Origin of the sequence: Paenibacillus yanchengensis (assembly GCF_042684845.1) — a bacterium.
GTDB lineage: Bacteria > Bacillota > Bacilli > Paenibacillales > Paenibacillaceae > Pristimantibacillus > Pristimantibacillus yanchengensis.
Window position 1 is genome coordinate 173,014 of the sequence record NZ_JBHUMH010000064.1, and the last position, 57,671, is coordinate 230,684.

59 protein-coding genes and 1 riboswitch (2 of these 60 only partly in view) are annotated in these 57,671 nt (G+C 39.5%); of the genes, 11 read left to right on the top strand and 48 right to left on the bottom strand.

Going from position 1 to position 57,671, the window contains the following annotated elements; translation table 11 throughout:
• The 7 genes from fabG to ACFSTH_RS20720 form a co-directional block, all read right to left on the bottom strand.
• On the bottom strand, nucleotides 1-722 hold the 5' portion of the coding sequence (fabG, locus tag ACFSTH_RS20690) for a 3-oxoacyl-[acyl-carrier-protein] reductase (RefSeq protein WP_377773464.1). 28 nt of this gene lie to the left of the window's left edge; the window shows 722 of its 750 coding nt (coding positions 1-722); the start codon lies at nucleotides 720-722; the stop codon falls past the left edge of the window.
• 35 nt (nucleotides 723-757) lie between these two features.
• Nucleotides 758-1,684, bottom strand: a complete 927-nt coding sequence (fabD, locus tag ACFSTH_RS20695; RefSeq protein ID WP_377773466.1) for an ACP S-malonyltransferase — start codon at nucleotides 1,682-1,684, stop codon at nucleotides 758-760.
• A 47-nt stretch (nucleotides 1,685-1,731) separates the two neighbouring features.
• A complete protein-coding gene (locus tag ACFSTH_RS20700; RefSeq protein ID WP_377773603.1) occupies nucleotides 1,732-2,718 on the bottom strand; it encodes a beta-ketoacyl-ACP synthase III in 987 nt (328 codons plus the stop codon).
• Between the two features lie 5 nt (nucleotides 2,719-2,723).
• Nucleotides 2,724-3,713, bottom strand: coding sequence for a phosphate acyltransferase PlsX (plsX, locus tag ACFSTH_RS20705; protein WP_377773468.1), 990 nt, complete (start codon nucleotides 3,711-3,713; stop codon nucleotides 2,724-2,726).
• Entirely contained in the window at nucleotides 3,697-4,293 is a 597-nt protein-coding gene (fapR, locus tag ACFSTH_RS20710) for a transcription factor FapR (RefSeq protein WP_377773605.1), read from the bottom strand. Before fapR ends, plsX begins: the two co-directional genes overlap by 17 nt.
• A 183-nt stretch (nucleotides 4,294-4,476) precedes the next feature.
• The gene (gene rpmF / locus ACFSTH_RS20715) at nucleotides 4,477-4,650 is read right to left on the bottom strand and encodes a 50S ribosomal protein L32 (protein ID WP_377773470.1); all 174 of its coding nucleotides are present in this window, start codon (nucleotides 4,648-4,650) and stop codon (nucleotides 4,477-4,479) included.
• A gap of 36 nt (nucleotides 4,651-4,686) precedes the next feature.
• On the bottom strand, nucleotides 4,687-5,202 hold the full coding sequence (locus ACFSTH_RS20720; protein ID WP_377773472.1) for a YceD family protein: 516 nt from the start codon (nucleotides 5,200-5,202) through the stop codon (nucleotides 4,687-4,689).
• 154 nt (nucleotides 5,203-5,356) lie between these two features.
• On the opposite strand from ACFSTH_RS20720, the gene ACFSTH_RS20725 reads away from it, so the two are divergent.
• Nucleotides 5,357-6,655: a nucleotidyltransferase gene (locus ACFSTH_RS20725; RefSeq protein ID WP_377773474.1), complete on the top strand. Its 1,299-nt coding sequence runs from the start codon at nucleotides 5,357-5,359 to the stop codon at nucleotides 6,653-6,655.
• A 4-nt stretch (nucleotides 6,656-6,659) separates the two neighbouring features.
• Here ACFSTH_RS20725 and ACFSTH_RS20730 read toward each other — a convergent pair whose 3' ends face one another.
• Nucleotides 6,660-7,730, bottom strand: coding sequence for a S16 family serine protease (locus tag ACFSTH_RS20730; protein ID WP_377773476.1), 1,071 nt, complete (start codon nucleotides 7,728-7,730; stop codon nucleotides 6,660-6,662).
• Between the two features lie 115 nt (nucleotides 7,731-7,845).
• Between ACFSTH_RS20730 and ACFSTH_RS20735 the strand changes: the two genes are divergently transcribed.
• On the top strand, nucleotides 7,846-9,066 hold the full coding sequence (locus ACFSTH_RS20735) for a nucleoside recognition domain-containing protein (RefSeq protein ID WP_377773478.1): 1,221 nt from the start codon (nucleotides 7,846-7,848) through the stop codon (nucleotides 9,064-9,066).
• A gap of 39 nt (nucleotides 9,067-9,105) precedes the next feature.
• On the opposite strand, the gene coaD is transcribed toward ACFSTH_RS20735, so the two are convergent.
• From coaD to ACFSTH_RS20750, 3 genes are all read right to left on the bottom strand, one after another.
• Nucleotides 9,106-9,624, bottom strand: coding sequence for a pantetheine-phosphate adenylyltransferase (coaD, locus tag ACFSTH_RS20740; protein WP_377773480.1), 519 nt, complete (start codon nucleotides 9,622-9,624; stop codon nucleotides 9,106-9,108).
• Between the two features lie 16 nt (nucleotides 9,625-9,640).
• Complete coding sequence (gene rsmD, locus ACFSTH_RS20745) at nucleotides 9,641-10,198, bottom strand: 16S rRNA (guanine(966)-N(2))-methyltransferase RsmD (protein ID WP_377773481.1); 558 nt, start codon at nucleotides 10,196-10,198, stop codon at nucleotides 9,641-9,643.
• A gap of 141 nt (nucleotides 10,199-10,339) precedes the next feature.
• Nucleotides 10,340-10,477, bottom strand: a complete 138-nt coding sequence (locus ACFSTH_RS20750; protein ID WP_377773482.1) for a hypothetical protein — start codon at nucleotides 10,475-10,477, stop codon at nucleotides 10,340-10,342.
• Nucleotides 10,478-10,702: 225 nt separating this feature from the next.
• On the opposite strand from ACFSTH_RS20750, the gene ACFSTH_RS20755 reads away from it, so the two are divergent.
• The gene (locus ACFSTH_RS20755) at nucleotides 10,703-11,350 is read left to right on the top strand and encodes a hypothetical protein (protein WP_377773483.1); all 648 of its coding nucleotides are present in this window, start codon (nucleotides 10,703-10,705) and stop codon (nucleotides 11,348-11,350) included.
• A 404-nt stretch (nucleotides 11,351-11,754) separates the two neighbouring features.
• Here ACFSTH_RS20755 and ACFSTH_RS20760 read toward each other — a convergent pair whose 3' ends face one another.
• The 11 genes from ACFSTH_RS20760 to ACFSTH_RS20810 all read right to left on the bottom strand — a co-directional run bounded on the left by ACFSTH_RS20760 (nucleotide 11,755) and on the right by ACFSTH_RS20810 (nucleotide 20,865).
• Nucleotides 11,755-12,213 (bottom strand): GNAT family N-acetyltransferase, encoded by a 459-nt coding sequence (locus ACFSTH_RS20760; protein WP_377773607.1) that lies wholly within the window; start codon nucleotides 12,211-12,213, stop codon nucleotides 11,755-11,757.
• Between the two features lie 34 nt (nucleotides 12,214-12,247).
• Nucleotides 12,248-12,820: an NUDIX hydrolase gene (locus ACFSTH_RS20765; RefSeq protein WP_377773484.1), complete on the bottom strand. Its 573-nt coding sequence runs from the start codon at nucleotides 12,818-12,820 to the stop codon at nucleotides 12,248-12,250.
• Nucleotides 12,821-12,852: 32 nt separating this feature from the next.
• Nucleotides 12,853-13,446: an AAA family ATPase gene (locus ACFSTH_RS20770; protein WP_377773609.1), complete on the bottom strand. Its 594-nt coding sequence runs from the start codon at nucleotides 13,444-13,446 to the stop codon at nucleotides 12,853-12,855.
• Nucleotides 13,447-13,471: 25 nt separating this feature from the next.
• Nucleotides 13,472-14,068: an HD domain-containing protein gene (locus ACFSTH_RS20775; RefSeq protein ID WP_377773485.1), complete on the bottom strand. Its 597-nt coding sequence runs from the start codon at nucleotides 14,066-14,068 to the stop codon at nucleotides 13,472-13,474.
• 40 nt (nucleotides 14,069-14,108) lie between these two features.
• Nucleotides 14,109-15,017 carry a DNA-3-methyladenine glycosylase family protein gene (locus ACFSTH_RS20780; RefSeq protein ID WP_377773486.1) on the bottom strand — a complete coding sequence of 303 codons (909 nt, stop codon included), beginning with the start codon at nucleotides 15,015-15,017 and terminating at the stop codon, nucleotides 14,109-14,111.
• Entirely contained in the window at nucleotides 14,998-15,600 is a 603-nt protein-coding gene (locus ACFSTH_RS20785; RefSeq protein WP_377773487.1) for a methylated-DNA--[protein]-cysteine S-methyltransferase, read from the bottom strand. Before ACFSTH_RS20785 ends, ACFSTH_RS20780 begins: the two co-directional genes overlap by 20 nt.
• A gap of 2 nt (nucleotides 15,601-15,602) precedes the next feature.
• Nucleotides 15,603-16,181, bottom strand: coding sequence for a bifunctional transcriptional activator/DNA repair enzyme AdaA (locus ACFSTH_RS20790; protein WP_377773488.1), 579 nt, complete (start codon nucleotides 16,179-16,181; stop codon nucleotides 15,603-15,605).
• Nucleotides 16,182-16,446: 265 nt separating this feature from the next.
• Nucleotides 16,447-17,196, bottom strand: coding sequence for a type I methionyl aminopeptidase (gene map / locus ACFSTH_RS20795; RefSeq protein ID WP_377773611.1), 750 nt, complete (start codon nucleotides 17,194-17,196; stop codon nucleotides 16,447-16,449).
• A gap of 615 nt (nucleotides 17,197-17,811) precedes the next feature.
• The gene (locus ACFSTH_RS20800; protein WP_377773489.1) at nucleotides 17,812-18,576 is read right to left on the bottom strand and encodes a sugar phosphate isomerase/epimerase family protein; all 765 of its coding nucleotides are present in this window, start codon (nucleotides 18,574-18,576) and stop codon (nucleotides 17,812-17,814) included.
• Between the two features lie 133 nt (nucleotides 18,577-18,709).
• On the bottom strand, nucleotides 18,710-19,198 hold the full coding sequence (locus ACFSTH_RS20805) for a GNAT family N-acetyltransferase (RefSeq protein WP_377773490.1): 489 nt from the start codon (nucleotides 19,196-19,198) through the stop codon (nucleotides 18,710-18,712).
• 212 nt (nucleotides 19,199-19,410) lie between these two features.
• Nucleotides 19,411-20,865 carry a DHA2 family efflux MFS transporter permease subunit gene (locus ACFSTH_RS20810; RefSeq protein ID WP_377773491.1) on the bottom strand — a complete coding sequence of 485 codons (1,455 nt, stop codon included), beginning with the start codon at nucleotides 20,863-20,865 and terminating at the stop codon, nucleotides 19,411-19,413.
• Nucleotides 20,866-21,095: 230 nt separating this feature from the next.
• Here ACFSTH_RS20810 and ACFSTH_RS20815 point away from each other — a divergent pair, with 230 nt between their 5' ends.
• From ACFSTH_RS20815 to ACFSTH_RS20830, 4 genes are all read left to right on the top strand, one after another.
• Nucleotides 21,096-21,968, top strand: coding sequence for a TetR/AcrR family transcriptional regulator (locus ACFSTH_RS20815; protein WP_377773492.1), 873 nt, complete (start codon nucleotides 21,096-21,098; stop codon nucleotides 21,966-21,968).
• 227 nt (nucleotides 21,969-22,195) lie between these two features.
• A complete protein-coding gene (locus ACFSTH_RS20820; protein WP_377773493.1) occupies nucleotides 22,196-23,656 on the top strand; it encodes an alpha-L-fucosidase in 1,461 nt (486 codons plus the stop codon).
• Between the two features lie 80 nt (nucleotides 23,657-23,736).
• A complete protein-coding gene (locus tag ACFSTH_RS20825) occupies nucleotides 23,737-25,173 on the top strand; it encodes an MFS transporter (RefSeq protein ID WP_377773494.1) in 1,437 nt (478 codons plus the stop codon).
• 163 nt (nucleotides 25,174-25,336) lie between these two features.
• Nucleotides 25,337-27,499 carry a heavy metal translocating P-type ATPase gene (locus tag ACFSTH_RS20830; RefSeq protein ID WP_377773495.1) on the top strand — a complete coding sequence of 721 codons (2,163 nt, stop codon included), beginning with the start codon at nucleotides 25,337-25,339 and terminating at the stop codon, nucleotides 27,497-27,499.
• Between the two features lie 74 nt (nucleotides 27,500-27,573).
• Here ACFSTH_RS20830 and ACFSTH_RS20835 read toward each other — a convergent pair whose 3' ends face one another.
• The 4 genes from ACFSTH_RS20835 to ACFSTH_RS20850 all read right to left on the bottom strand — a co-directional run bounded on the left by ACFSTH_RS20835 (nucleotide 27,574) and on the right by ACFSTH_RS20850 (nucleotide 31,078).
• Nucleotides 27,574-28,380, bottom strand: a complete 807-nt coding sequence (locus tag ACFSTH_RS20835; RefSeq protein WP_377773496.1) for a TatD family hydrolase — start codon at nucleotides 28,378-28,380, stop codon at nucleotides 27,574-27,576.
• On the bottom strand, nucleotides 28,373-29,155 hold the full coding sequence (locus ACFSTH_RS20840) for an ABC transporter ATP-binding protein (RefSeq protein WP_377773497.1): 783 nt from the start codon (nucleotides 29,153-29,155) through the stop codon (nucleotides 28,373-28,375). The genes ACFSTH_RS20835 and ACFSTH_RS20840 overlap by 8 nt, the downstream gene beginning before the upstream one ends.
• Nucleotides 29,155-29,943 (bottom strand): ABC transporter permease, encoded by a 789-nt coding sequence (locus tag ACFSTH_RS20845; protein ID WP_377773499.1) that lies wholly within the window; start codon nucleotides 29,941-29,943, stop codon nucleotides 29,155-29,157. The genes ACFSTH_RS20840 and ACFSTH_RS20845 overlap by 1 nt, the downstream gene beginning before the upstream one ends.
• A gap of 94 nt (nucleotides 29,944-30,037) precedes the next feature.
• Nucleotides 30,038-31,078: an ABC transporter substrate-binding protein gene (locus tag ACFSTH_RS20850; RefSeq protein ID WP_377773501.1), complete on the bottom strand. Its 1,041-nt coding sequence runs from the start codon at nucleotides 31,076-31,078 to the stop codon at nucleotides 30,038-30,040.
• A 156-nt stretch (nucleotides 31,079-31,234) separates the two neighbouring features.
• A riboswitch (TPP riboswitch) is annotated at nucleotides 31,235-31,341 on the bottom strand.
• Nucleotides 31,342-31,470: 129 nt separating this feature from the next.
• On the opposite strand from ACFSTH_RS20850, the gene ACFSTH_RS20855 reads away from it, so the two are divergent.
• The 3 genes from ACFSTH_RS20855 (at nucleotide 31,471) to ACFSTH_RS20865 (ending at nucleotide 34,393) form a co-directional block, all read left to right on the top strand.
• The gene (locus ACFSTH_RS20855; RefSeq protein WP_377773503.1) at nucleotides 31,471-32,541 is read left to right on the top strand and encodes a glycosyltransferase; all 1,071 of its coding nucleotides are present in this window, start codon (nucleotides 31,471-31,473) and stop codon (nucleotides 32,539-32,541) included.
• Nucleotides 32,542-32,763: 222 nt separating this feature from the next.
• Complete coding sequence (locus tag ACFSTH_RS20860) at nucleotides 32,764-33,657, top strand: metallophosphoesterase (protein ID WP_377773505.1); 894 nt, start codon at nucleotides 32,764-32,766, stop codon at nucleotides 33,655-33,657.
• A 43-nt stretch (nucleotides 33,658-33,700) separates the two neighbouring features.
• Nucleotides 33,701-34,393, top strand: a complete 693-nt coding sequence (locus ACFSTH_RS20865; protein ID WP_377773507.1) for an SOS response-associated peptidase — start codon at nucleotides 33,701-33,703, stop codon at nucleotides 34,391-34,393.
• On the opposite strand, the gene ACFSTH_RS20870 is transcribed toward ACFSTH_RS20865, so the two are convergent.
• From ACFSTH_RS20870 to ACFSTH_RS20890, 5 genes are all read right to left on the bottom strand, one after another.
• Nucleotides 34,390-34,677, bottom strand: coding sequence for a stage VI sporulation protein F (locus ACFSTH_RS20870; RefSeq protein WP_377773509.1), 288 nt, complete (start codon nucleotides 34,675-34,677; stop codon nucleotides 34,390-34,392). The two genes, ACFSTH_RS20865 and ACFSTH_RS20870, sit on opposite strands and share 4 nt — an antisense overlap.
• 107 nt (nucleotides 34,678-34,784) lie before the next feature.
• Nucleotides 34,785-36,890, bottom strand: coding sequence for an ATP-dependent DNA helicase RecG (gene recG / locus ACFSTH_RS20875; protein WP_377773511.1), 2,106 nt, complete (start codon nucleotides 36,888-36,890; stop codon nucleotides 34,785-34,787).
• An 8-nt stretch (nucleotides 36,891-36,898) separates the two neighbouring features.
• Complete coding sequence (locus ACFSTH_RS20880; RefSeq protein WP_377773513.1) at nucleotides 36,899-37,756, bottom strand: DegV family protein; 858 nt, start codon at nucleotides 37,754-37,756, stop codon at nucleotides 36,899-36,901.
• Between the two features lie 47 nt (nucleotides 37,757-37,803).
• A complete protein-coding gene (locus tag ACFSTH_RS20885) occupies nucleotides 37,804-39,585 on the bottom strand; it encodes a DAK2 domain-containing protein (protein WP_377773515.1) in 1,782 nt (593 codons plus the stop codon).
• Nucleotides 39,586-39,602: 17 nt separating this feature from the next.
• Nucleotides 39,603-39,962 (bottom strand): Asp23/Gls24 family envelope stress response protein, encoded by a 360-nt coding sequence (locus ACFSTH_RS20890; RefSeq protein ID WP_377773517.1) that lies wholly within the window; start codon nucleotides 39,960-39,962, stop codon nucleotides 39,603-39,605.
• 216 nt (nucleotides 39,963-40,178) lie between these two features.
• Between ACFSTH_RS20890 and rpmB the strand changes: the two genes are divergently transcribed.
• Complete coding sequence (gene rpmB, locus ACFSTH_RS20895) at nucleotides 40,179-40,367, top strand: 50S ribosomal protein L28 (RefSeq protein ID WP_377773519.1); 189 nt, start codon at nucleotides 40,179-40,181, stop codon at nucleotides 40,365-40,367.
• A 208-nt stretch (nucleotides 40,368-40,575) separates the two neighbouring features.
• Here rpmB and spoVM read toward each other — a convergent pair whose 3' ends face one another.
• From spoVM to ACFSTH_RS20980, 17 genes are all read right to left on the bottom strand, one after another.
• On the bottom strand, nucleotides 40,576-40,656 hold the full coding sequence (spoVM, locus tag ACFSTH_RS20900; RefSeq protein WP_331702365.1) for a stage V sporulation protein SpoVM: 81 nt from the start codon (nucleotides 40,654-40,656) through the stop codon (nucleotides 40,576-40,578).
• Nucleotides 40,657-40,794: 138 nt separating this feature from the next.
• Nucleotides 40,795-41,082, bottom strand: a complete 288-nt coding sequence (locus ACFSTH_RS20905) for a hypothetical protein (protein WP_377773521.1) — start codon at nucleotides 41,080-41,082, stop codon at nucleotides 40,795-40,797.
• 10 nt (nucleotides 41,083-41,092) lie between these two features.
• The gene (gene rpe / locus ACFSTH_RS20910; protein WP_377773523.1) at nucleotides 41,093-41,740 is read right to left on the bottom strand and encodes a ribulose-phosphate 3-epimerase; all 648 of its coding nucleotides are present in this window, start codon (nucleotides 41,738-41,740) and stop codon (nucleotides 41,093-41,095) included.
• Between the two features lie 5 nt (nucleotides 41,741-41,745).
• On the bottom strand, nucleotides 41,746-42,705 hold the full coding sequence (rsgA, locus tag ACFSTH_RS20915) for a ribosome small subunit-dependent GTPase A (protein ID WP_377773525.1): 960 nt from the start codon (nucleotides 42,703-42,705) through the stop codon (nucleotides 41,746-41,748).
• The gene (pknB, locus tag ACFSTH_RS20920) at nucleotides 42,698-44,860 is read right to left on the bottom strand and encodes a Stk1 family PASTA domain-containing Ser/Thr kinase (RefSeq protein WP_377773527.1); all 2,163 of its coding nucleotides are present in this window, start codon (nucleotides 44,858-44,860) and stop codon (nucleotides 42,698-42,700) included. Before pknB ends, rsgA begins: the two co-directional genes overlap by 8 nt.
• Nucleotides 44,857-45,627, bottom strand: a complete 771-nt coding sequence (locus ACFSTH_RS20925) for a Stp1/IreP family PP2C-type Ser/Thr phosphatase (RefSeq protein ID WP_377773529.1) — start codon at nucleotides 45,625-45,627, stop codon at nucleotides 44,857-44,859. The genes pknB and ACFSTH_RS20925 overlap by 4 nt, the downstream gene beginning before the upstream one ends.
• Nucleotides 45,628-45,634: 7 nt before the next feature.
• Nucleotides 45,635-46,681, bottom strand: coding sequence for a 23S rRNA (adenine(2503)-C(2))-methyltransferase RlmN (rlmN, locus tag ACFSTH_RS20930; RefSeq protein WP_377773531.1), 1,047 nt, complete (start codon nucleotides 46,679-46,681; stop codon nucleotides 45,635-45,637).
• A gap of 137 nt (nucleotides 46,682-46,818) precedes the next feature.
• A complete protein-coding gene (rsmB, locus tag ACFSTH_RS20935) occupies nucleotides 46,819-48,255 on the bottom strand; it encodes a 16S rRNA (cytosine(967)-C(5))-methyltransferase RsmB (protein WP_377773533.1) in 1,437 nt (478 codons plus the stop codon).
• Entirely contained in the window at nucleotides 48,252-49,202 is a 951-nt protein-coding gene (fmt, locus tag ACFSTH_RS20940; protein WP_377773613.1) for a methionyl-tRNA formyltransferase, read from the bottom strand. Before fmt ends, rsmB begins: the two co-directional genes overlap by 4 nt.
• Nucleotides 49,203-49,204: 2 nt before the next feature.
• Nucleotides 49,205-49,690: a peptide deformylase gene (gene def, locus ACFSTH_RS20945; protein WP_377773535.1), complete on the bottom strand. Its 486-nt coding sequence runs from the start codon at nucleotides 49,688-49,690 to the stop codon at nucleotides 49,205-49,207.
• A gap of 31 nt (nucleotides 49,691-49,721) precedes the next feature.
• Entirely contained in the window at nucleotides 49,722-52,238 is a 2,517-nt protein-coding gene (gene priA, locus ACFSTH_RS20950) for a primosomal protein N' (protein WP_377773537.1), read from the bottom strand.
• 2 nt (nucleotides 52,239-52,240) lie between these two features.
• The gene (coaBC, locus tag ACFSTH_RS20955) at nucleotides 52,241-53,467 is read right to left on the bottom strand and encodes a bifunctional phosphopantothenoylcysteine decarboxylase/phosphopantothenate--cysteine ligase CoaBC (protein ID WP_377773539.1); all 1,227 of its coding nucleotides are present in this window, start codon (nucleotides 53,465-53,467) and stop codon (nucleotides 52,241-52,243) included.
• A gap of 69 nt (nucleotides 53,468-53,536) precedes the next feature.
• Nucleotides 53,537-54,061 (bottom strand): YfiT family bacillithiol transferase, encoded by a 525-nt coding sequence (locus tag ACFSTH_RS20960; RefSeq protein WP_377773541.1) that lies wholly within the window; start codon nucleotides 54,059-54,061, stop codon nucleotides 53,537-53,539.
• Nucleotides 54,062-54,144: 83 nt separating this feature from the next.
• Entirely contained in the window at nucleotides 54,145-54,354 is a 210-nt protein-coding gene (rpoZ, locus tag ACFSTH_RS20965; protein WP_377773543.1) for a DNA-directed RNA polymerase subunit omega, read from the bottom strand.
• A gap of 16 nt (nucleotides 54,355-54,370) precedes the next feature.
• Nucleotides 54,371-54,988, bottom strand: a complete 618-nt coding sequence (gene gmk, locus ACFSTH_RS20970) for a guanylate kinase (RefSeq protein ID WP_377773545.1) — start codon at nucleotides 54,986-54,988, stop codon at nucleotides 54,371-54,373.
• A gap of 13 nt (nucleotides 54,989-55,001) precedes the next feature.
• Nucleotides 55,002-55,262 carry an extracellular matrix/biofilm regulator RemA gene (remA, locus tag ACFSTH_RS20975; RefSeq protein ID WP_331702333.1) on the bottom strand — a complete coding sequence of 87 codons (261 nt, stop codon included), beginning with the start codon at nucleotides 55,260-55,262 and terminating at the stop codon, nucleotides 55,002-55,004.
• A 349-nt stretch (nucleotides 55,263-55,611) separates the two neighbouring features.
• On the bottom strand, nucleotides 55,612-57,671 hold the 3' portion of the coding sequence (locus ACFSTH_RS20980) for a calcium-translocating P-type ATPase, SERCA-type (protein ID WP_377773547.1). The gene runs 712 nt beyond the window's last position; only the last 2,060 of its 2,772 coding nucleotides appear in the window; the start codon falls outside the window, past its right edge; it ends in the stop codon at nucleotides 55,612-55,614.

A 57,671-nucleotide genomic window follows, 5' to 3' on the forward strand; every position in this document is an offset into this window, starting at 1 on the left:
ACTGTTTGTCCAGTCATATATGACGCAGCGTCAGAAGCAAGAAATCTAACCGCATTCGCTATATCTTCTGGATTACCCAGCTTAGCCAATGGAATTTGCATCTGAAGCGATGATTTCATCTCATCAGATAATTGGTCTGTCATATCCGTTTGGATAAATCCTGGCGCGATACAATTTACCGTAATTCCTCTCGATGCTAATTCCTTCGCTGTCGCTTTCGTTAATCCAATAACTCCAGCTTTGGCTGCAACATAATTAGCTTGACCAGCATTACCTACTACAGCAACAACGGATGAAATATTGATAATACGTCCCGAACGTTGTTTCATCATCGGTCGAGTGACTGCTTTAATGCCATTAAAGACACCTTTTAAATTAATAGCAATCACTTCATCAAATTCGTCTTCTTTCATGCGCATAATGAGGTTATCTTTCGTTATACCAGCATTATTCACTAAAATATCAATTCGACCAAATGATTCTACCACTTGTTTCACCATCTGATCAAACTGTTCTGCGGAACTTACATTCGCTTGTGTCATCAAAGCTTTGCGACCCAATTGTTCAATTTGTCGGACTGTTTCAGCTGCTGCTGCTTCACTGCCGGCATAATTAACGACTACGTCAGCACCAGCTTCTGCAAGTCCAATAGCAATTGCTTTTCCAATTCCACGCGAAGCACCTGTTACAAGTGCTACTTTTCCATCCAAATTAGCAAACATAAATCGTTACCTCCTATTCTTCGAATAAACGGCTTCTACAATTGAAAAGCTTCGATAGCGTCCATATTATTTAATGTAACAATAGTTACGGTACGATCAATTTTCTTTACCAAGCCACTAATTACCGAGCCAGATCCGATTTCAATGAATGTAGTAACTCCTTGCTCTATCAAATAACGAATAGTATCTTCCCAAAGTACAGGCGAATAAACTTGCTTTGCTAAAAGGGTTCTAATTTGTTCCGCTTCTGTAACAGTATGAGCCGTTACGTTAGCAACAACCGGAACGGCAGCTTCCGATATTGCTACCTCTGCTAAGTCGATCGCTAATTTTTCAGCAGCTGGTATCATTAATGAAGAATGAAATGGTCCACTAACTTCCAGTGGAATCACTCGTTTAGCCCCAATTTCTTTTCCACGCTCGATCACTGCTTGTACACCACTTGTCGAACCAGATATAACGATTTGTCCTGGACAGTTCAGATTGGCTAGCTCTACAACATGCCCCTCTAAACTAATTTGCTGACATAGTTGCTCCAGTGATTCTCTTTCGGCACCCAATACTGCCGCCATCGCCCCTTGACCTGCTGGTACTGCTTCTTCCATCAACAAGCCACGAGTTCTAACTAACTGTACAGCATCTGCAAAACGAAGCGATTTAGCAGCTACGAGCGCACTATACTCTCCCAAACTATGTCCAGCTACAAAATCAGGTTGTATACCTTTCTCTGCAAACACAGTAAGCAAAGCAGTACTAACCGTTAACAATGCTGGTTGTGTATGAGATGTCTGCTTTAGCAGTTGATCAGGTCCTGAAAAAATAACTTCTGACAAATTAAACCCTAGCGTACGATCTGCTTCATCGAATACAGCTCTAGCTGCTTCATGACGATCATACGCATCTTTTCCCATTCCAACAACTTGAGCGCCTTGCCCAGGAAATACGAATGCAATTTTACTCATATGATCACCCTCATCACTTTCTCATAATGAATAGCATCGTTCTAAACCTACCAAACTAGAACAGCCGCTCCCCATGTTAAGCCACCACCAAAGCCAACAAATACCAATTTGTCACCTGGCTTTACTCGATTCTCTTCCACCGCTTCAGCCAACGCTACTGGAATAGAGGCAGCAGACATATTTCCGTACTTCGAAATGTTTATCATCGCTTTTTCTTCTGACAAATGAAGTCTATTCACAGCAGATTGAATAATTCTTATATTAGCTTGATGAGGGATTAACAAATCCACTTCTTCTTTATTCATCGCTGCTTTATGTAGAGCTTCTTCCGCAGCACTACCCATAATCCGAACAGCAAACTTAAATACGTCGTTTCCTGCCATATGAATGTAGTGTTCTTTTCCTTCTACACTTTGCTGCGATGCTGGCAAGCGTGAACCTCCACCACTAATCTTCAACAATTCGGAGCCACTACCATCCGCACCAAGCTCAAACGATTTAAAACCTCTCGCTTGTTCTACTTCTCCAACTACGACCGCTCCCGCACCATCACCGAACAATATGCATGTATTTCGATCTGTGTAGTCCGTTATTCTGGACAATGTTTCTGCCCCAATAACTAATACATGATTATACATACCAGTAGCAATCATACTATTAGCTACTGACAAACCATATATAAATCCAGAACATGCAGCAGACAAATCAAATGCTGCAGCACGGTTTGCACCTAACTTTTCTTGCACCAAACATGCAGTAGAAGGAAAAAACATATCTGGCGTTACTGTAGCTACAATAATCAAATCAATATCATCCACCGTCAAATTTGCCGCAGCAATGGCACGTTTTGCTGCTTCGAACGCTAAATCTGAAGTAGCTTCATGTTCAGCAGCTATTCGGCGTTCCTTAATGCCCGTCCGACTAACGATCCACTCATCGTTAGTTTCCACCATTCGCTCAAGATCAGAGTTAGTTAATATCTGTTCTGGAACGTACTTTCCAGTTGCCAATATACCAACAGAACGCAACGTAATCACACTCACTTTTTATTAATTTCCGCAGCAATCGATGCAATCAAATTATTTTGTATCGCTAACCGAGCTTGTCTAACCGCATTTTTTACTGCGACTACATCAGAAGAGCCATGACACTTCACTACTAAACCATTCAAGCCAAGTAACGGAGCGCCTCCATGTTCTTTGTAGTCCATCTTTTGCTTTAATTGTCGTAATCTCGGTAGCATAATTGCTGCTGCTAATTTCGTCAACCATGAAGAGCCAAATGCTGTTTTTAATTCAGCGAAAATTGTACCAGCAGTGCCCTCCATCGCTTTCAGCAATATATTTCCAGAAAATCCATCACATATCAAAACATCACAATTACGCTGAAGCACATCTCGCGCTTCTACATTGCCGGTAAAATGAATAGGAGCTGCTTCCAATAAATGATATGTTTCTTTCACAAGTTCATTACCTTTATTCGTTTCCGTTCCAACATTCAATAAGGAAACTCTCGGCTTGCTAATACCATGAACTTTTTCTCTATATAAGCTACCCATAATAGCATATTGTAGTAAATGCTCAGGCTTAGCATCCATATTAGCACCAAGATCAAGTGCTAGAACGCCTGTGTTATCTATCGTTGGCAACATAGGTGCAAGAGCGGGACGTTCAATTCCTGCCATCCTACCGACAATAAGTAAACCAGTTGCCATTAACGCGCCTGTATTTCCAGCAGATAACATCGCATCTGCTTCTCCTTCACGTACAAGCCTGCCTGCTACTACCATCGATGCATCTTTTTTTCGCCTTACTGCCCGCACAGGTTCGTCTTCAGCACTTATCATATCAGCAGCATGGTGGATACTTACATTTGAATAAGTTTTCCCAGCTAACAATGGTTTAATAACAGCTTCATCACCAACTAATATTAAATGAGTATCCGTAAATTGATTAGCAGCTTCCAGCGCGCCCTCGACAATCAACTTCGGGGCATGATCGCCACCCATCGCATCAATCGCGATCCGCATCCACTTCTCCTCCTTCATGATTGGTGTTACCTGCGGATCGATATATAACAAAGTTGCCTTGAAATACCATCTCATCACCAACGTAGGTAAACACTTCGACCTTAGCTTTTCTTTTCTCACCGGATATTGATTTAACATAAGCTTTCGCTATACACTTTTCTCCTAAATTAACAGGTCGAATAAATCGAATATCTGCCGCGGCAGTTAGAGCAATCGCATCATTGATAACCGCAACTGCTAATGAGTTAGCTTGTGCAAACACATGATGTCCCCGAGCTATAGATGTCCTCGAAAAAACATGTTCTTCAATTATTTCGAAAACGGAGATTCCACTACGATCCAATTCCAAATCTATAATATCTCCGATTACTTCATGCAGCGGCAACGAACGAACAGAGTCGTAGGAGCGTTCAGCCATCAGCTTCATTCGTTCACGTAGCTCAGGAATGCCGAGTTCCATACGATCTAGCCGGATCGTCTGTATACTTACTTTTAGTATACGAGTTAGTTCACGATCTGTAATGAATGGATTTTCTTCGATTAATTGAATGAGTTGCTGATGTCGCTGCCTTTTTGGCATTCGTTCGATTTTCGTCACCACCTTTTTAATATTATTATATATAGTATGTAGGTATTATCACCAGGTACTAAATAAGTATATTAAAAAAAAAGCAGACACGCAATGGAAAACGAATAGTTTTTATAAAAATTAAAAAACGGTGCTTCATTTTACAACGAAGCACCGTTAGTGAGATTATAAATATTATTGAGAAATAATCTCTTTTGTTTTGTAATATCCGCACACTTTACATACACGGTGAGACATTTTAAACTCTCCGCATTGTTCACACTTAATCATCCCAGGCAAAGCTAGTTTGAAATGTGTACGACGTTTGTCGCGGCGAGTTTTCGAAGTTCTACGCTGTGGTACTGCCATTCTTCCCACCTCCTTAAAAAAATAAATACATCATTTTCATTGTTTAAAAAAATCTTTCAATGCTTCAAACCGTGGATCTATGTGATCAGCCTTGCAGGTGCAAGAACCTTCATTCAAGTTTTGTCCACAATGTTGGCATAATCCCTTGCAATCATTATTACAAAGCGGAGCGAAAGGTAAAAAAAGTAGTAGTGACTCTTCTAAGTAAGGCAATAAATCCAACTTATCATTCGTTATTTCGATAAAGTCACTTTCTTCCTCTTCTTCGTCCTCTTCCGTCATAACTTCAACTGGTTTGAACTTTTCCATAAATGGAATGGTAACATCTTCACGGGCTGGTTCAAGACAGCGTGAGCAAGCCATCGTTACATCGATGGTTAGTTGTCCTTCAACTACTATAAACTGTTCATAACCAGTAACTGTAAGTGACACATGTAAAGGACCTGTTTCCAATACATCACGTCTATCTTGAAATAGTTTACTTACGTCCTGTTGTTTTTCTATAGTAGATTGAAGATTTTTGGACATCATTTCTTGAATATGAAATTGCATACGATCACCTCAAACAAACAAAGTTTATTATATCTATTTCTACAGCCACTTGTCAACAATTTCCCCATCTATTTCAGCTATGTGCTTTTGCCGAATGGTTCCTATGTGCTATAGTATAACCACAATCATACTCTATCTTGAAAGGAATTCAAGTATGCGAACAGTTGGATTAATCGTCGAATACAATCCTTTTCATCATGGGCATCTACATCATTTGCAACAAGCGCAACAAATTAGTGGTGCCGAAGCTGTTGTTGCAGTCATGAGCGGTAACTTTTTGCAACGCGGTGAACCAGCTATCGTAGATAAGTGGGCACGTACAGAGATGGCTCTTGCTGCTGGATGCGATCTTGTCATTGAATTACCAGTTGCTTATGCGACACAAGCAGCAGAGTGGTTTGCTTATGGCGCTATATCACTACTCGAAGCAACAGGTGTTGTCGATAGCTTCTGCTTTGGTACAGAAAGCGGCGAACTTGCCCCACTATTAGCAGCAAGCGAACTTTTGTCTGATGAACCATCATCATTTAAACAGTCATTAAAACAACTATTACAAACCGGTCAAAATTATCCTGCTGCTTACAGCGAAGCATTGAGGCAACATCTACACACGATCTATGGAAATACATACAGTGCCTTTGATTTCGCCCAACCTAATCACACACTTGGCTTACATTATTTAATAGCACAACGCAGAATAAATGCTACAATGCAGCCATTTACTATCGCTCGACAAAAAGCGCAATTTCACGACAATACATTATCCGACACATCAATCGCTAGTGCAACGGCTATCCGCCAGCAACTATTGGACTTATCTACATCTGCATTAGATTCAGCTACTAGTTCCAATGCCAGCTTATTAACGGAGCGATTACAATCGATAGCACCTTATATTCCAACGACAAGTTTAAACATATTACAACAACAATTTCAGCTTAACGCTGCTCCCGTCACTTGGGAACAATGTTACCCTGCCTTACTTCAACGGTTAATGTTAATCGACAAAACCGAATTAAGTACGATACATGAATGGACGGAAGGGCTCGAAAGCAGATTATTTAACATCATTACGACTTCCACTCCAGCTAGTTTTACACAGTTGCTGCAATCATTAAAAACGAAGCGATATACACAAACAAAATTGCAACGGGCACTACTCGCAGTACTATTGCAGCATTATAAACATGATTTTACACGAGAAAATCTACAATCTGGTATTCGATACATTCGCGTGCTAGGTTTTAGTCAAAAAGGACGACAGTTACTTAAAAAAATGCGTGTCCATGCCAAGCTCCCTGTATTGCAAAATACGATCGTAGAACAACCATCATCATACTTGACATTAGATATTCAAGCAAGCAACTTATATGAACTTCTCAAATCTAATACGATAGCAGACAAAAAATTTTATCGTGATTATAAACAAAAGCCTGTCATGCTGCTTACATAACAATTTAATGTTGCTTCTGTAGTTTGATAACTGCTAATGCTTCGTCTAATGATTCTACTCCGATCACAACCATATCTGTGCCGATTGCTCTCGCTTTTTTTAGAGCAGCCGGCTCATTATATTTTGGCACAAGAAAGATGTCCGCTCCTTGTCTACTAGTAATCGTTACTTTTTGTTCTATTCCGCCGATTGCACCTACCATTCCCGCTTCTGTTATTGTGCCGGTAGCTGCAATATGTAACCCACTAGTCAAATCTTCTTCGGATAACAAATCAACGATTTGCAAAGCAAATACGAAACCTGCCGATGGTCCGCCAATATCACTTGCTCGTATAACTACTTTATTTTCCAATTGATCAGGTACTAATTTTCTTGTTTCAGTAAAACTCGCAATCGATAGCTGCCTGGCAAGTGTTTCTACTGTCCATTCCTCATCGTCGGGTGGATTGAGCTGGATCGGAATAACAAGGACATCGCTACCTCGCATCACTTCTATTTCAAAGATTTGTCCATGTCGTCCTGGTATCAGTCTAGCGACCATATCATCCAAACTGGTAAACGCTTGTTCATCGACTATTCCTAATAGTTGATCTCCCACTTGGAATACAACATCCGTAGTATGTAATTCACTATTCTTCAATGACTGTTGAACTACTTCAGTTACAGTTATCGCAGCTAGTTGATTGGTATAAGGTATCCCCGCATAACGATACGCCGCTTCTATAGCTGCATGCTGCGAACTATTCATAACAACATTCAAATAATTAGCATATTGTCGCTTCGATTGACCTTGAAAAACTGTTTTTTTCAACTTCACACTTTTATCCGCATCAAAGATTGCCGCAATGGTATATAAAAAGTTAGGTTCTGTTAACTTAACAGCAGTAATTAACCATTCTCCGTCACTTTCGGTTTGTGGCTCCACCCCTACTTCAATCATCGAATGAACGGGAACTGCAATACCGGGTTCATATATTACAAACGGAGTAGTGCTATATAACAATAACCACATGCCGCAAGCAGATACAACAATTCCTAATAATACATTCCGCCAAATGGAAATTTTTTTTCTCATCACTACCTCCCCAATGTAACAAAGTCGCAGTAATTGACAGGTCTATCTTCGTATTCCAACGCGTACGATGATATGGATAGGATTGTCCAGTTAAGTATAGAAGGAGCTGAATCTGTTGAAAAAAACAATGCTGTTAGCAGCTTTCTTTTTCACCATTGTTTGCCTTATTATTTCACAGCCCGAAACTACATTTCAAGCTTCGCTTCAAGGACTAAAAGTATGGTGGGAAATTGTATTTCCTGGATTACTTCCATTTTTAGTGCTGTTCGAAATGATGCTTGCTTTCGGTTTATTACATGCATTTGGTAAGTTGTTAGAGCCCATGATGCAACGACTTTTTCGATTACCAGGGGAAGCAGCAGTTGTTGTTGCCATTGGTTGGATTGGCGGTATGCCAACAGGTACAAATGCTATTAAAAAGTTATTAGACCAGCAAGTTTTAAATGAAAAACAAGCAAATCAATTAGCAGCATTTGCCCATATGCCTAGCCCTCTTTTTATTATAATTATCGTTGGTTCCGCATTTTTACAACAACCGATTACCGGCATCATTATATTACTCGCTGTATGGTTATCTTCCATCTGGATTTTTTTCCTTAGCAATCTGTTTAGAAAAGATAAGCGATTACAACAAAAAAACGAAGCAATTCTCAATCATTCGCTTCCTTCTTCAAGCGTTCCTTTACACTCATCTACTACAAATATATGGAAACAAGCTGTATCCGCCATGCGGTTAGCTCAACAACAAGATGGTCGCAGCTTTGGAAAACTATTAGGCGATGCCGTTTCTATCTCCGTACAAAGATTATTTGTAATTGGTGGCTTTATGATTTTCGCTGCAATGTTAGCTTTTCTAGTCGAGCCAATTTTTTCTTGGACAGGATTACCTTTCTTAGGAAAATCTCTACTAGAAATACATCTGGGAACGCATGCCGTTGCTAATATAGCGCTAGAATCATATTCTATTTTAGTTGCTACTGCTATCATCGCCGCCGTATGTGCCTTTACTGGATTAAGCGGGATTATGCAAGCTAGTTACAGCTTATTTGGAACTGCGTTCCAACTTGGCTCGTTTATCGTTTATCGTGTCGTCCATGCAGCTCATGCTTTTTTCTTTGCCGTACTACTATTTAAACCGATCTATCATGCATTCCAGCTGTGGGCAGGTACAATTATCACTCCCGTATTACACGAAACAATACCTACACCTACGTCACTTCTATCGCCACCCACCGCACAGCTCTGGAGCGCCGCATTATTATGTACACTCATCATTGCTTTACTAGCCTTTATTTTAAATAAAACGTTGCATTACAAAACAAAAACGCCACACTAGCCTGGCAAGAAGCTTCCCTATACTGTGATACTGTGCAAATTAGCGATTATATTGTTGCTTCAAGCGCATTTCGACATAAGGCGGTACCAATTCATGCACATCACCATCAAAGTGAGCAATTTCTTTTACAATGCTAGAGCTAAGATATGAGAATTTGGGACTAGTTGGGATAAAAATCGTATCAATTTCTTCATCTAACAAATGATTAGTCGAAGCAAGTTGCAACTCGTATTCAAAGTCAGTAACAGAACGAATACCACGTACTATAACATTGGCATTTTTCGTTTTCATAAATCGTACTAACAAGTCACGAAAACTGTCTACTTCTACATTCGGATATGGCTTCGTTACTTCTCTTAAAATTTCTTTACGTTCTTCCACGGAAAACAAAGGATTTTTGCTCGTATTATTTAGAACAGCTACTACTAATCGATCGAATTGTTTCGCGGAACGTTGGATAATATCGAGATGACCATAAGTTACAGGATCAAAACTACCAGGATATACCGCCACTCTTGACTTTTTATGCTCTACCACGTAATCATCGCTTGTTGTCATATTATTCACTCCTGCCTTATTCGCTGCAATATTGATAAATAGTTACGGTAGTGTCTCCATAATTCGCAACTTTTTTTACGTGTATACTATCGTAACTGTCTGGATAAGTGACTTTCGCATCATGCTCCACTACTATATACGCATCTGCTTCCAGCATATTATGCTGTAAGAACAAATCAATATATTCCATCATATTGGTCATTCGATACGGTGGGTCAAGAAAAACAAGTTGCAATTTCAAATTTCGTCGGGCTAGTACCTTTACTGCACGAAGCGCATCGTTTCGATATACTTCAGCGATTGCTTCCATGCCAGTCACTTGCAAATTATGCTTTATAACGGCAACACTCTTCGATTCACTATCAACAAATATTGCACGTTCTGCTCCGCGACTACAAGCTTCTATCCCAAGTCCGCCTGTCCCAGCAAATAAATCTAGAACAACTCCTCCGGAAAAATATGGTCCAATCATGCTATATATAGCTTCTTTCACTTTATCCGAAGTAGGGCGAGTTTGTTGACCGGGAACAGCTTTCAGCACTCTTCCTTTCGCTATGCCTGCAATTACTCTCACCCGCTATTTCCTCCTCCACTTATCATTCCCGTTTATCGTAACATAAATGTCCATCATGTATAAAGAGAAACTAATCATATCTTTTCACTATATTTGTTCCACTATTATTATTATGTCGACCATTATGCACTAACTATTTAATTATTTCATCATCAGAGGTATATTCCCATCAAAAGCGGACAAAATAGTTTCATCGGCTTCTAAAGATGCCGTAGATAACCGCGGAGAAGACTTACATTTCCCCATAAGTTCTTCATCCGGTTCTCCTCTCCCATACATGGAGTCCTCTTACGAGGGCTCCAATTTATGTTGTTCTTCAGCATTTCTTACCCACGTAATAAAAGCTTTGTCTGTGATGTTGACTTCTTATTAATAGTTATGTCATAATATTCCTTGCCCATTAAAAGTAATTTCATACTAGTATCAACAAAACTACCACCTTGAATGAAGAAATTCTTCCATTTTTTTGTGTAGTTTTTTTATTTTAGAGGAGGTTGATTGACATTGGCTAAAGTAACGATGTCTATTCAAGAAGCGCTCAACGAACTTAGCACACTTAACAAAAGAATTGAAAAATCGATTCATAAGCGGATTCAATTCGGAGCAATCGTTATCGGCAAAAAACCGGTAAATGGCTATAATAGTAACGAGGAATTCCAAAAAGATGTCAAATCAGTTTATGACTCCATGCGTGCACTTATCCATAGAAGAACGCTTATAAAACGTGCCATTGTGAAAAAAAATGCCGAAGTAGAAGTAACGATTGGTAATCAAGTTCTTACTCTAGCGGAAGCAATTGAACGAAAAAACTCAATTAAACTAGAAGAGACTATTTTGCGAGAAATGGAAAACCAATATACCACATTAATGAATGAATTTGCTTCTACCAAAGAGTATTATCGGGAACGATTAGACAGACATATCGAGAATGCTGTAGGGAAAGATAATAAAGATAAATTCAAAGAAGATAACGCTATGTTTAATTTCTTTAAAGAAGAAAATGAACCAGCTTTTATCGATCCGATCCATCTTAGAAAAGAAATTGATGCGCTTGATGAAGAAATTACTACGTTTAAAGAAAAAGTCGATAACGTTCTAACTACTGCCAATGTAAAAAACAATATTGAATTTGAAGATCCAGCTGTAAAATAAAAAGTGCAACAATCATGTTGCACATAATTTATAATAGAGATAATTATTTTGCCAATCAGTTGTAAACTAGAATCTGAACACGCCTACTATAAGCGATATTATAGTACTTAAAATGATATCCATTCAAGAGGAATGGTAACTAAAAAGTCTGCAAAGACTTCATAGCTCATACCTAATAACTTAGCGATGATACATGATACCTTATAACTCTTATCCATCAAACCTTAATGTTCACAACTGAAAATTCTTTCAAAACCAGGTAGTTCCTTTATATCGGGGAGTTGTTCACAGCCCCTCTAGTTTAAGTCCTGGCTGACTGGTTGGCAAACTTCATTTACTGTTTCAATATAAAAACAATGCACCCCGTCGTAAGCTATTAGCTTATATACGAGATGCATTTTTTATTATAGCGTTATACTTAACCGAATCATATCTACACATGGTATACCATTTTCAAAGATTGCTTCGTTATAGTTCCGAACAAAAAAATTATGATCAATACTAGTCATTCGAAAACCGAGTTTTTGATATAATGCCAACTGTTGTATGCTGGAATTCCCCGTCCCAATTTCCACTGTGTTTAGATGCTGCAACTTCGCTTGTTGTATCGCATAACGAATCAGTTGTGAACCGATACCATTACTTTGCCACCGCTCTACAACTGCGATATTGACAATTTCTAACGTTGCTGGTCTAGTTTCTAACAGTACCATCACACCAACTAACTCTTCTTTATATTCCGCTACGATACAGGTACCTCTCGTCAAATAACTATTAATTAATTGCTCATTCGGATCAGCCAACAATAAGAGTGATAATGGTACTACTTCTGTAGATTGTTGTTTTCTAATCGTTACTTCCATCACTGCATCGATGTCCCTTCGTAGGTTATAGCGATTATACTTGCTGTAAGTGCTGAGTTTTTCGCTTGTAGTCTTCCATATAACTATTTATAATAGCAGCTAATTGTCCTTCGTTCGCTTCCCATATGCCATCTAATGGAACATTAAAACTTTCGATCAAATTTTCACCTTCAAACACACTATGATACAGTCTACATTGCCTTTCATCAGCTACTACCAGCGGTAAATAACTACGTAAATTTGTAGCAATTCCTCTATTTTCTTTGTGCATAATCCACTCGTACTGTTTCCAATCTAGTATACCTTCCTCCGTCTTCAATGGAGTTGTATAAGGAACACTTTCCTGTAGCTCTCCGACATACAAATACATTCCGCCTATATTATCGCCAGTAGGTGTTGACCATATATTAATTCCTTTAAAAGTTAGCTCTACTTGTTCTAAACTTGTTTCTTCTACTATTTCACGATACATCGACTGCTCAGGACTTTCACCACGCTCCAATTTCCCACCAACACCATTCCAGCATCCCATCCAGGATGACTTTTCACGATTAAGCAGCAACAGTTGATCATCTTGCTTAATTAAACCTAATGTGTATTTCAGCATGCTATTTCCTTTCTCTCTTTGTTATTACCAACTTAAAAAAAGCGAATATGTTTCCATTGTGTCATCACTCGATCCCAAGTTTTACGCACTGTTCCTCTTGTATCGGGTAGTACGTCCATTGGCAATTGATCAGCGATATATTGTACCACTTCATCTATAGTCATGTGGTTCGTATCGACTTTCTGTTCAAAAATAGCGTTACTATGTCCTTCGATACACCGCTTTATTTGCAGTGCAGCCCACGAGTTTTTTCCTTCTCCTCGTTTTTTCAGACGACGTAATAACGTTTGTTCTGATGCGCATAAAGTAAAATGATGAACGATTATGCCGTCTGCACGTAGTCGACCAATAATTTCTTCAAAATACGGCGGATGGACAACCGTCATCGGAACAATAATAGTGGAGTTAGATTGTGCCATAATTTCCTTCAATAATTGATAATTTATATCCCGCCACAACACATTATCTTGAAAATCTTTTGTTTGTAACGTACGAGGCATTTGCTTGCGAATATAAAATCCCGTTACTTCCGGATCAAATATAAATGATTCCGGAACTCGCCGATGTAATTCATGGGCAGTTTGCGTTTTCCCAGACCCGAAAGCACCATTAATCCAAACAATCATCACTAATCACCGCCCTTACTAACCCTCACTTCATTAATTTTCCACTTTCTATCGAGTCATTAATAATATATTGCGTAAGTTCCCACAACTTTTTAGATGACCCTTCGACACCTTTCATTCGTTCTTTCACTTGTTCACTCGTCACTTGATACGTTTGCCAGGAGTCTCCGTCGTTCATATAATTGTGAATAATCGGTTGTAGTCGATCTAAACTTGTCGCAAACTTCGCCTCGGCAGATTCATTACGTTCAAATTCATACCAAACTTCCATCATTTGCTTCGCTTGCTCCTCCGGCAATAGACCGAAGATCCGATCAGCTGCTTTTTGTTCTCGTTCTTCTTTGTCGGCATAACCAGACGTATCATATGCAAACGTATCTCCCGCATCTATTTCGACGATATCGTGAATAAGCAACGTCTGAATCACTTTATCTAACTGCACAGGTTGATCAGCATATGTATGTAATACAATCGCCAACAAGGCGATATGCCAACTATGCTCCGCTACATTTTCAAGCCTGTTTTCATGAATTAGCTTTGTTTTACGTTCTACTAATTTTAATTTATCGATTTCAATTAAAAAAGCTAGTTGTGCTTGTAATTTTTTATCTAGTCCGTCCACATTTCAGGACTCCTTTCCTATTACTTCACGATTTACATTGTTAATGATACAGCGTAGACCACAAATAAAACGTAATATATGCGGAATGATTTCTCCAATTTGCAAATAAATGCTCTATTTCCATTACCGTTGGTTTTTGTGGTAGTTGAAGCCAGTGTGCGAGCACCTTTTGTAATCCTACATCCGTTGGCAAATAGGCGTTTTCATCACGTAGACAGCGCATCCGCACATAGTTAGCGGTCCAAGGTCCTATCCCTTTAATTTGTACTAAACGTTGTTCTGCAAGAGAGTAATCTGGCAAGTCCAACAATTGCTGACGACTAAGTGATCCTTCATTTATTTGCGCTGCTACTCTAAGTATAGTTTGAGCTTTAGCACGTGTAAACTGTAGCAGCTGTAATTGTTCGACCGTCACATCAACCAAACTAGCAGCAGTTGGGAAGAGATAGTAAGTATCATCATTCCAAATTAATTTTTCGCCAAATTGCTTCACTAACTGCGCCTTCAACCGATAGGCAAATGGTAAGTTTACTTGTTGACCAGCGATCGCCCAGCAAAGTGCTTCAAATAAATCAGGTACGCCAATGAGTCGTAGCCCTAACAGGGGTTCAATCGTTTCACGCAAAAAAGCATCTTGTTTGACCAACCGGGCAAACGATTGTAGATCTCGATCCAGATCAAACCATTCCACTATATATTGCCGAATCTCTTGCTCTTGTAACAAATTAATCGTCGAATGATTAAGAACAGTAACTATAATATGTTGATCATTTTCACTTGATATTTCGATCAAATACGGCAATTCATCATGCGAAAAAGATAGTAGGCGGGTAATTTTGTTATCTTGTATCTTGTACGAAATTTCAAGAGGTGAACGTTGCATGTAAATCAAACATTTATGAAAACTAAAAGGTGGCGTTGTTGCGATTTTAAAACTGAAACCGTTCATGTCCGCCCTCCTTGACGGCTGTAATTCCTTCTATTTGAAGCAGCTGTTGTTTCATCCGTAACCCACCCCGGAACCCTGTTAGACGACCATCTTTGCCAACTATTCGATGGCAAGCAAGTATAATGGGCAGAGGGTTAGCACCAATTGCTGTACCTACCGCTCGCGTAGCCGACGGGTTATCTAACGCCACTGCTAAATCACCATAAGTACATAGTGTTCCATACGTCACTTGTTGTAGCTGGCTCCAAACTTTCTTCTGAAAAGCAGTCCCTCTCAAATCAAGTGGAATCGTATCGAAATGAACGACTTCTCCTGCAAAATATCGCTGTAATTGGTCGATCACACCAGTGTTTTCAATCATCTCATAACTCTCGATCGTTTGCCCACTTACACTATGTTTCTTAAACCAGCTTGCCCAATGTTCCAAATCTTCATGAGGAAAAATAATGCGACATACCCCTTGTTCTGTTGCAATGATAATCCACATTTCTCCATTCAATTCCACCTGACAATGAAACAAGGAACTGGTTGGTTTTAGAGATGACATTTCCTGCTGATTAACGTTTAATATTATATTCTTCATCGTTAACTCCTTTGCTGCCATCGTTTCCGATAGGTTAGTGGTGACAGTCCCGTTTTTGCTTTGAACCAATTTGAAAAGTAGGCACTACTTTGTAAGCCGACAGCTGCGGCAACCTGTTGTATAGGTAGTTGTTGATTTTGCAATAGTTGCTGCGCTTGTTGAAGTCGTAATGACTCTGCATAAGCTGCTGGAGTAATACCTGTTACCCGTTTAAATATTCGCTGTAGATGGAATGGGCTAATCATCATATGCGCTGCAATCTCACGTAGTGTAAGTTGTCTACCAGTATGCTGCTCAATATATTTTTGAGTTTGCTCTACTAACAACGCATCTGGACCATGTTTTGTTAACACTTCAGGCTTGCACCGTTTACAAGGACGAAAGCCAGCCTCGATAGCTTCACTTACACTAGTATAAAACACTATATTTTCTCTTTTTGGAGTTTTGGCTCGACAAGAAGGACGACATACAATTTTAGTAGTTTTGACGCCTGTATAATATATACCATCAAACGTAGTTTTCTTCTCCACAACGACTGCATATATACTTTCAAATAAATGAGCATCCATATTCGCTGCCACTTCCCTTAACCTAAACTAGCACATTTTATTGATAATAGTATACTTCTCACAGTAACGAAACCCAACCCTTTTTCAATACAATAGCAATATATCGATAAAAATAAAGGGGGAGGTGTAAAATTGAAGTAAATTAAATGTAACCCTATTAGATAAAAAAAACTGTATGAATCAATGTTTTGCATCGATTTCATACAGTTTTTTTACATCGGTATAGTTTTATTTCTACCTCTTATATATGTCGAATAACATAACGCCCACTATAAAACTACATTTGCTTCGTTAATATAAGTGGTCCGTCTTCTGTAATGGCAATCGTATGTTCATATTGCGCAGACAATTTTCCATCTTTTGTTCGAGCTTCCCAACCATTTGCTTCTAATTTAGCTTCATAAGTGCCGATATTAAGCATTGGTTCAATCGTCAGCACCATACCTTCTTTCAAACGTACTCCTTTACCAGCGGGACCATAGTGTGGCACTTGTGGTTGTTCATGCATTTTCTGTCCAATTCCATGACCAACGAAATCACGAACGACAGCATAATTATAACCTTCTGCATACGTTTGTATCGCATGCGATATATCCCCAATTCGATTGCCAACAACCGCTTGTTCGATTCCTTTATATAATGATTCTTCTGTTACTTTTAGCAATTGATCAGCTTCCGGGCTAACATTTCCTACACGATAAGACCAAGCAGAATCAGCTAACCATCCGTCTAAATTAACTACCATATCAATTGTAACTATATCTCCATTTTGTAACGGCTCCTTTTTAGGGAAACCATGACAAATCATATCATTAATGGAAGCACATGTAGCATAAGGATAACCACTATATCCTTTTTGTTCAGCAGAAGCGCCATGCTTCTCAATAAATTGTTCTACAAACTGGTCTAATTCTAACGTCGTAACACCAGGTTTAATTTGATCACGAAGCGCAATATGACAATTCGCCAAAATTTCTCCAGCACGTCTCATCTGTTCAATTTCATGTTTGCTTTTTATTATTATCAATATACTCACCTTTCCTTTGACTTCTTCCAGTGTAAAACAAAAAATATGCACATACAATAGGAGCTGTCAAGATTGTCAGTAAAAATTGACCATTGGCAGCTTTTTAGGTGCGAGAAGTTTGTTGAACAACTATACAATCAGATTATGCAGACAACACAACGGAACAAGTGAAAGTTTGTGCGATTAAACGTATAAAGGGAGATGGATTGGCGACTATCGTGCAATGTGCAACGTTTATACGAAAAAACGTATAAAGAACTTGCGGAGGTGGCTGTAGAGCAGCGTTTTGTGTGATAAAACGTATAAACGAGCATGGAGAGAAGACCGTGTAAGCAGCGTTTGTACGATAAATCGTATAAAAGGACGTGGATAGACCGCTATGAAACAGTGTTTGTACGTTAAATCGTATAAAAAGATATGGATGATCGCTAGGGGCTGATGGGTCGAGTCCGACATGGTATGGAAAATCGTCAAATCCTTCAATATTCCATAATTCTACTACTTTTCAGCAAAAACAGCTACACAAAAAAGTTAGACGGAAAACGTGGCGTTTTCGCGTCCAACTTTTTTGTTTTGGGGACTTATCGGACAGTCCCTCCGATGTGTGCTTCTAGTTTAATTAATCGCAAGTTGTTTTAAGTAGTTAAAACTAATTTGCAAACTTTCAAATGGATCTCGTCTACAAACGTCTTGCTCTACAACATACCACTCTACATCTATTTTACGCAAAGCATCAATGATTGTTTTGTAATTCATACTACCTTCACCGATCTCGGCAAATACTTGTTGTTTATCGACAATTTGCATATCTTTCAAATGGACAACTTTCATGCGGCCGTCTACTCGCTCTATCATCTCGATTGGATTAACGCCACCTGCTTGTACCCAATACAAATCTAACTCAAATCCAAAATCTTTGCTACCTTCTTCAAGCAATATATCCATGCCCGTTTTCGGACCAAATCTTGTAAATTCAAAATGATGGTTATGATATACAAATTCTAGATCATGCTCTGCTAATTTAGCTGCAAATTGATTTGCATTATGAGCAAATTCCGCATAACCTTCTCCACTCGTTTGATATTCTTGTGGCAAACTACCTAATCCTACATACTTGCAGTCCCATAATTTATGTTGTGCAATAACATCTTCTATATTTTCAGTAAGCGCTTGGTAACTTATATGTGTAGCACATATTTTCAACCCAGCTTCTTCAGCAAGCTTTTTCACTACATCGTGCGGAATCGGTCCAATTCCTGATACTTGAACAGCTTCATATCCCATTGCTCTTACTTTTTGCAACGTTTCTTTCAAGCTTTGCTCGTCTTTACAAAATTCACGCAAAGTATACAACTGTGCTGCAATTTGATCTACTCTCATGGTTTCGCCGCCTTTATTTAAATTGGTGTAATATTGATACGTTTACATTATTATATCATCACTTGTAGATACCAGCTTTACTTACATTTATGTATTGTACCGATTAATTAACTGTTATTGAACTAAAGCTTCATTAAAAAATGTTAGCGACCATCGTCACCGTAGTTTCGGTCACTTTTGTCTCTACAAATCCAAAGCGATAATATAATTTCATTGCAGCTTCATTCAACATATTGACGTTTAGCGATATTTGATCAATAGCTAATCTTTTTAATTCATCAAACAACGTAGTAAGCAGTGCAGTACCGATACCATGACCACGATAAACGGTTTGAATAGCCATCGTCAATTCAGGAATACGGTCGCTAACGTAGCCATAGCTTTGATCTTGCTGCTCAAAATAACGAACAATAACTGCTCCAATCGGTTCGCCAGCTTGATTTTCCGCAACAAAACCGATGTCGCCCTGTTTTCCCCAATCAGCAACATATTTTATAACCATTTTTTCACGTTCAGTCGTATCTATTAGCGGTTCAGCATGTTCTATTAAAGATTCAGACAGTACTTCCCTTAAAAAAGGTTCATCTTGACCAGTAGCAGCTCTAATATGAAAAACTTTCATCTTAAGCCTCCTATCCAAGTGACGCTTTATTGATTATTATCATCTACAGACATTAATTATATTCTATCATAGGTTCGTTACGGGCAGTGTAATAACACTACAAACAAAAGAACTATACTTGTATAAGTGATTCACTTATCGAGTATAGTTCTTAGATAATCTATTTTTCGATCATTTCAGATGTTACATAAAAAATATCTGTTATTTATATATTATTGCATCGCTACTTCTTCTTTTTCCAACTTGGCTATCGCTTTGGCACTGACATCGACTCGTTTCATAAAGAAACTTAAAACAAGCGCGACTACCGTTGTTGCCGTTGATACAACAAAGGTAAATTGAATACCATCAAGTAATGCCAATTGCTTTATTTGTGCTGTTACTTGCTCCGTAATTGTAGCTGGATCAAGCGCGGCTAGTTTCGTCATTGCACTCGATTCAGCTCGAGTGTTCATTAACGTAATAAATACTGCTGTTCCAATCGCTCCCGCAACTTGTTGCACCGTATTATTAACTGCCGTACCATGCGGGTTAAGCTTCGATGGCAATTGATTTAAACCGTTGGTCATAACCGGCATCATCACCATAGAAATACCAAACATTCTAATGGAATATAAACTAACAATGTAAACATAAGATGAGTCCACTTGCAAATAAGAAAGCATGTACGTCGTAATGGTCACAATCGATAAACCAGTGATACTAAGTATTTTTGGACCAAACTTATCAAATAATCGTCCAGTAATTGGTGACATAATCCCCATCACTATCGCACCCGGCAACATCATTAATCCAGATTCCATCGGAGAAATGCCACGCACAGATTGCATATAAGCAGGAGTGATGATCATCCCAGAGAACATCGCTGCCGCATTAACGACCGATATAAGCGAGCTTAGTGCAAACATCGGATGCTTATAAACACTTAAATTTAACAATGGTTCATCTAATTTAAGCTGTCTCATAACAAATGCAACAATAGATAAAACGCCAAGTATAATTGTTCCGTACACTGTAATAGAGGACCAACCTGCATTACTCACAGAGCTAAATCCGTATAACAATGAACCAAAACCAACGGATGACAAAATAACAGATGGGAAGTCAATGGCTGATTTTTTTGTCGGCATTACATTTTTTAATTTCCAAATTGCTAACAACAAACTAATAACAGCAAATGGAATAATCATTTCAAACAATAAGCGCCAATCATAATATTCCACAATGTAACCAGATAACGGTGGTCCAAGCGCTGGAGCAGTAATCATTACTAGCCCGAATACCCCCATAGCTCTCCCCCGCTTTTCACGTGGAAAACTGATTAGCATAATGTTCATTAATAATGGCGACATTACCGCTGAACCAGCTGCTTGAATCATTCTTCCTGTCAGTAACAAACTAAAATTAGGAGCTACTGCAGCAATAATAGTTCCAACAGTAAAGATAGACATCGAAGTAATAAACAACGTTCGGTTAGTAAACTTCAGTAAAAGAAATGCTGAAATAGGAATTAATATACCACTGACTAGCATATATCCTGTTGACAACCATTGTACCGTTGTTAATTTTTCAATGTTTAAATCGATCATAATAGACGGTAGTGCAACGTTCAACAATGAATTATTCAAAAATGAGACGAATGCACCAAAAAACAATATACCTAACATGAGGTACGGCGGTTTACTTAAAGTCTTAATAGATCACTCATTCCTTTCATATTCTCCAGTCTTATATTAAATTGCTCACTTTCTGATTTTATATCATGAGTCTAATTAATTCAAGTTTTTATACTCAGAGTCCAATTGAGGTTGTACAATGTTGTATTTTATGGTTAGATAGTGTAAGTAATACTAACTTGTACTTCTTATTCTATTTCTATCTTCGGCGGAGGCTAAATATGAATAAACGTAAAAAAATGGTAATCGAACACGCCTTAGCTATATTTATTGAAAATGGCATACAACAAACATCCATTCAACATATCATTGAAAGAGCTCGCATTTCCAAAGGTACTTTTTATAACTATTTTAGTTCCAAAAATGATTGTATAGGTGCAATAATCGAACAAATTCGCTATGAAGCAAGTTTAAGCCGTAGTGATTTGCTCATCGGAAAAAATGTTCATGATCTATCTGTGCTTGTCCATCAAGTATCCGTCATTGCCAAAATGAACGCCAATCGCGGTTTACCAACGTTAATCGAGGAAATGCTCCATTCTGGTGATCCAGAGCTGAAAAAATTAGTGCTACGATTTCGTTTATTTGAAATAGAATGGTTAGCCGACAGACTTACCGATGTTTTCGGTGAATCATTACGTCCTTATGCATTAGAAGCAGCTACCATTTTTTTCGGAATTAATCAACATTTATTTTTTACAAGTAAAATTATTAATCAAACCGATCTTGATCCCCTAACCGTTGCTACAACGGTTTTTCATTATATGGAAAGTATCACCCATTCCCTCATCCATGAACGTACAGCCGTTTTGGATTATGACAAGCTTGATTCGATTAGAACGCATGTCCAAATCCAACAAGTCAGTAGCGAATCCATTATAGAACTGTTACAAAATATATTAGCTAATGAACCATTAACTCATCCACAACGTGATTTAACAGAAGCACTGCAAGCAGAATTACAGCTTACTCCCTTGCGTAAATCAGTAATAACTGCTCTGCTACATCCATTTATGAATGCTTTGCAAGATTCTGATTTATTAGATACAGCCAAAGAAATTTGTACATTAATAACGATTTATATCAACGATTAAAAATATTCATCATCACTGGGGAGAAGCGTCTTTGCTTCTTCCCTATTTTAGTTTCCTCCATTGTTTCATTCTCATTCACTCCACTTACCTAAAAAGAAGTTTATTTTTTATCACCTACTTTAATTTTTGTATACTATCTTAAGAAAGGACACTTGACCAGTCAGTCTAACTATAGAGTATGATCAAAGTGTAACGTACTTTCACAATATAGCAAGGGGTGGCTCTCGATGTTAAATAAAATATTGCAGCAAGTCGAAAATGTCAACGACGCAGGTACATACAAAGCTAGTTGGGACTCATTAGAAAATCATCCGATTCCAACATGGTATCAACAAGGAAAGTTCGGAATATTTATTCACTGGGGTGTATACGCTGTACCGGCTTTTGCTAGTGAATGGTATTCCAGAAATATGTATATAGAAGGAACTCCAGAATTTGACTATCACAAACAGCATTTTGGTGATCATCAAACGTTTGGTTACAAAGATTTCATTCCAATGTTTACAGCTGAACAGTTTCATCCGAATGATTGGGCAAAGTTATTTAAAGCATCTGGCGCTCAGTTTGTAATGCCTGTGGCAGAACATCATGATGGATTTCAAATGTATGACAGCGCTTTATCTCGTTGGAATGCTGCTCAAATGGGACCTAAACGAGATATTATTGCTGAATTAGAGCAACACGTTCGTGCGGAAGGTCTCCAGTTTGCTTTGTCTAGCCATCGGGCAGAACATTACTACTTTATGGGTGAAGGAAGACGGTTTCCTTCTGATGTAACAGAGCAACTAGATTTTTATGGACCAGCACAGCTTAGGTCCTCCTATGATGATTACCTCGATTGTGCGCCGGATGAAGCATTTTTACAAGATTGGCTCGCTCGTACTTGCGAATTAATTGATAAGTATCGACCGCAAATATTGTACTTTGATACTTGGATTATGAACCTTGCTTTCAAACCTTATTTAAAAAAGTTGGCAGCTTATTACTATAATCGAGCGGAAGAATGGCAAATGGAAGTAACGATTAATTATAAACAAGACGCTATGCCTGTAACAACTGGCGTACTTGATATAGAATGTGGGCAAGTCAACGATATGCGCGCTATTTTTTGGCAAAAAGATACGAATATTTCCACTAGTTCTTGGGGTTATATAGAAAATCAACAATTTCATTCTGCTCTAGATTTGTTACGAGATATGATTGATGTTGTTAGCAAAAATGGCGCTTATTTATTAAATATCGGCCCTAAAGCAGATGGTACGATTCCTCAAGGAGAAGTGGATGTTTTATTGGAAATGGGAAGTTGGCTAGAAACGTATGGAGAGGCTATTTACGAAACAACTCCTTTTATCGTCTGTGGTGAAGGACCATCCGTTAGAAGCGGTATGAACGTTATCGATTACACACCCATTGATTTCACTGCGGAAGAACTTCGGTTTACGATGAAAGACAATATATTGTACGTATTTTGTTTGAGTCTTCCAGCAGATGGTCAAGTGTTCGTCCGTTCTTTAAATCAAGCCAATGTAGCAACTTTTTTAGGGGTCATTGAATTAGAATGTTTGCTTAGCTGTGATGAGGCGGTTGCTCATCGATTTTTGGAAGACGGATTATTATTGGAAGTACCGAGAACAGCTATTCGTCCAGGAGATATTGCTATTTTCAAACTTAAAATAGTTGGGTCGTAGTATTTGGACATAACTACATCCGTTATCTCATAAATATGATACATCTATTTCCTATTCGAGAGCGAAAGGAAGCGTAGCTTATGAATATTCGCCGGTTATTTCAAGCTATACGTGGACAATATCGGTTTAGTGCGGGTGGACTTACATTTAAAGAAAAATTAGCACTCGCTTTACCTGGTCCCGCTTCTACGATAGGCTCCGTTATTATTCATAACGCATTGATGAAGTTTTATATTGATATTATTGGGATTGATCCTGTATATACGGGCTGGATATATTTTATATACAATATATGGAATGCGATTAATGATCCATTGCTTGGAGTATTTGTAGACCGTTTTAAATTTCGACCTAAACGAGGGAAGTATGTATATTTAATGCGTGTTACTGCTCCCATCATGATTATTTCTACCTTTGCTATGTTATTTTCGAGTCCATCTTGGGATGATTGGGTTATTTTCCTCGTCCTACTGTTGGAGCTATTTATCTTTGACACGGCCTATACGATTTATTCTGTTTCTTATCAATCTTATTTTTTAGTTGCTGCTCCAACGAAAGAAGAAAGAATCGACGTAGAAGTTATTCGTAGCTATATCGGCAATGCTCTTGGTTTCCTTGGAACAATCGTCCCTACTCTGCTGCTTGTAGGCAATGGTAATAGAGCGCTAGTTATTCCTGTTATGTCGGCTGTTATCGGCGTTAATGCTATTATGTATTTTATCGCACTACGTGGTTTAAAAGAAAAGTTATCGATGTATAGTGAATTACCAGTAGCCCAGCCAACGAAGGGGCAAATATTACAAGTATGGAAAGATTCCTTCATTATATTAAAATCAAAAGAATTTTTAACGTACCTTCTATATAATGTAACTGCTCGTGGAGCGATGGGTTATTATTTTACGCCATTTTTGTTTTTTATGGATCACGTCATACGCTCCTCCGGTGTACAAGCAACTTTAGCCGACGTTATTCCCGGTATATTTGTCCTTATCATATTGCCTGTTATCGGTTCTTACATTAAAAAATTCGGCAGTAAAGCTATCGTTATTACGTCATACATCCCTGCATTTATCGGTTTTAGCAGTTTATTATTCATTACTACTCCTTTACAAGCTATCTTTAGCTATTTATTTATCTATTTAAGTCTCTACATGAGCGGTACAGCAGCCGTCTCTATTAATGGAGCACTTATCGATGATAATGAACAAAAAACAGGTGTACGCAAAACGGGGCTATATAACGGTTTATTTGCATTATTCGCTACCACGATTACATCGGTGCAATCTATCATCTTCACTAATATTATTAGTTATTACGGGTATGATGGAGCAGCAGCTATTCAGTCTGAAAGCGCTGTACTAGGTATTCGGATTGGAGCTGGAGTTGTTCCACTCCTGCTAGGTATTATAGGGTTTATTCCACTACTATTATTTCCAATCAATAAAAAACGCGAACAACAGCTATCCGAATTTAATGCTGCGTTACGACGGAACGATGAAGATAAGCATATAAAATAATGAACAAATAGATCGCTTATGTTTGCTTACATAACGGTCTATTTTTGCTATGTCTAGGTTCATATTTTCCTCTTAATTGTGCATACTAACCCATTGACTTATTTTATTAACTGGCATATCATATGAATAAGTACTCATATGTTGTTGTAAAGGAATGATATATATGAATCAATATAGAATTAAAGGACTATCTTGCGCTGGTTGTGCGCAAGAATTAGAAGACAAATTAAAAAAACTAGACCATGGCAATGATGCGACACTAAGTTATAATTCTGGCAAGTTAACAATCTCGGAAGAAGTTTCTCTTGATGAAGTAAAACGAATTTTAAAAACAGATGGGGCCTATATCTCCCGTACATTAGTTTCATCATCTGCTAATGGCGCCGCAGTTGCTGCTCAAGCACACCATCACGATGGAAACCATCATACTCATAGTCATACTGGAGATGATGGTCATGACCATGCACATGATTCTCAGCGTTCCATGCTAATGAAAGTTATTGGTGGAGCTGCTATTTATATCGTAGCATTATTACTGGATTCGTCACTTCCTCCATTAGCAGCAATCGCACTTTACTTGGCAGCTATTGTTTTGAGTGGCTATACTACTTTTATACGTGGTCTTATCCAGCTTTCCAAATTCAAATTTAATATTGATACACTTATGACAATCGCTTTAATTGGTGCTGCCGGTATCGGCGAGTGGAAAGAAGCAGCACTAGTTGCTATTCTATTCGGCTTAAATGAATTACTTGAGGGCTATGGGATGGAAAAAGCACGTAGATCGATGGAAGCTTTACTAGAAACAGCGCCAAGTCAAGCAACCAAACTAATCAATGGGCAAGAAATGATCGTTGCTATTTCTGAACTTAAAGTTGGCGATACCGTCATTATTAAACCAGGCGAAAAGATTCCTTCCGATGGTATTGTCCTTTCAGGTAGTAGCTCAGTGAACGAAGCAGCTATTAGCGGGGAATCGATGCCCGTTGACAAAATAACGGATACTCGCGTATTTGGTGGTAGCATTAACTTAGATGGGCAATTAATTGTCCAAATCGAAAAAGCATATGAAGATTCTTCTTTAGCAAAAATTTTACATTTAGTACAAGAAGCACAAGAAACGAAAACACCTACCGAACTATTTATTAATCGATTCGCAAAATATTACACACCATTTATTTTAATATTGGCTATTTTAGTAACAGTTGTCCCTCCCCTACTATTTCAAGGAGATTGGCAGCTATGGTTATATCAAGGGTTATCTGTTTTAATTGTTGGTTGTCCTTGTGCTCTTATTTTATCATCACCTATAGCTATTGTATCCGGCATCACTCGTACAGCGAGAGCTGGTATTTTGATTAAAGGTGGCGTACACTTGGAGCAATTAGGAAAAATTGATACAATCGCCTTCGATAAAACAGGTACACTTACAAAAGGTAAACCGCATGTCGTACGTATGGAAAGCTTTGATGAACGCTTCTTAGCTGTTGCAGGAGCAATGGAAAATTCTTCTTCCCATCCGCTAGCTAAAGCTATTATGAAAGTAGTCAAAGAACAACATATCGAGCTACCATCATTAGATGAAACAAAAGCGATAGCAGGTAAAGGATTAACAGCTGTCATTGAAGGAACGAATTACTGGCTCGGTAATGAACAAAATATTACTCACCTCTCCTTTCCGAATGACATTGTACGACTAATTAATGAGTGGAAAGCTGATGGATTAACGTTAGTTATTGTTGCTGACACAAACAACATTCTTGGTATGTTCGGTATTGCCGATGAAATAAGAGAAGAAAGTCATACGATTGTTGCAGCTTTGAAAAAATTAGGGGTAAAAAACACGGTCATGTTAACGGGAGATCATGAAGCATCTGCCCAAAAAGTAGCTAAAACAGTCGGTTTAACGAAATGGTTTAGCAGCTTACTTCCTGAAGATAAAGTGACCAAAGTGAAGCAATTAGCTAGTGAAGGTACTGTTGCTATGGTTGGTGATGGTATCAATGATGCGCCAGCTTTGGCAACTGCACAATTAGGAATTGCAATGGGCAAAGGAACAGATAGTGCTATCGAAACAGCTGATATCGTCCTAATGCAGGATCACTTAGGTAAACTACCTGATGCCATTGCTGTAGCGAAGCGAGTAAACCGCATTATTGCGTTTAATATCACTGTCTCTATCGGACTAAAAGCAATTGCACTGTTACTTACTATTCCTGGTTGGCTGACGTTATGGATTGCAATTTTATCCGATATGGGAGCAACTATTTTCGTCACCTTAGTTAGTTTAACGATTCTTATTAGTCGCAAAGATAAACAAGTATAAATAACATGCTATTAAAAAACTGCTGTCTCCTATTGTAACGGGAGACAGCAGTTTCATTATTCAGCGAATGTAGATTACATATTATAAAATTGCTTCGTATTTTTTAGTAGTTGATTTGCCGCCTCTTGTACATCTAACTTTTTCAAATTAGCAATTTGCTGTACAACATCGACAACCATACTTGGAACTGTTTGTGTACCGGCATAAATTTGCTCAAAAGGCCACGGACCGTCTGTTTCCACCATCAATAGCTCTAGCGGATATCGCTTCACCAGTTGTTGTATTTCCTCTTCATAGCGAACATCTGGAGTAATTGAAACGTAATAACCAGCGGCAATCATTTCGGAGATCGTCTGCTCATCCCCTTTGAACCAATGAAAGTGAGCATGCTTTACATTATATTGTTGCAGTAATTGCAATGCTTTTGCAGCATCTTCATATACGGCATGCAATACAATCGGTCGTTGCCACTCACTGGCAAGCTTCACAAACTTCTCTAGTAAATCGATATAAAGCTGTTCATCAAACGGTTCTCCAGCAGCAGCTGCTTCTTGTCTTGTATAATACGGTAACCCTACTTCGCCTATCGCAAATCGTTCTGCCGCCACATGTCGTTTCGTCATCCAATCGAGTAATTGCTGTTGCTCCTGCAAAGACGGGAGCGGCTGTTCCGGATGATAACCGTAAGCCGGCATAATAAAAGTAGAATACTGCTTCGCAAGCGCAGATGTAGTCTCGCAAGAGGCAAGATTCATAGACACAGCTACAACAGCTGCTACATCTCCTGCCTGTGCCTCTTGTATTAATCTATCTCGTTCGTCCGCTTCGTATAAGTCCAAATGAATATGAGCATCAATAAACGAAAATGACTGTTTAATCAATTGCTACCAGCTCCTTTTCTTTATGATGCAGCAATTGATAAATCCAATCTTTCAATCGGTTGAACTCAGGCGCTGTCCACAGTTCTTTCGTTCGTGGACGAGCAAATGGTACTATAATTTCTTCTAATACGGTTGCCGGGGCATTAGATAAAACGATAATGCGGTCTGCCAGTAACAACGCTTCATCAATACTATGCGTAACCAACAAAACAGAGCGACGATTGGTCTCCCAGATCGAGAGCAGCCATTGCTGCATTTCTAATCGAGTAAGTGCATCTAGTGCACCAAACGGTTCATCTAATAACATCAACTTCTGTGGAGTTAACAAAGCACGTAAAAATGAAACTCGTTGCTGCATACCACCCGACAACATATGAGGATATGCGGTTGCATAACTATCCAGCCCAATTCGCTCTAGCCATTCTCTGGCTAGCTGTTTAGATTGCTGCGGGTTCACTTTAGCAATCGAGAGCGACAATTCGATATTACCGGTTATCGTGAGCCATGGGAGCAATGCTGCTTGTTGCGGCATGTAAGCAATATGCCCCCGTTCACCTGTTACTTTTTGACCATCGATATAGATATGACCAGTATCAGGAAGCTGTAGACCACCAATCATTTGAAACAGTGTTGTTTTACCGCTACCTGATGGGCCAATTAAAGCGACAAACTCACCATCTTGTACATGCAAGTCTAATTGCTGGAGTACTTGTTTTCGTGGATCGTGCTTTTTCTTTCCACCAAACGATTTCGACAATTGTTCGACACGCAACATTATGTATTTTCCCTCCCGTTCTGCGGACGCCACCTTACAAAATATCGTTCTGCCAAAGCAATAGTACCAAATAGCAACAAACTAATCATAATAATAATAATAACTGCTGCAAACACTCGTTCTGGCTTAAAATTACGGGATGAAATTAACAAAAAACTACCCAGCCCTTTTTTGGGAGCTAGCCATTCTGCAACAACGGCACTTAACACGCTGTAGGTTACAGCTATTTTCAATCCAGAAAATAAATGAACAATCGAATATGGTAGCTCCAAACGCCAAAACAGCTGCCACTTGGAACTGCCAATCATCTCCATGTAATGAAGCAACGTTCGATCTGTATTAGCCAGCCCGTTTAACATCGCAATAACTACTGGGAAAAAACAAACAAGCGTTAGTAATAATACTTTTGGCAATAATCCAAATCCTAGTAACATCGTAAGAAGCGGAGCAATAACGATGACTGGAATGTTTTGCGATAATATAAGTAACGGATACATAGCCGAACGTAGTAGTGGGCTCAGATGCAGCAAGATTGCTATAACAAATCCAGCACCTGCACCAAACGAAAATCCTAGTAGCGTTAGCTGCAATGTAGCCGATGCGTGTTGTTGAATTAAGTCCCAATTATGAATGGTCTCCTGCACTACTGCTAATGGTGCAGGAACTATCCAATCATACACCCAGCCAAACGATACTGCTGCTTGCCACAAGGCAAGCAGCAGTATCATCGCAGTAGCTGGCGGCCATATTTTAAACCAAAGATGACGTAAATGCGATTTATTGTTCATCAATCGTAGCTGCTAGCAACAGAATGAACAATCATTCTACCGCCAGCTCCTCCTATCTACTTATTATTTTTTTCACATCATGTATCTAAATCATTTATTTTGCTGCTGGTAAAAAGTCATTGGTAAATGCTTTTTCTGCTTCTAATGAGCTGTCCAACAATCCACTATCCAGCATCCACTCTGCATAATTTTCCCATACAGATAGTTTTTGCTCTCCCCAACGCGGAGCATCATCTTGATAACGCGGGCTTAACCACGCTTGACTCGCTCGCACTAACTCAGCATCAAGCTCTGGTACAGCTTTTATTAACACTTCTGCTGCTTCTGTCGGCTGATCGATCGCATACTGATAACCTTTGGCTACCGCTGCTACAAACGCTTTTACTGTCTCTGGCTGCTCTGCAATCATTTTTTCGTTTGTCATTACAAGCGGAGTATAGTAATCTAATTTATCTGTGTAATCCGTCAAATAAATCATATTCAAATCAACCCCACGTAATTCCGCCTCTATACCTGTCCACGCATAAAAGATCCATGCAAAGTCAATATCTCGCTTAACCGCTGCAAAAAAGTCTCCATCACCAATACTTAGTAAATCTACTTTGCTAAAATCAGCTTGTTCAGCTTTCATTAACGCTTCAATAACAGCCTGATCAACCGGGTCTCCCCAACCACCATAGCGCATTCCTTCAAATTTCTTTGGAGAATCAATCCCCTTTTCTTTGGGAGAAGCAAATCCAGATGTATTATGTTGAATAATTGCTGCTAACGATACAAGTGGCAAACCAGCAATACGAGCTTGTGTTACCGCCTCTTGATACCCTATTCCAAACGGAACAGTTCCTGCCGCCACAACAGCACTTGCTCCACTCTCACCTGGTGCAATAATTTCTACTTCTAGTCCTTGTTCTGCAAAATAACCATTATCTCGTGCGACATACAATCCCGTATGATTCGTATTCGGCGTATAGTCTAGCACTAGCTGTACCTTTTGTAATTCAGTAGGATTGTCCGTAACTTCATTTTCTGTACCAGCCTCATTATTCTTCCCACTTCCGCAGCCAGCTACTACCAAAATACTTACTAATAACAATACAATATAACTGTTTCTCCAACTTCTCTTTTTGTGAGTCATATTAACTACTCCACTCCATCCCTTTTCTATTTATGTGTCTGTGAACGAAAAAAAACGTTCCTCCTGATCCGGAAGAACGCGATTTGTCAGCGAATAACCACTGCTACACTTCATCCATAACAACGACTAACGTACTAGTCTCCCACTGCTATAAACAAAATGCCCAAATATGCTTCCTACGCCGGCATTATCCGGATCAGGTCATGGGTCGAGATGTACTCATCTCCTCTCAGCCGGTATTACCAGCTCCCCAGAGTTAAACCAAAATAACTAACAGACTCATCATATCAAATAAATTGCAATTTGTCATGCGTCACCTTTTTGATAGCTGCTACATATGGTATAGCATTAGCTCTGTGATGACATTAGCTCCGGAAAGGATGAACCATCCTATGTTTACGATCAGTTTATGTATGATTGTGAAAAATGAAGAAGATAGCTTAGCGCGTTGCCTTGCCTCTGTCCAAGATGCTGTCGATGAAATCATTATCGTTGATACTGGATCAACGGATAACACAAAAGAAATTGCCGCTTCTTTTCATGCCAAAATATATAATTTTACATGGATTAATGATTTTGCTGCCGCTCGTAATTTCAGCTTCGGACAAGCAACAAAAGATTATATACTATGGTTAGACGCTGACGATGTATTGCAAAAAAGTGATCTAGAAAAACTGATTTCCCTCAAAAAAGTGGAACCATTTACTTACGATAGCGTTACAATGAACTATCACTTATCATTTGATCAAGATGGTAAACCAACCTACAGTTTAAGACGAAATCGTCTAGTAAAACGGGAAAACAATTTCCGCTGGATTGGCTTTGTCCATGAGTATTTAGAAGTTGGTGGTAACATACACCATAGTGACATTGCTGTTACTCATCACAAAGAAAAGCAGTATACCGATCGTAATTTACAAATATATTTAACAAAACGAAAAGAAAACCATACCTTCTCCCCACGTGATCTATACTATTTCGCCAATGAACTACGTGACAATGGTCGTTATGAAGAAGCTATTGCGGAATATGAGCAGTTTTTAGCTACCAAATTAGGCTGGGTTGAAGACGAAATTAACGCTTGTATGAAATTAGCAGAATGCCATGGACGTCTGAAAGATCGAGAAAAACAAATGGAAGCACTACTTCGTACGCTAACGTATGATACTCCACGTGCTGAATTCTGTTGCCAATTTGGCAATATGTTTGTAGAAAAGCAGCAATGGTTAAAAGCTATCTATTGGTTTAATTTAGCGACAACGTTAACTATTCCAAAACAACAACTCAGTCCAATTGACTACGCTTCTTGGACGTGGATGCCTCATTTGCAGCTAACACTTTGTTACGATCGTATAGGAAACCGCAAGCAGGCGCTAGAGCATCACCAACAAGCAATACAACTGAATCCCCATCATCCTAGTATTATATTCAATGAAAATTACTTTAAGGGCATTACTCCTTAACTGTATCCTTCCTGCAAAACCAGTTAATGATTTATACTATTAACTGGTTTTTTGTTGTTGGAAAAAATAGGCGGGTATTTTAAGTAAGTAAGAGTGACATTAAAATATGTATATAAATACTTTTAATGGTTAATTATGCACATCCATTTATACTACACAGAAAAAAACAATTTTATGTACTATAATTTAAGTGAGACAGTAAATATTGGAGGTAGCTGCTTTATGACACAAATGCAAGTCAATTTTAAACAGCGAGGACGGAAATTTAATATGATGCGTATAGTTGGTATAGTATTAATAGTTTTAATGTTATTAGCGTTATTTGTTTTTTGGCAAAATAATGGCATCGTTACGACCGTGATCAACTATAGTAATCCGAAAATTGAGGAAAGTTTTGATGGCTATACTATTGTTCAAGTATCTGATTTACATAACAAATCATTTGGCAAAAATCAATCAACATTACTGAAGAAAATAAAGAAAAAGAATCCCGATATGATCGTAGTTACAGGAGATCTCGTCGATAGTAGAAGCACTAATATCGCGATAGCTATGCAATTTATTGAAGGTGCGATGAAACTTGCTCCGGTTTATTATGTCACAGGTAATCATGAGTCAAGAGAAGGAATACTTCCTGAATTAAAGAACAAATTAGAAGTAGCAGGCGTAATGATGATGGATGATAACGAAATGCAAATTGAAAAAAACGGTGATGTTATCGAACTCATCGGCTTATCTGATCCCGCTTTTAGTGGAGGCAGCAATTTAGAAAATAATAATCCTTTAAATCTAGAAGAGAGACTAAATAAACTCTCTGCAAATAAGCAGCAAGCATTCACTATCCTTTTGTCCCATAGACCCGAACTTTTTGATGTATATGTAGATCATAAGATTGACTTAGTATTTTCTGGTCATGCGCATGGCGGACAGTTTAGAATTCCTTTTGTCGGCGGACTAATTGCTCCGGGTCAAGGTTTTTTTCCGAAGTATACTAGTGGAAGTCACACCGTAGATGAAACGACTATGATTGTTAGCAGAGGACTTGGTAATAGTGTTGTCCCTCTTCGCTTATTCAATCGACCAGAACTTATCGTAGTCACCTTACAAAATGAATAAGCAAACCATGTTATAATAGAGAACAAAGAAAGGAGAAATTACGATGTGTGGAAGATATACGTTAACCGTATCTTTGGAAGATTTAATGCTGTATTATGAACTGTCGACAATCATCTTACCAGCTTATGAACCACGTTATAATATAGCACCAACGCAACAAATACCAGCCGTCATCCATGATGGACAAGCAAATCGACTCGGTTTGCTGCAATGGGGTTTTATTCCCAACTGGGCAAAAAACAAACAAATGGCTCATCAGATGATCAATGCACGTGCGGAATCTATTACAGAAAAACCAGCGTTTAAAACTTCATTTGTACGTAAACGGTGTATTATTCCTGCCGATGGTTTTTATGAATGGAAAACAACTTCGACTGGTAAACAACCGATGCGCTTTATTCCAAAAAATCACCATCTATTTAATATGGCAGCCATCTACGATACATGGATTTCTCCTGACAATGAAAAAATAAGCAGTTGTTCGATTATTACAACAGAAGCTAACGATGTAGTAGCTCCGGTACACCACCGTATGCCAGTATTACTAGATAAGCAAGCGACTGCTACTTGGCTAGACCGCAGCATCCAGCAGCCGGAGCTGCTGTTGCCGTTATTGCAACCATATGCTGCCGATCAAATGGAAGTATATGCTGTTACTCCAGAAGTAGGTAATGCTCGATTAGATAGCGTTCATTTTATCGAACGTTATAAAACAGTGGAACAGTTGCGTTTCTAACGAAACATACTCCATAATTTAAGCAAGTGGATCGTGTTATTAGGATCGATTTTTTGCGCTAATACAAAGGCAACCATTTGTTGTTCTTCATGATCTGTCAATTTTTCAGATACAATTGCAGCGCTTTGTTTAACAAGCCGCCTTACTTTTGCTCGATTTTGCAAATCTGCTTTCGTTACACCATCAAGCAACTTTTTCATTTTGTCTTTGTACAGCGGATTTTTCATTTTTCGTTTCACACGAGCAACTAGCTCAGGGCTCACCCCATAATTTTGATAACTCATTGAAGCCACCTCCATGCTGCATTCCATTTCTAACGATTTACTAATAATAAAGCTGCTTATTCACAGCAGACTATCTTTACTATATGCGGCATGGAGGTAAATATTGCCTAATCAAATTGTTCTCCTTGAAACTTCTCATCTTTTTTTAAATATAATTGTAAAGCAGTATACTGATTATCGTTCCAAAACTGCTCACTGGCTGTTAACTGAGTAGCGTCGTCACGAGCCTCTTCTAATAATTGGTAATCACTAACAAGATCAGCTAGACGAAACTCTGGCAATCCACTTTGTTTTGTCCCAAAAAACTCACCTGGTCCGCGTAACTCCAAGTCTTTTCGAGCCACTTCAAAGCCATCGGTAGTCTCCGTCATCACCTTCATCCGCATTCGACCTGTTTCTGACTTTGGATCCGCAATTAAAATACAATGAGACTGATGAGACCCACGACCAACCCGACCTCGCAATTGATGTAATTGCGACAATCCAAAGCGCTCGGCATCCATAATCGCCATAACCGTAGCATTGGGAACATCAACACCGACTTCGACAACCGTAGTAGCGACAACTACTTGCAACAAGTTACTGCTGAATGAAGACATCACTTGATCTTTTTCTGCTGCCGTCAGTCTGCCATGCAATAAACCAATCGTTACGTCAGGTAATGCCTGCTGCAGCTGGATATGCATATCAATCGCATTTTGCACTTCTAATTTTTCGGATTCTTCAATTAATGGGCAAATCATATAAGCTTGTCTCCCACCATTTACCGCTTTTTGTATAAAAGCGATGACTCGATCAAAAGCATCATGCTTCACCCAATATGTTTTAATTGGTTTACGCCCGTAAGGCATTTCTTTTAACGTAGATACATCCATATCACCGAAGGCGGTGATCGCTAGTGTACGAGGGATCGGCGTTGCCGTCATCGTCAAGACATCCGGGTTAATCCCTTTCTTACGCAGGACACTACGCTGATTAACGCCAAATCGATGCTGCTCATCCGTAACAACTAATCCAAGATTTTTAAATCCGACAGTTTCTTGAATAAGCGCATGTGTACCAACAACAATATGAATCAATCCCATCTGTAAACCAGCAACAATATCACGTTTATTTCGCTCTGTCATACTACCTGTCAATAGCTCAACGACAATGTCTGTTCCTGCATAGAGCTTTTTCAAAGATTTTAAATGCTGCTCTGCCAATATTTCGGTCGGAACCATTAATGCTCCTTGATAACCAGCAACATAAGCACCATACAAAGCAATAGCTGCTACGACCGTTTTACCCGATCCAACATCTCCTTGTAACAATCGATTCATTGGACTGTTGCGCCGCATATCGATCAGCAGTTCATTCACAACTTTTTTCTGTGCTGCCGTTAGTTCAAATGGTAAAGTAGCCGCAAAATCACGAATCGACTGACTATCTATTGCCATCGCAATTCCGGTGCTACGCTTTACATGAATGATGCGAAAAGCTTGTATTTTGAGCTGAAATAAAAATAATTCTTCATAGACCATTCTTTTTCTTGCTTGAAGCCCAGCATTGACGTCTTCTGGCAAGTGCATTAAGGAAATAGCTGTCTTCCTATCCATTAATTGATGTTTACTCACTAATGGAGGTGGCAATATTTCTTCAATGGCAGCAGCATATTGTTTTAATGCTTGACTAATCGTTTTTCGCATCCAACTTTGCGTAAGTGAGCCGCCTACCGAGTAAACAGGCTGTAGCGTATCTGTCTTTCCACCTCGTACAATATGCTCTTCACTACCTGTAGTAAAGTTATCATGTGCACGAGCAGCAGAGCCACTAATCCATTCATGTTCCGCAACAGTTAATTGCAATCGTGATTGCTCCCATTTTCCTGTAATCATTATTTCTTTCCCAGGAGTAAGCTGCTCCTTTACATAGTGACGATTAAACCACACAGCAGTGAGCAATATACCGCCACTCTCTACTTTACAGGTCAGCCTTGACTTATTACGCCCATACCTTTGAAGTATCGGCATACCGCGTACTACCGCTATAATCGTTGTCTTTTGTCCATCTTCTGATTCTGCAAGTTCCTTCACTCGATAATCTTCATAGCGAAATGGAAAATACAATAGTAAATCTTCAACAGTAAATATACCAAAGGCGTGCAGCTCACTTTCTTTAGGAGCTGTCACGCCTTTGACTTGCCTTACAGCAAGTTCGCTAATTGCTATCATCTTACGCTTCACACCCTATACATAAAGACAGCAGACGTACCAGGTCCAGTATGTGTACCTATAACAGCACCGACCGTTGTATAGCTTATTTTTTTTACGTTCAGTTCTTGTTTCATTCGTTCACCAAGCTCCATAACGGCAGCTTCTTTGTTCTTTGTGAAAGCTAATATCAAATGTACACTATCAGAACCAAACTCTTCTTTAAGTAACTCCACTATACGAGCCATTGCTTTTTTGGAACCTCGAACTTTTTCTTTTGGCATTACTTGACCCGATTCATCCAATGTCAAAATTGGTTTAATGTTCAACAAGGAGCCGAATAATGCAGCTGCTTTTCCAATCCGTCCACCTTTTTGCAAATACTCTAACGTATCGACTAAAAAATATAGTTGTAAACCATCCTGCAATCTTTGTATCTCTGCTAATATATCTTCTTTACTATGACCATCTCGGGCCATCTCAGCAGCACGTATCACCTGTAAGCCAATACCGTACGATGCAGACTTGGAATCAATTACGGTAATATCCGCTTCGTCTTCCAACATAGATTGCGCAATAGTAGCCGACTGATATGTACCACTTAAAACAGCTGCCAGATGAATAGATATAATTGCTGCACCCGGATCTTCTTTTAGAATCTGTTCATATACTTGTGTGAACTCAATTGGCGAAGGTTGCGATGTTGTTGGTAATACAGGAGACTGAATTAATCGTTCATAAAACTGCTCCGTACTCATCGTCACCGCGTCAAGCAAAGTATCTTCACCAAAGTGAATTTTCAATGGAATCATCGTGATGCCAAACTGTTCTCTTTCTTCTAACGGCATGTCCGCTGTACTATCCACTACAATTCTCACTTTACTCATTGACTAACACCTCCAACATATTTTTCCATATTATCATGTGTTATGTCTTACTCTAAGCCAAATAAATATGGATATAGCGGCTGGCCACCTTGTTGTACATCTATTTCGAGCTCTTCATATTGTTCTGAGAGCCAGTCAACGAGTTGAGCAGTAATTTGTGAATCTGCATCTTTTCCGATTAAAATAGTTAATAAGTCTCCATCATCTTCCATCAGTATCGCAAGTAACTGTTGACAAGCAACAAGTAAATTAGCATCAGCAGCTACAATATCTTTTTCACTTATCCCAATATAATCTCCCGATTTGATCGTTAGTTCATCAATAATAGTATCTCTAATCGCAGTAGTAACTTGCCCCGATTTGATATGAGCAGCTGCACTAATCATCCATTGCTGATTGCTCTCGATCAATTCCTCTTCTTTAAAAGCGAGTACTGCAGCTAATCCTTGCATTACGGTACGAGTTGGAATGACTGTTACGTTGCGTTCGCTAAGAGACGCTGCTTGCTCCGCTGCCAAAATAATATTACTATTGTTCGGCAATAAAATGATGTGTTCAGCAGATAACGAATCAATCGCTTTAACAAAATCTTCCGTACTTGGATTCATTGTTTGTCCACCAGACAAGACAATATCTACGTCACTAGAGCGGAACAGTTCTGCTGTTCCTTCACCCATCGCTACAGCAATGATGCCATAAGCCGCTTGCTCGTATACTTGACTAGGAGACGAGATGTCTTCTGGCGCTTGTCCAGCAAGTAAGGCAACTGCTGCTAGATCAGCAGGTTCATAGCTTACATCTTCTTGCACCAAATCTCGATGCTGCTCACGCATGTTTAATATTTGAATATCATCTAGTTCGCCATAAGGAAGCGACAAATTCAATACATTTCCTGGCTTGCGCGTATGAACATGAACTTTAATAATATCATGATCTACGATTACGAGTATGGAGTCTCCATCTTTCCCCAATTCTCTTTTGTAAGCAACTTCATTAAATATAGGTGCTGTTTTTTCAGCATATTTACGATTAATAAAAAACTCCATATCATAAGGAAATACAATATCGGCAGTTGACAGTTTTGCCTGCGCAGCCAAATTGTCCATTAATGGCGATTTATTAGAAACTGGTGTCGTCGGAACAGCTACTTCTTCCGGTGGTGCTGCTTCGGAAGTTGCAAATAACGAATCCGAATAGTTGCTACCCATTTCAGAATCAAGCAAACTTTGCAAAAACCCTTCATATATAAATACGAGTCCTTGCCCACCAGAATCTACGACACCTACCTGTTTTAATACTGGCAGTTGATCCGGTGTTCTCTGCAATGCTTCATTGGCACGTTGATGTACTTCGCGCATCATATCAATCATATCTGTATGACGTCGAGCATATTGAGCTGCATGGCGAGCTGCTTCCTTAGCTACTGTAAGAATCGTACCTTCTACCGGCTTTACTACAGCTTTGTACGCCATATCTACACCATGTTGGAGCGCCAGCGCAAATACAGTTGCATCGATCTGCTCGTGCGCTGCTATCGAGCGAGAAAACCCTCTAAATAATTGTGACAAAATAACGCCTGAATTTCCACGCGCTCCCATCAATAGCCCTTTTGACAACGCTTCTGCTGATTTACCTAAGTGAGACGTCAGTTTTTCACGTAGCTCTCTTACACCAGAATCCATCGTCAAATTCATATTGGTGCCAGTATCACCATCCGGCACCGGGAATACGTTCAACTTATTAACATACTCCGCATTTCGTTTTAAATATTGTGCGCCGGATAATGCCATAGCTGCAAAATCCATTCCATTTATAGAACGCTTACCCAATGAAAAATCCCCTTCCACTACCTGGATACCATAACATTCTGGATATAAATATCAATTTGGTCCACTTTCAAACCGGCTACTGCTAATAATTCATATTTAACTTTCGTCTGTATGTTATGCGCTACTTCCGAAATTTTTGTACCATAACTGACAACAATGTGTAGATCGATATGTAACTCATCGTTTTCTCGGCGAATAACGACACCACGCGACCAGTTGTCTCTGCCAAGCAGCTCTGCTAAACCATCTTTAAATTGTTTGCGCGAAGCCATACCAACAAGCCCATAGCAACTCATTGCAGCCGAGCCTGCAATTGCTGTAATAATTTGATCAGACACATAGATCGCACCAAGTTCTGAGTCAAGTCTGACGGTCATATTAACACTCCCTTGCTTCATTGTGTATGGACTAATAACCATTGTACTATAAAGCTGCCAAATATTGAAGTCTGTAAAGCAAATCGTCACCAGAGATACTTTATTAAGAAAAAGTTGCTGATCTTTCAAATGTATGGTACTATATTCAAGTGTGTTTTATTTTGCGTCGGTATTGTACATTGCATAGTTATTGCAGTAGTTTAAGGAGGTGTAGTCATGTCCCGCAAATGTTATATTACAGGTAAATCACCTGGTTCTGGCAACAATGTTACTCATGCCAACAACAAATCCCGCCGCTCATGGGGCGTAAACGTGCAAAAGGTTCGCATTCTTGTTGATGGCAAACCTAAACGTGTTTATGTCAGTGCTCGTGCATTGAAATCTGGTAAGATTGTTCGCGTGTAATCGCCATATGCCACTAACAAAAGCACCTGTGACCAGGTGCTTTTTTATTACAATAAAATAAGATGAGCTTTCCATCTACATATGGAACTTCAATTCCAATATCCAAATCTAACGAACAACAGCAAGAAAAAGTCCCATATGCAGCATTGTTCCAGCACTTAAACTGCAATATATATGCTCAAAGATCGCAACAAGTGGGCAGCAAAAATTAATTTTTCTGGAACGTATTTAAAATCGCTTTAACAAACCCGCCTAAAAATTTAGGCAATCTGATCGTATAAAATTTCATGCCTCTTCCCTCCTCGTACACGCTCTTCGAATAGTGTCATCACTAACATTTCGTCATCTACTTATGTTTTCATATTATGCGTCAGTAACTTGTACTATTCCTTAAGACAAGCGAACAAGGAAACAAATAGGCTTCTATTTAGTTAACGGGGAACAATTCTGGATGTGCTTTAGCTGTTAAAAATATTGCGTACACAAAGGCACACAAGAAATATAAGATAATTGCTAGAACAATAAAGATAATACGATGTGATAATTTTTCGAAATGTTTAAAAAAACGAATCCCAATATACAGAGCTAATAAAGAAAAGATGTATTTATGAAATTGTGGCGTATAGGCAAATAACGATAGTAGTACAGCAGCCAATAGTGAATGCAGTGTAATCAAAAATCCATTCTTCAACGGTGAGCGTTCATATTCGTCCATTTTTTCCCTCCTAACGAAGTACGTTAATGGAATACTCTAAATCTTCTGCCCCAAATATAGCATTACCCGCTACTAATACATCGGCTCCCGCTTCTTTTACGAGCGGTGCTGTCTCGGCATTAATGCCGCCATCCACTTGTATTTTCAGCTGGTGTAGTTGTTTACTTTTTTTCAATTGCTGTACTTGCTGCAACTTGTCTACCGAATAAGGAATAAATTGTTGCCCACCGAATCCAGGATTTACGGTCATAATTAATACAAGATCAAGATCATGGATAATCGGCTCCAAACTAGCAACCGGTGTAGCAGGATTAAGTGCAACGCCAACAGGTATTCCTTTTTCTTTCACATAATGGACAGTCCTGTGCAAGTGAACCGTCGATTCTGCATGAATGGTAATGCGATCAGCTCCAGCTTCTATGTACTGATCTATCGATAACTCTGGCTTTTCTATCATCAGATGTACGTCGAATGGTAACGTCGTTACTTTTCTGATCGCTCGAATAACAGGAGCACCAAACGTTAAGTTGGGTACAAAATTACCATCCATCACATCTATATGAATCCAGTCAGCTCCAGCCCGCTCTATGTTCTTTACTTCTTCTCCTAATATAGAAAAATCAGCAGACAAAATAGACGGTGCTATTAGTATAGACATAACTGTTAATACCTCCTCTTGCTGTCATTCATTTCTTGCAAAAATATTTTATAATGCTCGTAACGTTCCATCGCTATGCTACCCGCTTGCACTCCGGCAATAACTGCGCAGCCTGGTTCTTGCACATGAGTACACCCACGAAACTTGCAATCGCCTGCTCGTTCACGCATTTCTACAAAACAATAGCTCAAATCTTCCACACCGAGTTGCGCAAAATCCAGTTGGCTAAATCCTGGCGTATCAGCTACCCAACCTCCGTCAATATCAATAAGCTCTACATGTCTTGTCGTATGTTTACCACGCCCTAGCCGCTGGCTGATGGCGCTAGTTTCTAGATTCAGTCCTGGAACTAATTGATTCAACAAAGACGATTTCCCTACACCAGATTGACCAGCAAATACAGCGATATGACCTTGGAGTCTTTCCTTCAGCTCAGCAACACCTGTCTGTTCAGTAGCACTTGTATCATAAATTTCATATCCAAGTTTACTATATATCTGATGAATAGTAGCTATTGCCTCTTTAGCTTCATTCGCTTGCGCCCCTTCTTGTTGTTGCAAATCTTCCTTGCTTAAACATAGAATAGGCTTTATTTCCGCATGTTCAATATGAACGAGAAATTTATCAAGCAACTGTGTGTTAAGAGATGGTTCGATGACCGAAAAAACGAGCACCACTAAATCAATATTAGCAACAGGTGGTCTTATTAATTGAGAGGAGCGAGGCAACAGTTCATCGACTGTCCCCTCGCCATTTTCCGTTAAACTAAACTGTACTTTGTCACCAACTAAAGGCGTTAACCCTCTTTTTTTAAAAACACCTCTCGCTCTGCATTGCACTGACTTCATATCATATCCAATATCTACTAATGGCTGATCCGGCTGGACGTAGTAATAGCCACTTAACGCTTTGACAATCGTTCCAAAATGCTGATTACGTTTCATTGTAGCGCTTGTTTCACTCATAACCATCGCCATCCTGCTCTGTATTCGTATCGTCTTCCACACTTGCTTGTACCTCATCAACAACAGGTGGCTCTTCTTCTTCAATAGGTGGCGGAACTTCAGCAGAAGGCTCTGGAGGAAGCTCTGCGCCTGGAATAGTTACAATTTCTGAACCATTTCCTCTAGCCGCTTCGTCATAACTAATTTGTCTTATATCAATAAGCTGTCTATCTCTTGTTATAGATACTCTAGCGACAGAATCAGGCGCCAATACGACGGTTACCGGTATAGTTTCTGTACTATTAATAGTCCGAGATATCGTATCAACATCTTCCCCGCGCGCATCTGAATAGGAAATTTTCACTTCACTTTGCTGATCAGCTTTTGCCGGAGAAATTTTAATTTCGAAACGATACGATCTTGCTTCAGCAGGTATTCCTTTACTTACCCGTATAACAACGTTAGAGCCAGGTACTACTTTTTCGTTACTTTGATAATTATCTTGACTTAAGACAATATCTTTTTCTACAAAATAACTAGCTTCATACAAAATATCTTTTTCGTCCAACACTAACCCTACTGCTTTAATAGCATTACGTGCTTGCTGCAAGGTCATCCCTACCAAATCTGGCATATCTACCGGTTTAGGGCCATTACTTACTGTTAAAACTAGTTGCACTTGCAATGGATCGATATTTTCTCCACCACGGATAGATTGTTCCAAAACAGTATCTTTTGCTTCATCGTCACTATAGACGAGTTTAGCAGTAATTTGCTTTTCTAAAATACCGATTTGTTCCAAACTAGCCAATGCTACATCGTATGGTTTCCCTACTACATCGATCATACCTTCTAATTCTGGTCCATCACTTACCGTTAATTGAATTAATGATCCTTCTTTTACCCGTACTTCTTTTTTCGATTGATTAATAACAAATCCTTTAGGTACCTCTGTACTAAATTCCGAAATGACAGGATATTCGATGCGCAGCTTCGCTTCTTCCAGCAATTTTTCTGCTTCTCCTAGCTCCTTATTAATAACATAGGGAACTTCTACATCTGGAATAGATATTTTATTCAATACCCAATAAAACAAAGCAACCAATATTGCTAGTAACACCAAAGTAACACCGACAATAATAAGCGGCTTCTTCCATTTCTCTTTTGGGCTTACCTTTTTCGTTGCGGTCATGTGCGTATCTGTAGAAGTATAGCCAGTAGGAGAGGTATGATCCAATTGTTGCTCCTCACCTCTATATTGTCTAGATTCCACCTTAATATCTTTGCCAACGACTGGCATCACGATTGTCTCTGCATCCTCGTCATCCATAAATGATATTTTAGGTTCGTTTCTTCTTTGTGGTGACAAACAAGTTGCCAAATCTGCAATCATTTCTGTAGCTGTCGCATAGCGCTGATCGGGATTTTTGCGCATTGCTTTTATAATAATGTTTTCGACACTTTGCGGAATAGTAGCATTAATAGTGCGTGGGTCTGCAAAATCTTCTTGCAAATGCTTCAGCGCTACACTTATTGGGCTTTCTCCCAAAAAAGGCAGCTGTGCAGTTAACATTTGATAAAGTACAATCCCTAAAGAATATAAGTCAGATTTTTCACCTGTACTAATCCCTTTGGCATGCTCTGGCGAAAAATAATGGACAGATCCTATAACGCTACCAGTTTGTGTTATCGTGGAAGACGTTACCGCTCGTGCAATCCCAAAATCGGTAACTTTCACGCGCCCATTGTTACCGACTAAAATATTATGAGGTTTAATATCACGATGAATAATATGATTAGAATGGGCGTGATCTAACGCATCTCCAATCTGGATAGCTATATCCACAGCTTCCTCGACCTGTAGTGGAGCATATTCTTTAATAATTTCATTTAAATTACGTCCTTCAATATATTCCATCACGATATAATGAGTATCTTCTTCTTCTCCAACATCATAAATACTAACAACGTTAGGATGCGACAAAGCAGCAGCGGACTGCGCCTCGCGGCGAAAGCGTGTGATAAACTCTTCATCGTGGACAAATTGTTGACGTAATATTTTAACTGCTACTTTGCGATTAAGCAAAATGTCGTTAGCTTTATACACTAACGCCATTCCACCGCCGCCTATACGCGAAATAATTTCATATCGTCCACCTAGTTCATGTCCAATCATTTCGCTCGCTCCTCTCGTTGTCCATCAAGAGAATTTTCTATCAGTGCGACAGTAATATTGTCGTCTCCTCCAGCAGTTAGTGCTAACCGAATGAACTCATTCGCTTTTTCATCCAGCGATAAATGATGAGCAGCAATCGTTTGTTGCATTTCTGCTTCACTAACCATATTAGTCAATCCATCACTACATAATAACAATATGTCATTGGTTGACCATGGAAATGATTGTATATCTATCTCCACAAATTCATCCGTACCTACCGCTCGCGAAAGTATGTTACGTCGTTTATGAACGGCAGCCTCTTCTTCCGTCAATTGACCGCTTTTCACTAATTCATTCACCAACGTATGATCACTTGTAAGCGATGTAATCGTCTCTTTAGAAAATAAATAAGCGCGACTATCTCCAACATGACCGATAATAATTTCGTTATTACAAACTATTGCAGCTACGATGGTCGTTCCCATCTGATAATAGCGTTCATCGCTGCTAGCTAGTTGGTAAATTTGCCGATTCGCTTCAGTAATCGCTTGTCTCATTAACATTTTACCTTCATCAACAGTTATTGATGGATGATGAATACTTTCTTGCATTATCTTGCTGAACGCTTGGACAGCCAGTTGACTTGCCACATCGCCAGCAAGATGCCCTCCCATACCGTCAGCAACTATAGCAAGTGCTACAGTATCACTCCACTTTTCTGTCCACGCATTATCTTCATTCACGTGCCGGACTCGTCCGACATTACTGCGATTTGTCAATATCAACTGCTCATCACCTCGTCGTCTTTTCCATATGTTTCGCTCGTAATTGTCCACAAGCAGCTGCTATATCATGCCCTTGCTCACGGCGAATAGTAACATTAACACCTTTTTCTTCCAATATACGTTGAAACTCAAATATTTCATTCCGTGATGTACGTACATACTTGCGCTCAGGTACGTGATTTACTGGAATCAAGTTCACATGACAAAGTAATTCCGTTAACACTTCTGCCAGTTCTTCTGCATGCTCAGGCTGATCATTGACACCGCCAATTAAAGCATATTCAAAGGAAATTCTTCTTCCCGTCTTCGCTATATAGTAACGGCAAGCATCCATTACTTCATCGAACGGATAGCGACGATTAACGGGCATTAATTTGGATCGCAATTCATCATTCGGAGCATGAATCGATAATGCCAAATTAATTTGCGTATTTTCGTCCGCAAACTTATACATACCGGGTACAATTCCACTTGTAGAAACTGTAATATGGCGCTGACCAATATTCAAACCACGTTCATGAATCATTATTTTTAAAAAGTTAAGTGTAGCATCGTAATTTTCAAATGGTTCACCTGATCCCATAATTACGATACTAGAAATCCGTTCATTGGTAGCATCAAGCATTCGTTGTGCTGTTACAACTTGGGCTACAATTTCACCAGCGGTTAAGTTACGTTTCAATCCACCTAAAGTAGAGGCACAGAACGTACATCCAATCCGACAACCTACTTGTGTCGTTACACATATGCTAGTCCCATAATTATGGCGCATAACTACTGTTTCAATTGCATGTTGGTCATGCAATCCGAATAACAGTTTCACCGTTCCATCTTTGGATTCAAAACGTGTGATTTCTTCTAAAGCAACAAAACGAAATTGATCGTCAAGTTGTTCTCTCATCATTTTCGGCAAATTGGACATATCCTCAAAACTAGTTACTCTTTTAACATACAACCAATCAAACAATTGATCAGCTCGAAAAGTTGGTTGCTTGTTATCTAGCATCCATTGTCGTAATTCTTCTAATGTATAATCATATATTATCGGTTTCATCTCATCACACCTGTACTAAAAATTATGGTCAAAACAGCTAAAAATAATTCCTTGCTCATGATCAACTGTATGGCCATCGTTTTATTTTACCATAAGGATACTTATTGAGCTACATAACGCTAGCTATACTCACTTAACTAGTCAGTTCTTACCATTCGTGCTATAAAGAATCCATCGGTATAAAAGTGGTGAGGCAACAATTGCAACATACCATTAAATGAGTCATCTATTACATTGTTATCCGCTAGCACCTTCAATATACTTTCCGACCAGTTACTATCCAACTTATACTGCGGATGCTCTGCTAGAAAAGCTGTTATTTGCTGTTCATTTTCCAGTTGTTCAATGGTACATGTACTATATAATAGCACACCACCTCTTTTTACTAGCTTCGCTGCTTCTTGCAATAATTGACGCTGCAAATTAGCAATTTCGACAATATCTGCTGCCGACTTCGTCCATTTAATATCCGGTTTACGGCGAATAACACCAAATCCAGAGCAAGGAGCATCCAAAAGTACGACGTCCATCGAATCCGGAGCGAAACGTTCACTGATCTGTAGCGCATCCCCTACAATAGCCTCTACATTGGACAACGATAATCTAACCGCTTGCTCCTCGATTAAAGTTTGCTTATGGGGGTGAATGTCATTTGCCCAAACTTTGCCCGTTCCCTGTAATAACTGAGCAAGATGCATACTTTTCCCACCTGGTGCAGCACACAAATCAAGCACTTGACTGTTTGGCTTAGGATTAGCAACTTCAGCTACTAGCATTGAACTTTCATCTTGCAATGAAAAGCGACCTGCTATATGATCACGATGACTAGCAAGATGCCCACCGTTCAGGGCAACAATTCCCAAGGAAGAAAGCAATGATAGTCTAACGTTATATCCTTCTTCTTCCAATGTTTCCATAACAGCTTCTCTTGATGTTACTAACGGATTAATTCGTAAGTTAGCTGGAGCTGGCAAATTACTCGCTTCACATATCGCCTCAGTCACTTGTTCACCGTATGTAGCCACTAAACGTTTCACCAACCACTTTGGATAAGAATGCATGAATGATATGCGTTCTATTGCGTTCTTTGCTTCTATATTTTCTGGAATAATATCTGCTTTCTGCCGGATCATCGCTCGAAGTATGCCATTAACCATACCAGAAATACCACTATGCCCATACTTTTTCGCCAAATTAACCGCTTCGTTCACAATAGCATGATCAGGTACACGTTCCAAATAGAGTAGTTGATAAACGCTCATTCGTAATAACTGCAATACCCACGGTGATAATTTATCTATTCCTTTAGCTACATACCGTATCAACCAATAGTCAATCGTACGTTTTCGTTGAATAGTTCCGTACACTATTTCAGTAGCCAAACCAGCATCTACACCCGATAATTGTGCTTGCTGTAGACGCTGATTTAAACTGATCTGACTATAAGCTCCATGCTCTGCAACTTCTTGTAGCACTTGCAATGCTAGCTCACGCGCAGACGTTGCCGGGGCTTTCCCCAATCGATTGGCACTACGACTCCCCTGCTGATTTCCTGTTGATTTGGGCTGTTTCATAGGGAGTCACCAGACGTAAAGCGATCTTGACCACTATTGATCCGAGCACCGGTTGCCCATTCATTAGCTGACATTTTCTTTTTCCCTGCTGGCTGCACTTCTTGTAATAATAAAACACCATCACCCGTTTGTACATAAACACCATCATCATCTACTGTGACAATCGTTCCCGCAGGATGAGCTGTCGCTTCTGCTTGATTCGGCAAAGAAGCCCATACTTTAAATGGTTGATCTTGCCAAATCGTATACCCACCTGCCATTGGTGACAATCCACGAATTTGATTAAAAAGGGCAGTAGCACTTTTATTCCAATCTAATCGTTCATCTTCACGTGTTAAGTTAGGGGCATAGGTCGCTTCTGCTTCATTTTGCACTTGCGCTACTATTTCTCCAGCTAACAAACGAGGTAACGTTTCGATTAAAAGAGCTGCCCCTTTTTCACTTAACGTTTCAAATAAAGTTCCCGAAGTATCGCTCTCTGTAATAGGTACAACTACGCTACTAATCATATCTCCCGTATCCAAACCTTCAGCCATATACATAATCGTTATCCCTGTTTCTGACTCACCATTTATAATCGACCGTTGAATAGGTGCTCCACCTCGATATTGAGGCAACAGCGAACCATGAACGTTAATACATCCGTATTTAGGTAAGTCCAATACTGCTTTCGGTAATATTTGACCATACGCAGCAGTAACAATTAAATCAGGTTGATAAGCTGCAACTTGTGCAATTGCTTCTGGGCTGCGCATTTTTTCTGGCTGTAATACAGGCAGTCCCGCTGCCATTGCAGCTACTTTTACGGGCGGAGGTGTTAGTACTCGTTTTCTACCTTGTGGACGATCAGGTTGTGTAACAACCGCCACTACCTCGTAATTATGCTGTAACAATTGCTCTAAAGCTGGCACAGCAAATGCAGGCGTACCCATAAATACGATCCGCATCATCATTCCTCTTCTCTGGCAGCAAATTCTGTAATGTCATAAACGCTTAAAGCAACGTCCGTAAACAAAATACCATTCAAATGATCAATTTCGTGTTGCAGCGCTCTAGCAAAATAACCGCTACCTTCTACCACAATGGATTCGCCAACACTATTTTGACCATGAACGACTACGTGATCTGCTCGCTTTACTTCACCGTTCAAGTGAGGAATACTAAGGCAACCTTCCGGTCCTATCTGCTCTCCCGATTGTTCTACAATAACTGGATTAATAATTTCTACTAATCCTCGCTCATCTTTTACATCAACAACGATAATACGTTTCGATATTCCAATTTGTGGAGCGGCAAGTCCAACACCTTCGGCATCGTACATTGTCTCTGCCATATCTTTCAGCAACTTTTGCAAATTAGAATTAAATTTTGTTACTTCTTTTGCGATTTCACGCAATACTGGATCTGGATCTTTCACTATTAAACGAATACTCATCTTCATGTTCATCCTTTACTTTAGTAAATATTTACATAATAACTTGCGGATCAATATCAATACTATATTGTATTTTCTTTTGTATTGATTTCTCTTTATATTGATGGAGCGTACCTTGAATTAGCGCTGCAATATCTATGCTCCCTCGATATTTTAACACACATTGAAAACGGTAGCGATCCTTCATTTTTGCAATCGGTGATGCTACTGGCCCCAATACTTCCAAAGACCTGGGAAAGCCACTGGACAAAGGAACGAGTACTCCTTCATGATCAGCTAATTGACGCAAATCTTCCACAAATTGATGGCTTACTTGCGATAATAGCGGTAATTGATCATGGGACATCGTAACTACAGCTAGCCGACAATATGGCGGATATCCTAGCATACGACGATGCTGTAATTCTTGTTGCACAAAAGTTTCGTAATCATGTTGCTGGCTGGTAACAATCGCATAATGTTCCGGAGTATAGGACTGAATGATCACTTCACCAGGTAGATGATGTCTTCCTGCACGACCAGCCACTTGCGTCAATAGTTGAAAAGTACGTTCCGCTGCTCTAAAGTCAGGCAAATGTAGCGAAGTATCCGCTGCAATAACGCCTACCAGTGTCACATAAGGAAAATCCAATCCTTTTGCTACCATTTGCGTCCCTAACAACACATCAGCCTTACGGCTTTCAAATTGCTTCAACAATTGTTCGTGAGCATTTTTACCGCTAGTCGTGTCTACATCCATACGAATAACTCGAATACCTGGAAACAGTTTGGCTAATTCCGCTTCAACTTTTTGTGTACCTGTTCCAAAAAAACGAATATGCTCGCTAGTGCAAGCAGGACATACTGTCGGTGTTTGCTCGGCATAACCGCAATAATGACAACGAACTACTTGTGACTTTTGATGATAAGTTAGTGCGATATCACAGTGTGGACACATCATCGTGTAACTACAGCTGCGACACATAATGAAAGTAGCAAAGCCCCGTCGATTTAATAATAAAACAGATTGTTCACCTTTTTGCAATCGTTCCTGTAACGCCTCATGTAATCGCCGACTAAACATCGATCGGTTATTAGCTAGCAATTCTTCTTTCATATCAATGACAGTAACTTCTGGTAATGCTCGGTCATTTACTCTTTTCGTCATCGATAGCAATGCAGCTCGTTTATCTTCTGACAGTTTTCCTTTCGGATTGGACATGCTGGCAGCAACGTAGCTTTCTAAAGAAGGTGTAGCAGAACCAAGTATTACTGTAGCTCCATGCATCATCGCCCGTCGGACCGCTACATCACGGGTATGATATTTTGGACTCTCTTCTTGTTTATAACTAGATTCGTGTTCTTCATCGATAATAATAAGCCCCAATTGCTGAAAAGGAGCAAATATAGCCGAACGAGCACCTATGGCAACCATAGACTCTCCATTGCGGATTCTGCGCCATTCATCATAGCGCTCTCCACCCGACAAACGACTATGCATGACAGCTACTTGGTCACCGAATCTCCCTTTAAACCGTTCAACCATTTGTGGAGTTAACGATATTTCTGGAACAAGAACAATCGCTTGCCGTCCATCTTTAAGACAACGATCAATTGATTGCAAATAAACTTCCGTTTTGCCACTACCCGTAACTCCTTGCAATAAAAAAGTATACGGTTGTTGTTTATCTAGCGTTATTGCGATTTGTTCAAAAACAAGCTGTTGTTCTTCGGTTAAAAGTAACGGTTCCGTTGTTTTAAAATGACGACCAGCATAGGGATCGCGTTGTTGCTCCAAGTCTATTTGAATAAGCAACTCTTTTTCTACCAATGCTCTAACCGTCGAAGTGGCGCACTCTAATTCCTTTGTTACATTTACTATCGGAATAGTTTGTTCTTGCGGCTGCTCATACATATATTGCAATACTTCTTTTTGTTTTAAAGCCGTTTTAGCTAATTGATCTAGTAGTGCGTCAAATGGTTGCTGCTGCACTTGCATAGGCATATAGACCGCCTGTACTTTTTTCACTGCTAACTTATCTTTAATATAACTTTGCAGCTGCAGCTTGTTGTCTTTAATCAATTTGCGAATCTCTGCAGCCTCATCCGGAAATTGCTCCATCATCACTGTCCAATTTGCTTTTGGGGAGTGCTGTTCTAACCAGTGCAGTAGCGGGGCAGAGACGCGACTCTTCCATTCGTCTGATTCATCATCGTTAATCGATATAAATCGCTCTTCCTTCCCTTTAAGTGCCGCAGGAATCATCGCCTGCAACGCTTGTGTGTGGGAACAACAATATTTGTGACTCATCCAGCTTGCCAGTTCAATCAAATCAGGTAATAGCGGCGGAGCGGCATCCAACAGTTCGGCTATTTCTTTTAGTTTATGCTGATCTAATCTAGATTCTTCTTGCAATTGGATTACAAATCCTTGCAGCACTCTTCCACCAAAAGGAACGCCCACTCGGCTACCTACTTCTACCCATTCTTGTAAGTGATATGGCACTATATAATCAAAAGGCCGATCCGTTTGACGGCTCGGCACATCGACAATTACTTTAGCTATCAATGCTATAACCTCCGCTTCTCCGTAAGACAAGCAGCAACTACTTCCATCAATTGTGTAGCAATGCTACTTTTTTGCATGAGCGGTATCGTCGTGACTAACCCGGCTGCATTATATATTTGTACAACATTAGTATCAACATCAAACCCTACACCTTCTGCACTTACATCGTTGGCTACAATTAAATCACAATGCTTTCGCCGCAATTTATCCATCGCATATTGTTCAACGTTATTGGTTTCCGCAGCAAAGCCCACTAAAAATTGACCCTTTTTCTGCTCCCCAATCGTTTGTAAAATATCGGTAGTTTTCTCAAGTTCTATCGTTAACTGATCCGCTGTTTTTTTCATTTTTTGCTTCGCCTGCAATACCGGGCGATAATCAGCAACCGCTGCTGCTTTAACGACTATATCAGCCTGATGAAAATGTTCCAGAACTGCTTCGAGCATTTGCTCCGCTGATTCAACCTGTATCGTATGAACATGAGCAGGGGGAGCTATCGTTGCTCGACCAGAAATAAGTGTCACATCTGCTCCCATCATATAAGCAGCTTCTGCTATCGCATATCCCATCTTCCCTGATGAATCATTCGTCAAATAGCGTACAGGATCAAGTCTCTCCACCGTGCCGCCCGCAGTAACTATTACTTTTTTGCCCGCTAGCTGATTACGTCGTGCGAACCAATTCGCAACAGCTTCCACAATTTCCTCTGGCTCCGCCAAACGACCTTTCGCTACATAGCCACAAGCTAACTGCCCTGTGCCTGGTTCCAAAAATAAAGCACCACGCTCCGCAAGTTTTTCCATATTATGAACTACTGCTGGATGCTCATACATATGCACATTCATCGCTGGAGCAATAATTAACGGACATGTTGCAGCAAGTAAAGTCGTACTCAACATATCATCTCCGAACCCTCCAGCAAGTTTGGCAATCGTATTAGCTGTAGCAGGGGCGATAATAATTAAGTCTGCACGATCAGCCAAATCAATGTGAGTGACAACGGCAGGATTACGTTCATCGAAAGTGTCAATTAGTACAGGATTACGTGATAGCGTTTGTAATGTGAGGGGTGTAATAAACTTGGCCGCTGACTCTGTCATAATGACATGGACATTCGCTCCTGCTTGCACTAACCTGCTACAAATCGTCGCACTTTTGTATGCTGCAATTCCGCCTGTTATTCCTAATATTATTGTTTTCCCTGCTACAGTACTGACTGAACTGTTCATTATCTAATCTCCTGTCACAAAAGAATCAGTAGTATAATTTTTATTATATAGTAGTTATTTACATCATAATTATTTGTCTAGCCTTTGAAGCCCGCTCGTAATATGTGCCAAATGATGTTCTACATGCCACGCTGTCCATCCTAAAAAATAAGCTAGTTTTACTTGACTTCCACGCTCCGGATGGTAAAACTGGCGATGAAAATCTGTTTGCTCCATCCCACGTAACAAATGAACCAGTTTTGTAGTCACACCTTGAATAATCGCCACACTAGAAGCTACTGCACCATATCGACTATCTACCGTATTGACCCATCCATCTGGATCGAACGGCTTAATCGTTGGGTTAGATTCTGTCATGGCTAGTTTAAATCGAATATAACTATTCATTAATGCATCAGCCAAATGATGTATAACTTGTCTCATTGTCCAACCATCTGGACGGTAAGGGGTATCTAGTTGCGTTTCAGTCATTTTTGCTACTTCTTGTTCAAGTCGATTTGGGAATTGTTCCAGCACTTCTATCCACTCCGTACGCTGTATGACGGACATACCGATGTATTCAAATTTACCGATGGGATAACGTAAATCTTCCATGCTAATTCCTCCTCATATCTTTACTTGGTAAAAAAGGAGCGCAACTTATAACCAGCTGCACTCCATTCTAGAAATTCTTCTGACTATTCGGCTTTTGTAGGTATCGATTCTACTTTAAGATGATCTTCATAAATCTCTTCGAGCGCTACACCAACATGTTTATGTGACTGTGGCGTCTCTATAATCAATTTATCTCCATTACGCAACATTCTAGCGCGTTTGGATGCAGCAACAACAAGCGTATACTTACTATCAACCTTTTTTAACAATTCATCAATCGATGGGTATAACATTTTACATTCTCCTAACCTATTGTTTATTACCTATTGCACTTGCTGCTGATCGCGAACGTATAACAATATCTTTTCGACAATGTTCCGCAATAATAATAGAACGAACGCGATCACATGCCGCTTCGATTTCATCGTTAACGACCGCATAGTGGTAATGTTCCAACAGTTCCATTTCTTTCGTAGCAACACCCATACGAATATCTATCGTCTGTTGACTTTCCGTTCCTCGACCAGTAATGCGTTGTTTCAATTCTTCCATAGATGGCGGCAACAAAAAAACAAAAATTGCGTTGGGGAACCTTTCTTTTACTTGCATAGCTCCCTGCACTTCTATTTCTAGTATAACATCTTTCCCCGCACTTAGTGTTTGATCAACAAATTCACGAGGTGTACCATAGTAGTTTCCTACATACTCGGCATATTCTAACAATGCATCTTGCTTAATCATCTGCTCGAATTGCTGCCTTGTTTTAAAAAAATAATTAACCCCGTCTACTTCACCAGCGCGCGGCTGTCTCGTTGTTGCTGAAACAGAGTATACAATTTCTGGCATGCGCTTGCGTAGCGCAGTGCATACTGTCCCTTTACCAACGCCGGCTGGACCGGATAACACAATTAACAATCCCATCTGCACAATACTCCCTGTACTATTCGTCGTTATCATCATCTTTTGTTGAGAGACGATGTGCCACTGTTTCTGGCTGAACTGCTGATAATATAACATGATCGCTATCTGTAATGATAACAGCTCGAGTCCGTCGCCCATATGTTGCATCGATCAGCATTTGTCGATCACGGGCTTCTTGTATAATCCGTTTAATCGGAGCTGACTCTGGACTAACAATTGATATTATTCGATTCGCCGAAACAATATTTCCGAATCCGATATTAATTAGCTTAATAGCCATTCCAGATCCTCCCTCCGCCTACGGTCTTTCCACAATATGATCTAATATTTTCGTTTATGTATAACATAGTAACATGAAATAGAGCAAAATATGAATTGTTACCTAGTGTTGACGAAAATGAATAGAGCCATACACGAAGATCGCCTTTATGAACTTATGCCTTATTTTAATTGATTTTTGCTAGTTCAACAAGCTATATTGTCAAAACATTTCACCTCATTCGCAAAGTTTACGATATTTTGAAGTTTTTATAGCATAATAGACAAAAAAGAGCGTGTAACTAAGTTCTACTTGAACAACTTAGCAACGCTCTTCCTGTACAATATTTTAATACAAATTTTACACTTTATTAACGAGTAGCTGGTTTAGCATTAGTCGGCCATTGTTTACGAGGTTTTGACTTACCCAAAACACTACCGATCCCCATGAAAAAGGTTGGAATTCCAGCAGCTACAATAACAAGACACCACTCTCTAAAGCCGATAGCTACCGTTTTGAAAATTGGTTGTAATGCATCAATATAAACGACACCGAGTAAAAGCAAGACAGAAGAAAGTACTGCTAATACAAGATATTTATTTTGGAATGGATTACGATGAAAGATCGATCTGGAACTACGACAATCAAACACATGAATAAGCTGCGCCATAACTAATGTTGAAAATGCTACCGTTTGAGCAGTTCGCAGACTAAGTTCATCTCCCGTACCTTCTTTTAAAGTGAGCCAAAAAGCACCTAACGTACATATACCGATTAAAATACCACGACTAATTATTTTCCAACCTAATCTTCTAGCAAAAATGCTTTCCTTTGCTTTTCGCGGTTTGTGCTGCATCAAATCTTTTTCTGCTTGATCTACACCAAGCGCCATCGCTGGCAGACCATCCGTTACTAAATTCACCCACAAAATTTGAATTGGAACGAGCGGCAGTGGTAAACCAGCCATCATCGCCAAAAACATAACTAATATTTCGCCCACATTCGATGCTAATAAGTATCTAATAAATTTCCGAATATTTTCATAGATGCCACGACCTTCTTCTATAGCAGCAACAATTGTCGAAAAGTTATCATCACTAAGGACGAGAGAAGCTGCTTCTTTCGTAACATCTGTTCCTGTAATACCCATGGCAATACCAATATCTGCCGCTTTAATAGCGGGAGCATCATTGACCCCATCACCAGTCATAGCGACGACATGCCCTTTATTTTGTAATGCTTTAACGATACGCAATTTGTGCTCTGGCGATACCCGTGCGTAGACATAAGTATCATCAACGATGTCTTGTAACGCTTCATCAGACATCGCTTCTAACTGCTGTCCACTTAATGTTTTTCCATCACGAGGAACGATACCTAATTCGCTCGCAATCGCTTCTGCCGTTAATTTATGATCGCCCGTTATCATAACCGTTTTAATTCCTGCTCGTTTACAAGTAGCGATAGCATCTTTTACTTCGCGTCTCGGCGGATCAATCATCCCTGTAAGACCGACAAAAACTAGTCCCGTTTCTGCCATTTGTTCCGACTCACACTTTTCATTGTCTTTTAATTCTCGATAAGCAAGCCCTAATACACGCAAAGCGGATTGTGCCATTTGTTCTCCAGCTTTAGCTGCTTGTTCTTTCAATGTAGCAGTTAACGGTACAACATGACCACCCGATAAAATATAGCTACATTTGTCTAACAATATATCAGGCGCACCTTTCGTGCAGATGAGTTGCCCACCCTGATGACTAAGTACAACTGACATTCTTTTGCGTTCTGAATCAAAAGGAAATTCCATTACTCGCGTATATAAACTAGACAATGTTTTCGCCGATGATCCAAATTTGGTAGCAAGTACAGCAAGTGCACCTTCCGTTGGATCACCTTTTAGTCGCCACTCTTCTTGCTCCACTGCTTTCCTCGATTTATCTACTTTTTCAATATTTGTAACAAGCTGAGCATTATTACATAGTGCACTAATTTGTAGCAATCGTTTAATAGATGTATCGTGTTTAAAATCGACCGATTTTCCAGCTGCTAACAACTGTCCCGTTGGCGTATATCCTTCACCAGTAACATCATACTGTTTGCCGCCTACCCACAATTTAGTTACGGTCATTTTATTTTGAGTTAATGTTCCTGTTTTATCCGAACAAATGACAGAAGCGCAGCCTAATGTTTCGACCGAAGGTAGTTTACGTACAATAGCTTTTCGCTTAATCATCCGTTGTACACCCATCGCTAAAGCGATTGTAACAATTGCAGGTAAACCTTCTGGTATCGCCGCTACCGCTAAACTAACTCCAGCTAAAAACATATTGTAAGCAGGCTGTCCATGAACAATACCAGCAACGACTACCATAATTGTAAGTGCTACTGCAACTACAATTAACAACTTCCCAAGCTGTGCTAGTCGATGCT

Bases quoted from the DNA above. Each gene is read 5' to 3' on its own strand.
- fabD (WP_377773466.1), bottom strand. From the start codon at position 1,684: ATGAGTAAAATTGCATTCGTATTTCCTGGGCAAGGCGCTCAAGTTGTT.
- plsX (WP_377773468.1), bottom strand. From the start codon at position 3,713: ATGCGGATCGCGATTGATGCGATGGGTGGCGATCATGCCCCGAAGTTG.
- fapR (WP_377773605.1), bottom strand. From the start codon at position 4,293: ATGCCAAAAAGGCAGCGACATCAGCAACTCATTCAATTAATCGAAGAA.
- rpmF (WP_377773470.1), bottom strand. From the start codon at position 4,650: ATGGCAGTACCACAGCGTAGAACTTCGAAAACTCGCCGCGACAAACGT.
- ACFSTH_RS20720 (WP_377773472.1), bottom strand. From the start codon at position 5,202: ATGCAATTTCATATTCAAGAAATGATGTCCAAAAATCTTCAATCTACT.
- ACFSTH_RS20725 (WP_377773474.1), top strand. From the start codon at position 5,357: ATGCGAACAGTTGGATTAATCGTCGAATACAATCCTTTTCATCATGGG.
- ACFSTH_RS20730 (WP_377773476.1), bottom strand. From the start codon at position 7,730: ATGAGAAAAAAAATTTCCATTTGGCGGAATGTATTATTAGGAATTGTT.
- coaD (WP_377773480.1), bottom strand. From the start codon at position 9,624: ATGACAACAAGCGATGATTACGTGGTAGAGCATAAAAAGTCAAGAGTG.
- ACFSTH_RS20750 (WP_377773482.1), bottom strand. From the start codon at position 10,477: ATGTATGGGAGAGGAGAACCGGATGAAGAACTTATGGGGAAATGTAAG.
- ACFSTH_RS20760 (WP_377773607.1), bottom strand. From the start codon at position 12,213: ATGGAAGTAACGATTAGAAAACAACAATCTACAGAAGTAGTACCATTA.
- ACFSTH_RS20765 (WP_377773484.1), bottom strand. From the start codon at position 12,820: ATGCTGAAATACACATTAGGTTTAATTAAGCAAGATGATCAACTGTTG.
- ACFSTH_RS20770 (WP_377773609.1), bottom strand. From the start codon at position 13,446: ATGATTGTTTGGATTAATGGTGCTTTCGGGTCTGGGAAAACGCAAACT.
- ACFSTH_RS20780 (WP_377773486.1), bottom strand. From the start codon at position 15,017: ATGAACGGTTTCAGTTTTAAAATCGCAACAACGCCACCTTTTAGTTTT.
- ACFSTH_RS20785 (WP_377773487.1), bottom strand. From the start codon at position 15,600: ATGAAGAATATAATATTAAACGTTAATCAGCAGGAAATGTCATCTCTA.
- ACFSTH_RS20800 (WP_377773489.1), bottom strand. From the start codon at position 18,576: ATGAGAGTAGATCAAATTGCAGCACAGTTGTATACTTTGCGTGAATTT.
- ACFSTH_RS20805 (WP_377773490.1), bottom strand. From the start codon at position 19,198: ATGAAAGTTTTTCATATTAGAGCTGCTACTGGTCAAGATGAACCTTTT.
- ACFSTH_RS20810 (WP_377773491.1), bottom strand. From the start codon at position 20,865: ATGTTAGGTATATTGTTTTTTGGTGCATTCGTCTCATTTTTGAATAAT.
- ACFSTH_RS20815 (WP_377773492.1), top strand. From the start codon at position 21,096: ATGAATAAACGTAAAAAAATGGTAATCGAACACGCCTTAGCTATATTT.
- ACFSTH_RS20820 (WP_377773493.1), top strand. From the start codon at position 22,196: ATGTTAAATAAAATATTGCAGCAAGTCGAAAATGTCAACGACGCAGGT.
- ACFSTH_RS20825 (WP_377773494.1), top strand. From the start codon at position 23,737: ATGAATATTCGCCGGTTATTTCAAGCTATACGTGGACAATATCGGTTT.
- ACFSTH_RS20830 (WP_377773495.1), top strand. From the start codon at position 25,337: ATGAATCAATATAGAATTAAAGGACTATCTTGCGCTGGTTGTGCGCAA.
- ACFSTH_RS20840 (WP_377773497.1), bottom strand. From the start codon at position 29,155: ATGTTGCGTGTCGAACAATTGTCGAAATCGTTTGGTGGAAAGAAAAAG.
- ACFSTH_RS20845 (WP_377773499.1), bottom strand. From the start codon at position 29,943: ATGAACAATAAATCGCATTTACGTCATCTTTGGTTTAAAATATGGCCG.
- ACFSTH_RS20850 (WP_377773501.1), bottom strand. From the start codon at position 31,078: ATGACTCACAAAAAGAGAAGTTGGAGAAACAGTTATATTGTATTGTTA.
- ACFSTH_RS20855 (WP_377773503.1), top strand. From the start codon at position 31,471: ATGTTTACGATCAGTTTATGTATGATTGTGAAAAATGAAGAAGATAGC.
- ACFSTH_RS20860 (WP_377773505.1), top strand. From the start codon at position 32,764: ATGACACAAATGCAAGTCAATTTTAAACAGCGAGGACGGAAATTTAAT.
- ACFSTH_RS20865 (WP_377773507.1), top strand. From the start codon at position 33,701: ATGTGTGGAAGATATACGTTAACCGTATCTTTGGAAGATTTAATGCTG.
- ACFSTH_RS20870 (WP_377773509.1), bottom strand. From the start codon at position 34,677: ATGAGTTATCAAAATTATGGGGTGAGCCCTGAGCTAGTTGCTCGTGTG.
- recG (WP_377773511.1), bottom strand. From the start codon at position 36,890: ATGATAGCAATTAGCGAACTTGCTGTAAGGCAAGTCAAAGGCGTGACA.
- ACFSTH_RS20880 (WP_377773513.1), bottom strand. From the start codon at position 37,756: ATGAGTAAAGTGAGAATTGTAGTGGATAGTACAGCGGACATGCCGTTA.
- ACFSTH_RS20890 (WP_377773517.1), bottom strand. From the start codon at position 39,962: ATGACCGTCAGACTTGACTCAGAACTTGGTGCGATCTATGTGTCTGAT.
- rpmB (WP_377773519.1), top strand. From the start codon at position 40,179: ATGTCCCGCAAATGTTATATTACAGGTAAATCACCTGGTTCTGGCAAC.
- spoVM (WP_331702365.1), bottom strand. From the start codon at position 40,656: ATGAAATTTTATACGATCAGATTGCCTAAATTTTTAGGCGGGTTTGTT.
- ACFSTH_RS20905 (WP_377773521.1), bottom strand. From the start codon at position 41,082: ATGGACGAATATGAACGCTCACCGTTGAAGAATGGATTTTTGATTACA.
- rpe (WP_377773523.1), bottom strand. From the start codon at position 41,740: ATGTCTATACTAATAGCACCGTCTATTTTGTCTGCTGATTTTTCTATA.
- rsgA (WP_377773525.1), bottom strand. From the start codon at position 42,705: ATGAGTGAAACAAGCGCTACAATGAAACGTAATCAGCATTTTGGAACG.
- pknB (WP_377773527.1), bottom strand. From the start codon at position 44,860: ATGATTGGACATGAACTAGGTGGACGATATGAAATTATTTCGCGTATA.
- rlmN (WP_377773531.1), bottom strand. From the start codon at position 46,681: ATGAAACCGATAATATATGATTATACATTAGAAGAATTACGACAATGG.
- rsmB (WP_377773533.1), bottom strand. From the start codon at position 48,255: ATGAAACAGCCCAAATCAACAGGAAATCAGCAGGGGAGTCGTAGTGCC.
- fmt (WP_377773613.1), bottom strand. From the start codon at position 49,202: ATGCGGATCGTATTTATGGGTACGCCTGCATTTGCTGTGCCAGCTTTA.
- def (WP_377773535.1), bottom strand. From the start codon at position 49,690: ATGAGTATTCGTTTAATAGTGAAAGATCCAGATCCAGTATTGCGTGAA.
- coaBC (WP_377773539.1), bottom strand. From the start codon at position 53,467: ATGAACAGTTCAGTCAGTACTGTAGCAGGGAAAACAATAATATTAGGA.
- ACFSTH_RS20960 (WP_377773541.1), bottom strand. From the start codon at position 54,061: ATGGAAGATTTACGTTATCCCATCGGTAAATTTGAATACATCGGTATG.
- rpoZ (WP_377773543.1), bottom strand. From the start codon at position 54,354: ATGTTATACCCATCGATTGATGAATTGTTAAAAAAGGTTGATAGTAAG.
- remA (WP_331702333.1), bottom strand. From the start codon at position 55,262: ATGGCTATTAAGCTAATTAATATCGGATTCGGAAATATTGTTTCGGCG.